This is a genomic window from Leucobacter sp. USCH14, assembly GCF_037619215.1.
Lineage (GTDB): Bacteria > Actinomycetota > Actinomycetes > Actinomycetales > Microbacteriaceae > Leucobacter.
This window is the reverse complement of record NZ_JAQPZP010000005.1, coordinates 1-56129: the sequence shown is the minus strand read 5'-3', so window position 1 is coordinate 56129 and position 56129 is coordinate 1. Positions and strand designations below refer to the sequence as shown.

Genomic DNA, 56129 nt, shown 5'->3' with positions numbered 1-56129 from the left:
TCGGGCCCGATCACCCTGACCAGGTTGCTGCCCTCCAGCCCGAGCGGCGAATTGTTGAACTGGAGCGTGATCTCGTCGAGCGACTCGACGGCGGCGCCGTCGACCGGGTCGGCGCTCACGAGCTGGTCGTGCGCCGACGCCGCTGTCGCGACGACCGGGAGGCCGACGACGGCGACCACGGCGCCCGCCGCGAGCAGCGCGAGTCGGCGAAGTGCGGTCACGCCGCGGCCTTCCGCGAACGCGAGAGCGCGACGGCCCCGAGCAGCACACCGCCTGCAGCGATCACGAGTGCCGCGACGCTCAGGCCGAGTGTCACGCCGTTCGTGGAGGCGGCGTCGTTCGCACCCGCACCGGCGTCATCCGCCGCCTCGGCGTGGTCCGCGCCATGGCCGCCCCCTGCCGAGTGGTGGTCGTCGGCCGGGGGTGCATCGTTCACCCAGAGCACCGGGGCGGGGTCGAGCGTGTCGTCCTCCTCCAACTGCTCGGGCGTTGCAGCCCACTCGACGACGGTGCCGTCGCTGTAGGTCTGCGTGACCGGAATCGGGATGCTTCCCGTATCCGCGACGGGGCCCACCGAGAGTGTGAACATCTGCACCTGTCCGGGCGCGATGCCGCCGTCCTCCGCCGTGTACACGACCTCGGTCGGGGCGTCGCTGACCGTGTTGCCCAGCACATCGACGGGTTCGGGCAGAGTCTCCTCCGTGACCTCGGCGGTCCAACCGGTGACCGGCTGGTAGGAGACATGGGTGAACGGCGTGTCCTTCGGCAGATGGAACTCGAGCTTCGTGGTGCTCGCAGTGTCCGATTCGGTCGGAGCGCGGAAGGTGAGGTACGACCAACCACCGGCATCGGCCTGTTCCGGCGTGACGGTGACGTGCGCTGATGCGGCGAGCGGCGCTCCGATCGCGAAAACTGCACCGGCGCCGACACCGATGGCAAGGCGCGTGAACTTCTGAGTACGTGTGTTCAACATGGGATGTTCTCCGTATGACTGTGTGCGAGCGGCTCTGCGCCGTTCGCGATGAGTGAGGAAGGGATCAGGCCGCTTGCGGCGGTCCCCTCCGTCGCATGTCACTCAGAGTCGTGAGACGAGGCGCACCCGAGCGCCAGGCGGCGAGGGGCGTGCGAGGAACCCTGTCGACCGACGGCGCCCACCGGAGCAGTTCGGCGACGCGGCGCAGTCTTCCGAGGCCGAGGATCGCGATGAGTGCGCGCTCCCCGGCGCCGATCGCGAGCACCGTGACGACAGCTGCGCACGCGTGCGCGATCCACATCGCCCCGTCGGCATGGTCGCCGTGCGGGAGTACGCTCGATCCCTCGGCAGCGAGCCGCTGCGCAAGGGATCCGGCGTCGTGCAGGTGCGCCGCTGCCCCGAACGTGAACGAGCCACCGCCGAGTCCGATGACGAGGAGGCCGTGGAATGCGAACTGGCTCGCCGCGACGGCGAGCGCGAGGCGACTCCACGAGAACGACCGGCCGGCGAGCGCGACGCACACCGGCACGGCGAAGACGAGCGCGAGCAGCACGCCGAGCACCGGCACCGAGCCGCCATCGGCGACTGCGTGGGAGAAGATCGCCGCGAACGAAGCCACTGCCGCGACGACGAGCCCGCGGCTCGTCCGTTCGGCTCGCGATGACGTCACGCTCCGATCCTACCGCGGCGTCATCGCAGAGGAGGGACGAGGCGCGCGCTCACTGCGCGGCGTCGTTCATGGGCCCAGAGCGCGATGCGCAAGTCGGTGACACCGTGCAGCGTCATCGGATCGCGCCCCGAGAGCTCGCGGATCCGTCTGAGCCGGTGGCGCACGGTGTTGACGTGCACGAAGAGGGCGTCGGCTGTTCGCTGCACGTGCTGGTCTGCGGCGACGTAGGCGCGCAGCGTCTCCAGCAGCTCGCTTCGAGAGGAGCCTTCTGCGTCGATGATCGGGGCGAGCAGACGCTCGACGAAGCGCTTCGGCACGTCGGCGGGCAGCTGCTCGAGGAGTGCCTCGAACGACACCAGATCACGAGGCCCCGCGACTCCTCCTCGGCTCCTCGCGAGTGTGAACGCCGACCATGCCTCGGAGATGGCCGAGCGCAACTGCGATGAGCTCACGGTCGAGCTGTATCCGCACACGAGTCCGAGACTCTGCGTCTCCTCCAGCGACATCGGTGCAGTGATCATCGTGACCGAGCGCGATGTCGCCCCGACCACTGCGTCGGGCCAGCGCTTCGTGACGGCGTCAGCGCTTCCATCCGGCCACGCCGAGACCTGCAGAGGCCCCGCGCCGATACCGCGGGCCTCGAGCTCCGGAGAGAGCGCACCAGCATGAGCAAGACCCTGTTCAACGAAGTCGATGAGCTGCCCGACGCGCAAGCGCTGTTCCGCTGCAGCGCGCTCGACCTGCACTCGTGCGATCTCGACGATGCTTGCGAACTGTTCAGCGAACTCCTCGCTCGGCCCCGAAGCCGCTCCGCCCCTCGCGACAGCGCCTCGGCCCCCGACCGAGCGCTTCGGAACGCCGAACGAACTCGAGACCTGTGCCCGCAGCTGTTCCTCCGTCGCTCCTGAACGCGCGCGCTGCAGCAGCTCGCCGAGCAGCGAGGTCTCCATTCGCCTGGCTTCGGTCTCCGCCTCGCTGCGCCGGCGCAGAATGGCGTCATTCACCGCGAGAAAGGGTGTGCCGTGCGGAATCACGAGGAGCGGCAGACCGTGCACTCGACACGCATCGACGAGATCCGTCGGCGGATCGAGATGCACCTCCCCCAGCCCGATACCAGCGCACGCCGCTCCGGACTCCACGAGCGCCTCGACGAACGTCTTAGAAGCGCGGGGGCCGATGAGTGCGCTGCCGAGTGTGCACACGAATTCGCGCGGCCTGAGATGCGGACGCGGATCGATTTGCTCTGTCGCGTGGGCCCAAGCGACAGGAGCGCTCACATCTCCCTCGGTCATCACGATCGGGACGAGACCCAGAGTCGCATCCGCAAGCAGCTCACCGATGGTCACTCGAGGCCCGACGCCGAGCGCGACTCCGTCGTTCACCATCTCAGCATTGTAGCTTTCTCCAATAGTTCGCGCGACGAAGTGGAGTTTGCTCCCGAAAATCGCCCCGACCATTGGAGAAGCGTCAATACTGGGAGCAATCCACCCGTTGGCCGAAGGAGTCCACGTTGACCACCCCATCTTCGCAGCCGGAACGCACGGCCCACACCTTGAAACGCGAGTTCAGCTTCGGCGCAGCATTCGCCTTCGCATTCGCCTTCATCTCGCCGATCGTCGCTCTCTACGGCATCTTCGGCCTCGCGATCAGCACTGCAGGGCCCTCGTTCTGGTGGGGATTCCTCATCGTCTTCGCCGGCCAGTTCTTCGTCGCCCTGGTCTTCGCCATGCTCGTATCGCGATGGCCGCTCGAGGGCTCGATCTACCAATGGTCGAACCGCATGCTCGGCGCGGGGTTCGGCTGGTTCGCCGGTTGGTTCTACATCTGGACACTGACCATCGCCATGGCGACGGTCGCGCTCGGCGCCGCCGGGTTCATCGCCAACATCATCGGCCTGCACGGCGCGAGTGGTCCGCAAATCGCCCTGATCGCTTTCGTCGTCCTCGTGCTCGGAACGCTCATCAACCTCGCCGGGCGAGGGGTGCTGAAAGTCTTCATGATGGCGAGTATCGTCGCCGAGATCGTGGGCTCGATCGGGCTCGGCGTCTGGCTGCTCATCGCGCATCGCGAGCACGACTTCTCGGTCCTGTTCGATGGGGGCCGCAGTGTAGGTGCGGAAGACGGCTTCTTCTCACTCGGAGGACCGTTCCTGCTCGCGGTCGTGTTCATCGGATTCTCCTTCGTCGGGTTCGAGAGCGCCGGATCGATCGCCGAGGAGGTGCACGAGCCGCGGAGGAATCTTCCCAAAGCAGTGCTGTTCTCACTCGCCTTCATCGCGTTCGTGGTAATGTTCTCGAGCCTCGCGGTGATCCTCGCAACCCCGGAGAATGCGGCCGAACTCCCCGAATACGATTCCGACCCGGTCTACGCCGTCCTCACGGCGCAACTCGGTTCGGCGATCGCCCTTCCCCTGCAGGCTCTGTTCGCAATCGGTTTCATCGCGAGCTTCCTCGCGCTGCAGACCTCGGCATCGCGACTCATCTGGGCGAAGGCCCGCGATCGTGCTCTTCCGTTCGCCGCTTCGCTATCGCGTCTCAGCCGGAAGCAGCGACAACCGGTCGGCCCGATCCTCATCACGACCGTCATCGGAACCGCGCTCTTCCTCCTCAGCAATGTCGCGGAGAACCTCTACACGCTCATGGTCAACTACACTTCAGGCGGCTTCTACCTGAGCTTCCTCTTCCCGGTCGCCGCCTTCGCCGCGACCGTGCTGCGGCGGCGCTGGAAGGCCGGCTCGTTCTCGATCGGTGCATGGACCCCGATCGTCGCCATCATCGCGCTCGGCTGGGTGACGTTCGAGCTCGTCAACATCGCATGGCCCCGCGCGCTCAACGGCAACGCATGGCTCGACTGGTCCGTCGTCGTCGGCACCGTCGCGCTGACGGTGATCGGAAGCCTCGTATACGCTCGGGTGCGGCGACGCATCGAGACGGTGCCGACAGCGATCATCGACCTCGACGCCGCAGCGGGGGTCGCAACGACCAGCGGTCGAGGGCAGCGCTGATGCGGGCCGTCATCGTCACGGGTTCCGCGGGCGGCATGGGGCGCGCGATCGTCGGCAGACTGCAGCGCCGCGGCCTGCGCGTCGCAGGATTCGATCGCACGGCATCGCCAGAGGCCGACCATTCGGAGATCATCGACCTCACCGATCCCGCGGGCACGGCTGCCGCGGTATCGCGTGCCAGTGCCGCTCTCGGCCCCATCGACGGCTTTGTAAGCGCGGCCGGGCACTATGTCAGCACTCCGTTCACCGATGTCACCGACGCGGATGCCGCCCTCATGCTCGACGTGCATTTGGGCGCGTTCTTCCGTGTCTCACAGGCCCTCCTCCCCGGAATGATGGAGCGCAAGACCGGGTCCATCGTCGCGGTCGCAAGCGAACTCGCGGTGGGCGGCGGCGAGCGCGACAGCCACTACGCAGCCGCGAAAGGGGCGGTGCTGGGTGCGGTCCGAAGTCTCGCCGCCGAAGTGGCGCCCGCCGGCATCCGAGTGAACGGCGTCGCGCCGGGACCGACGGACACTCCGATGCTGCCCGCGGATTCCCCTTGGAGAGAACCGAACTACCTTCGCGACTTGCCCACTCGAGCACTGGCTTCCCCCGACGACGTCGCACGATGCGTGGAGTTCCTCATCTGCTCGGGCGCATTCACCACCGGGGAAACCCTGCACCCGAACTCAGGAGCCGTGATCTGATGTCGCACCACCATACTTCCCCCGGCGATCGGCGAATCGCGCTCGTCACCGGTGCTGCGGGCGGCCTGGGAACGGCGCAGGTCGAAGCGCTCTCCGACGCCGGTATGCAGGTGGTAGCCCACGCACGCATGCCGAGCGAACGACTCGACGCGCTCACCCGGCGCGCCGGAGCGATTCCCGCTGTGCGCGACCTCTCCGATCCCGAAGCGGCGCGGTCGCTCGTGCAGGACGCCGTTCGCACCGCGGGTCGTCTCGACGTGCTGGTCGCCAATCACGCGACGATGTCGATGTCGGCATTGGCCGACGCGGACCCCGGCGAATGGTGGCGGGTGGTGCGCACCAATCTGCTCGGCACGTTCGCATTGACGCAGGAGGCCGTCCGCGCCATGCGAGCGCACGGCGATGGAGGCCGGATCATCATCATCTCGAGCGAATGGGGCGTCATCGGATGGCCGAACGCCTCCGCCTACGCCGCGTCGAAGGCCGGACTCATCAGTCTGGTGAAATGCCTCGGACGAGAGCTGGCACCCGAGGGGATCCTCGTGAACGCGATTGCGCCGGGGGTCATCGACACCCCGCAGCTGCAGGTCGACGCCGACGACGCCGGCGTCGACCTGCAGGAGATGCACGAGCGCTATGCCGACGGAATCCCCCTCGGCCGCGTAGGTCGAGCAACCGAGATAGCGGAAGCAGTGCAGTTCCTCGCCGACCCCGCACTCGCCGCAATGGCGGGTCAGACCCTGCAGATCAACGGCGGCTCGACCCGCGGCCGAGTGTAAACCGACCACCCGAATCCGAGGAGACCCCGTGAACGACCTCCCCATCATCCCCCCGACCGACGGACAGGTCTCGCCGCGCTACGCCGGCCTGACCACGTTCGCGCGGCTTCCCCGCCGCGAGGATGCCGCCCAGCACGATCTCGCCATCGTGGGCGTGCCGTTCGACTCGGGAGTCACCTTCCGCCCCGGGGCCCGGTTCGGTCCCGGGGCGATTCGCGAGGCCTCGCGATTGCTGCGCCCCTACAACCCTGCTCTCGATGCCGCGCCCTTCGCCGCCGGTCAGGTGGTCGATGCGGGCGACATCGACTGCAATCCCTTCGACATCGGCGCGGCGCTCGACCAGATCGAGGCCGGCATCTCCGACCTGGTGCAGGGCGGCAAACCGGTCATGATCCTCGGCGGAGACCACACGATCGCGCTCGCATCGCTGCGTGCACTGCACCGGGAGCACGGGCCGCTCGCGCTGGTGCACTTCGATGCGCATCTCGACACGTGGGGCCCGTACTTCGACACCCCGGTCACGCACGGCACACCGTTCCGAGTCGCGATCGAAGAGGGGCTCCTGCTCAAGTCGCACTCGGCCCACGTGGGCATTCGGGGTTCGCTGTACAGCGCCGACGACCTGCGGGACGATGAGGAACTCGGCTTCACGATCGTGCATGCGCGCGAGTTCCACACCACTCCGTTCCTCGACATCCTCGAGAGGATTCGCATGCGGGTCGGCGACGCCCCGCTCTTTATCTCGATCGACATCGACGTGCTCGATCCCGCCCACGCGCCCGGCACCGGAACGCCCGAGGCCGGTGGACTCACCAGTCGCGAGCTCCTCGAGCTCGTCCGCGGCCTGGCGGGGAGCCGGCTCGTGGGCGCGGACGTCGTGGAGGTCGCTCCCGCCTACGATCACGCGAGCATCACGGCGGTCGCCGCGGCGCACTGCGCGTACGATCTCGTGACCATCATGGCGCAGCAACTGCGAGGCGGGCGAGCGGGATGATCGAGGAAGCACGCGCGTGCACGTTCGCAGACTGGCCTGAGTCCGCGAACTGCGCAGCCGCCTTCACCTTCGATGTCGACGGGGAGTCGGCGGCGCTCGCCGCAGACCCGAACGCGGCGCGAAGCCTCAGCATCATGACGCATCAGTCTTATGGTCCCACCGTCGGCGTGCGACGGCTGCTCGACGTCCTGGAACGCACTCGAACACGCAGCACCTTCTTCATCCCGGGCTACACGGCCGACCTGCACCCGAGCGTCGTGCGCGATATCGCGGCGGCGGGGCACGAAGTCGCGCATCACGGATATCACCACGTGCGACCGACCGGCTTGTCGAATGCGGAACAGGCCGAACAGCTCGACCGAGGCATCGATGCGCTCGAGCGACTCACCGGCGAGCGCCCGCAAGGGTATCGAGCGCCGATGTGGGATCTCTCCTGGGAGATGCCGACGCTCCTCGCCGAACGGGGGTTCGCCTATGACTCGAGCCTCATGGACGACGACAGCCCGTACGTGCTCGCCACCGATAGCGTGCCGATCGTGGAGATTCCGATCCACTGGGCGCTCGACGATTGGGAGCAGTACTGCTTCCTTCCCGGCGTCAGCGAACTCGGTCCAATCCAGACGCCGGCGCACGCGATCGAGCTGTGGAGCGCGGAGCTCGAAGGCGTGCGTCGCTTCGGAGGATGCTGGGTGCTGACGAATCATCCCTTTCTGAGCGGAAGACCCGGCCGCGCGGCGTCACTGGAGCGCTTCATCACCACCGCACACGAGATGCCCGACGTATGGGTCGCCTCTCTCGGCGAGATCGCCGGTCTTGCGCGGAGCGCTCACCTCGCAGCCCGACGACCGATCAGCATTGTTCCCGACGACCAAACAGCCTCAGCCTCTGTTCGCCCGCCGCGCTTCGGCTGAGCGCTGCTCCTCCGCGACTCGGGCGGCGTGCTCCGTGCGCAGCCGCGTGTGCTCGGGCTTCCTGCGCAGCACCGCGTATCCGATGCCCACGACGACGAACCACACCGGGGTGGCGATGAGGCCGGCACGGGTCTCGGGATCCTGCGTGAAGGCCCAGAGCAGGAAGACGAAGAAGGCCATGACGACATACGGCATCGACGTGCCCAGCGGCATCTTGAAGGCGCTCGCCGCGTGATCCTGCGGTCGACGGCGGCGATACACGAGGTAGCTGATGAGGATCATCGTCCACACGAACATGAAGCACAGCGATGAGATGGTCGTGACGATCGAGAACCCCGCCGACTTGTCGAGTCCGGTGAGCAGGAGCACGAGCGAGCTGAGCAGCAGGACCCCCGTCAGGAACAGTGCGTTCCGCGGCACCCGCGAGCGCGTCAGCCTCGCGAAGAGGCGAGGAGCGTCTCCGCTGGTCGCGAGCGTGTACACCATGCGCGATGTCGAATAGATGCCGGAGTTCGCGGACGAGGCCGCAGACGTGAGCACCACGAGGTTCACGAGGTGCGCCGCCGCCCCGATGCCGGCCAGGGAGAACAGCATGACGAACGGCGACTCGTCTTTGCTGAACGCGACCCAGGGCACGACGGAGATGAGCACGACCAGAGAGCCGACGTAGAAGAGGAGGATGCGGATCGGAATCGCTTTGACCGCGCGCGGCAGGTTCCGCTCCGGGTCGCGCGTCTCGGCCGCCGCCGTTCCGACGAGTTCGACGCCGACGAAGGCGAAGACCGCGATCTGGAACCCCATGATGAACCCCATGAAACCACCGCCGAAGAAGCCGCCTCCGACGGTGAACAGGTTCATCAGCGATGCGGTTCCCGTGATCTCCTCGCCGGTGCGCGTATCGGTGTACTCATGGGTGAAGCCCGTCGCGATGAGCACGACACCCGCGATGATGAGCGCCACGATCGCGACGATCTTGATCATGGCGAACCAGAACTCGGTCTCCCCGAAGCCGCGCACCGAGGGCAGATTGAGCAGCATCAGCAGCACGATGACGGCAACGGCCGGGATCCAGGTCGGCAGCACCGGCAACCAATAGGTCACGTACACCGAGGAGATCACGATCACGTCGGCGACACCCGTCACGACCCAGCAAAACCAGTAGGTCCAGCCGAGGAAGAACGCTGCGCCGGGCCCGAGGATGTCGCCCGCGAAGTCGGCGAAGTTGCGGTAGTGGGTGCGGCTCAGCAAGAGCTCGCCCATCGCCCGCATCACGAAGTAGAGCATGAAGCCGATGATCATGTAGACGAGCACGACCGACGGACCGGCGACTGAGATCGTCTTGCCCGAGCCCATGAAGAGCCCGGTGCCGATCGCACCGCCGATCGCGATGAGCTGGATGTGGCGATTGCTGAGGGCCCGTTCGAGTCCGTTCTCGCGAGGAGCCTGCAGGTGGGAGTTCGACATGTACCGGTGCGTTCCTTTCGTCTACCGCATCATTACGGTATCTGGTTGGCACACCCCCCGCTCCACGGTACCGCGTACCGGGCGTTCATGCGGCCGAGCGCGAACGCGCCACGCCGAAGCGAGATCGCACCGCAGCACGTCTCAGTGCCGGCGCGATACGAGTTCCCAGTGCATGATGCGAACGCGAACGTGGAGCCGCGGGGAATTGAACCCCGGTCCACTTCGACGATTCCGTGCCTTCTACGAGCGTAGTTCGTGAAAACGTTCTGCTCGGCCCCGCACTTTGCCACGAACACCTAGTGCGACAGGCCCAGTCTCAGAAGAAGTCCCGATACGCCCTGAGACGCGACGTATCAGCAAGCTCCCTTAATGACGCCAGAAGCGGGGCGGAAGCCCACCCGCTCTGACGGACTCGGTCTCGTGCTTAGGCAGCGAGAGCGAAGTCGGTGCGCTTAGCGTTGGCACCTATGGTTTGCGAAGGGCGTTAACGAGATAACTCCGCGTCCTCGGCCCGCTTCTCACAGTCTCAAAATCGACGTGTCGAAACCGATCGGCCCCGTATGTGCACCGAGTATCGGTGCGGTCGGAGCGTTCGCATCATGCACTGTGGAATTTTCAGTCCGGTGCGATGACCGGTACCACCGGCGCATCGCCGGAACGACCATTCTATCAGGAACGGGAGTGCAGAGCGAATGTTCGTCAGGCGCCGTGTTCCTCCTGCAGTGCACGCGGGTCGATCCCGAGGCTCCAGGCTGCGATGTCGGAGACGAAGTGCCGCAATGCGGGGTGCTCGAACGGCGCGGCATTGTTGGCATAGACGCCGATGGCGTCGACGGCCATGTAGATGCGCGTGCTCGCGCCCACGGGGTCTGCGGTGTCGAACGCACCGCTCGCGATTCCGGCTTCGATGAGTGCGACCATGCGCACCCGATCGAGCGCTTCCTGCTCGTCGATCGCGACCGCGAGGTTCGGGATGGCCCGCGCGAGATGCCTGGCGTTGAGCCAGAGCCGGCAGAGCTCCACGGCCTCCGGGCTCTCGGCGCGCCGCACGAAGCCCGACATCTGCACGAGCGGCTCATCCTCGTCACCGAACAGCCAGTCCCGCTCCGCCGTCACCGCGAGCACGAAGGCCTCGATGACGAGCGTCTCCACCGCTGAGAAGTAGTGACTGATGAGGCCCGGTCGTACGCCCAGCGGGTCGGCGACCGCGCGCAATGTCACGCCCTCGAGCCCGTCGCGCAGAGCGATAGCCGCAGCTTCGGCGACGATCTCGGCCCTGCGCTGCTCCGCGGGCTTGCGCACCCGCGAAGACGACGTGGGCGCCGTCACGCGCGTCACTCCCCCATGCGGTTGCGCTGGCGCATGGCGCGCTCGGCTTCGCGCTTATCCTGCTGCTCGCGCAGCGTCTGCCGCTTGTCGTATTCGCGCTTGCCCCGTGCGAGCGCGATCTCGACTTTGGCGCGGCCGTCGAGGAAGTACATCTTCAAGGGCACGATCGTCATGCCGCCCTCGCGCGTCTTCTGCCAGAGCTTGTCGATCTCCTGCCGATGCAGCAGCAGCTTGCGCTTCCGTCGCGGAGCGTGGTTCGTCCACGATCCGTTGAGGTACTCGGGTATGTACGCGGCGTCGAGCCATGCTTCGCCGTTCTCGATGAACACGTAGCCGTCCACGAGTGAGGCGCGCCCCATGCGCAGCGATTTCACCTCGCTGCCCGTGAGCACCATACCGGCCTCGTACGTATCGAGGACCTGATATTCGTGCCGAGCCTTCTTGTTCGAGGCGATCAGCTTCTCGCCGGTCTCCTTGGGCATGGCACATCCTCTCTCTCGCGCGGCCGGACCTCCCAGCATAGCGCGCTGCGCCCCCCGCGCCACGCGAGCGATCCGCGTTCTGCAAGCCCCCGCGCGGCTACGGCGGCTTGCTGAACGCAGATCACTGCACGGAGCTCCGCTCCGCGCCGGGCCGCCCCCGGAGCGGAACCCCGTCCGGCGCGGACCTCCGGCCCGCCCGGATGCAGTGACCTAGACCCGCAGGTAGCGGGTGATCGCGATCTTCGCCGCGATCGCCGACAGCACCACGCCGACGAGCACGAGGATCGGCGGCACCACGAGCGACTGCTCGACCGTGATGTAGCTGGTGAAGGGCACCTCCCTCGCCAAGAACCCCTGGACGAAGAACTTGACGATGGCCACCGACGCCGCACTCGCGAGCACGGCGCCGACGAGGGCCGCGATGATGCCCTCCAATATGAAGGGCGTCTGGATGAAGCGGTTCGAGGCTCCGACGAGACGCATGATGCCGATCTCCCGTCGCCGCGAGTAGGCCGACAGGCGGATGGTGGTGGAGATCAGCAGCATTGCGGCGATGAGCATCAGCCCGGCGATGGCGATGGCGGTGTAGCTCGCGACTCCCAGGAAGAGGAAGATGCGGTCGAGCAGGCTGCGCTGATCGGAGACGCTCTGCACGCCGGGGATGCCGGCGAAGGTCTCCTGGATGATGTCCGAGCGCGAGGGATCCTTCAACTTGATCCAGAACGTCTGGTTCAGCTGCTCGGGCCTCGTGATCTCGACGATCGGGTTGCCCTCGAACTGCTTCGTGAACTCCTCGTACGCCTGCTCGTGGTCGACGAAGAACGAGTCCTCGATGTACGGCGCGAGCGTGTCGGAGTCGAGCGCCGCCTGCACCGCCGCGATCTCCTCCTCCCCCGCGTCCGTTCCCGAGCATGTCGCGCTCTGGTCGTAATCGGTGCAGAGATACACCGCGACCTGCGCGCGATCGAACCAGAACGTCTTCATCTGCTGGATCTGCAGCTGCATCAGAATCGCGGCGCCCACGAAGGTGAGCGACACGAAGGTGACGAGCACTACCGAGATGACCACGGAGAGGTTGCGGCGAAAGCCGCTCCAGACCTCGCCGAGTACCAGTCCCACCCTCATCGCACGGGCCCCACATCCGTCTGGTCGTCGTCTTTTCGCTTGAGTCCGAGATGCTCGGCGAGGCTTCCCGTCTCCGCCATCTGCACGGGATCGAGCGGCCTCGCCGGCTCGAGGAAGCTGGGGATGCTGCGGCCGCGCGGCCCATCGGCGTGCACCGTCTCGTCGATGTCCTCGTCCTCCTCGTCCTCCTCGCCGAACGGGTGCGGCTCCTCGAAGACCGATGCCTCCTTCGGCCGTTCGGCATCCGGGGTTTCGACGATGCGAGGCTCCTCGGTTTCGGGCTCGGGGGCTGCCGCCGCGACGACTTCCGCCGCAGCCTCGACGAGCGCAGGATCGCGATCGGCCGCATCCTGAACCGCCGTCGACCGCGCCGGGTCGTCGAGCACCTCGGGCGCGAGCGCCGCGCGCACGACCGCCTCGGAGGTGCGCAGCACCTGCACGCTCGCATCGGAGAGGTCCGCGATCGGGATCGAGGCGGTCTCTCCGTAGCCTCCGCCGACTTCGTCGCGCACGACGACGCCCTGGGAGAGTTCGACGACGCGCTGCTGCATGATGTCGACGAACGTGGCCTCGTGGGTGGCCATCACGACCGTCGTGCCCGCCGCGTTGATCGCGCGCAGGAGCTGCATGATGCCGAGACTCGTCGCGGGGTCGAGGTTGCCGGTCGGCTCGTCCGCCATCAGGATCGCCGGCTTGTTGACGATGGCGCGCGCGATCGCGACGCGCTGCTGCTCACCACCGGAGAGCTCGTGCGGGAAGCGCTTCGCCTTATTGGCGAGGCCGACCATTTCGAGCGTGTCGGGCACGGCCTCCTGGATGAAGCCGCGCGACTTGCCGATGACCTGCAGCGTGAAGGCGACGTTGTCGTACACGGTCTTGTTCGTCAGCAGACGGAAATCCTGGAAGACCGTGCCGAGATTCCGGCGGAAGTACGGGACCTTGCGCGAAGAGATCTTGCTGAGGTCCTGCCCCAGCACGTGGATCTTCCCGGCACTGGGCTGATCCTCGCGAAGGATCAACCGCAAGCAGCTGGATTTTCCAGAACCGGACGCACCCACGATGAAGACGAACTCGCCTCGGTCGACCCTGAGGTCGATACCGTCGAGCGCGGGTTTCGCGGTGCCCCGGTATTTCTTGGTGACGTTCTCGAAGAGGATCATGACGAGAAGACTGTACGCCCTGCCGACCGGGGCGTTGCTGAGGCGCGCTGGATCCGGACTGCTTCCGGTGAACTCCCAGTCGAGCGCTCAGTCGTTCTTCGCCAGCGAGCGCCACCGGATCCCGGCGGCGATGAACCCGTCCAAGTCGCCGTTGAAGACCGCCTCCGGCTGCGAGGACTCGTGGCCGGTGCGGAGATCCTTCACGAGCTGCTGACCGTACAGGAAGTAGGAGCGAATCTGATCGCCCCAGCTCGCGGTGACGCTGCCGGCGAGCTCCTTCTTCTTCGCGGCCTCCTGCTCGCGCTGCAGCAGCAGCAGGCGTGTCTGGAGCACGCGCATGGCCGCGGCCCGGTTCTGGATCTGAGACTTCTCGTTCTGCATCGACACGACGATGCCCGAGGGGATGTGGGTGATGCGCACCGCCGAGTCGGTCGTGTTCACGGACTGACCGCCGGGCCCCGAGGAGCGGTAGACGTCGACGCGGATATCGGTCTCGGGCACCTCCACCTCGGTCGCCTCCTCGAGCAGCGGGATGACCTCGACGCCGGCGAAACTGGTCTGGCGCTTGTCGGCCGAGCCGAACGGGCTGATGCGGGCGAGGCGATGAGTGCCGGCCTCGACCGAGATGGTGCCGAAGGCGTACGGCGCGTCGATCTCGAACGTCGCCGACTTGATGCCTGCACCCTCGGCGTACGAGGTGTCGAGCACCTTCGTCGGGTAGTCATGCTGCTCGGCCCAGCGCAGGTACATGCGCATCAGCATCTCGGCGAAGTCCGTGGCGTCGTCTCCGCCCGCACCCGAGCGGATGGTGACGACGGCCGCACGCTCGTCGTACTCCCCCGAGAGCATCGTCTGCACCTCGAGATCCTGGATGACCTTCTCGAGCGCGGTCAGCTCGGCTGCGGCTTCCTCCGCCGATTCGGCGTCATCGGCCTCCTCCGCGAGCTCGATGAGCACCTCGAGATCGTCGAGGCGCTGCTCGACGCTGCGGACGCGCTTCACCCGGGCCTGTCGATGCGACAGGCCGCTCGTCACCTTCTGCGCGGCGGCGGGATCGTCCCACAGGTCGGGGGCTGCGGCCTGCTCCTCGAGCTCGGCGATCTCCCGATCGAGCTTGGGCAGATCCAGCACCGCGGCGATGTCGGCGTACGTCGAGCGGAGTTCGCGGATGCGTGCGGAGAAGTCGAGGTCGAGCATGGTGCTCAAGCTTACTCGCCGGATCGCGTTCACCGTTGCTCACGAGCCCTCGCGGCCCGTATCCGCCGATCGTCCGAAGGCGTCCGTGCGTCAGATCACGGCGCCGGTGAGTACCGGCGCGGCCGTGCCTCCCGCGCCGACGGTCGTACTGCGCCATGCCTGGTCCAGGCGTCGCACGGCCTCTGCGAGCGTCGCCTCGGGAGCCGAGAACGGCAAGCGCACGTACCGCTCGAATGTTCCGGGGCTGCCGAAACGGGGGCCCGGCGGCAGATGCAGGTCGAGCTCCGCCGCTGCCCGACTCAGCCGGGAGCTCACGCGCTCGCCGATGTCGACCCAGATGCAGACGCCGCCGACGGCACTCGACGGCCGCCATTCGGGAAGGCGCTCGGCGAGGCCGGCGACGAGCACTCGATGGCGAGCCGTCAGCTGCTGGGCGCGCTCGGCGAGGATGTCGTCGTACTGATTCAGCGCGTGCAGCGCGAGCACCTGCTCCCAGGTGCCCGTGCCGAGATCGCCGATGCGTCGGGCGGCCTCCAGCCGGCCGATGAGTTCGGGGGCGGCGCGAATCCATCCCACCCGCAGACCGCCCCACACCGTCTTCCCCAGGGATCCGACGGTGAGGATCGCATCCTGGTGATGCCGCTGCTCGGCATGCGCCGCGAACGGTGTGATCCGAGCCGATTCCCCCAGCGAGAGCTCCGCGGTCGTCTCGTCCGCGATCACGTAGGCACCCGCTCCCGCCAGCGCGGTGATCAGACTCGACTTCAGCCCGTCGGGCATCCGCAGACCGGTCGGATTGTGATGATCCGGAATCAGGTACGCGAGTTTGGGGGTCGTGCGCTCCGCGATCTCCAGCAGGCCCGAGGCGTCGTAGCCGCCGTCCTCCTGGGCACTGCCGGCACCCGCCGCACTCCCCGCGCTCACCGGGAGCTCGGCCACCAGCGCGCCCGTGGAGGCGAGCGCCTCTCGCGCGTGCGGGTAGCTGGGCGACTCGATCAGACTGCGGTCGCCGCGCCGGAGCAGAGTACGGGCGATCAGGAAGATCGCGTGCTGCGCCCCGAGCGTCACCATGATCTGCTCGGGACTCGTGGGGAGCCCGCGGGCCGAGTAGCGCTCGGCGATCGCTGCGCGCAGCTCGGGGAGCCCGAGCGTGTCGTAGCCGATGAGCTTGAACGCGCCGGCGTGCTCAGCGGCCGCCCGAGCGTTGAGCGCGGCGAGCCCGCTCCACGGCTCCGGGCACGCGCTCGACAGGTCGATGCCGCTGATCGCACCCGACCAGAGACCCTCGCGCGTCGACCCGGAACCCCGTACGACGGTGCCCGAGCCGCGACGGGAGTGCACCACTCCCGACTCGCGCAGCCGCTGATACGCGGCGGCCACCGTCGTTCGACTGACGCCCAGGGTCTCCGAGAGGGGGCGTTCGGCCGGCAACGACATGCCGGGAACGATCCGTCCGTCGCGCACGAGCAGTGACACGCTCTCCGCGAGTTCGCGGTAGCCGTGACCCGCTCCGCGCCAGCGCCCGAGCAGGTCGGCTAGGCGGCGCGCACTCAGGCGCTGAGCAGTCCTCATCTCCGGCATGCGGCCACCGTATGCGAAGTGGCCTCTTGAGTACAAGGCCAATCCGGGGTGGACTGATGCCGTGACTCGACGCCTCGCCCGCCTCATTCCCGGCCTGCTGCTCTACGGCATCGCCGACGCCTTCATGATCGAGGCCGCCCTCGGAGTGGATCCCTGGACGGTCTTCGCCCAGGGGCTCTCCCACCAGACCGGGCTCGGCATCGGCATCCTCACCAACCTCATCGGGGTGCTCGTGCTGCTGCTCTGGTGGCCGCTTCGCCAGAAGCCGGGCGTCGGAACACTGCTCAACATTCTTCTCGTCGGCCCGGGCATCGAGCTGGGCCTGTGGGTGCTGCCGACCCCTGACTCGGTGTGGTTGCGGATCGCCTTCTTCGCGGTCGGCCTGCTCCTGCTCGCCGTCGCGAGCGGCATCTACATCGGCGCGAATCTCGGGCCCGGCCCGCGGGACGGGCTGATGACGGGCATCCACCTGCGATTCGGCACGCCGATCTGGGTCGGCCGCACCTCCGTCGAGGCGACCGTGCTGCTGATCGGCTGGTGGCTCGGCGGCGACGTCGGCGTCGGGACCGTGGTCTTCGCCGTGCTGATCGGCCCCCTCTGCTCGATCACGCTGCCGCTATTCGCCGGCCGCGCGATCCGGCCCGATGGAGCGGGCGCTCGAACGACGAAGCCCGCCGCGCCGGCCGAGGAGCATCCGCTCCGGACCTGACGCGACGGGCTGTCGCCGCTGAAGCCTCAGTCGGCGGAGACCTTGTTGAACCCGGTGACGGGCTGGCTCTCGTCGAACGACGCCACCTTCTTCCGGAATCCCCGGGTGATCACGAGCAGATACAGGAAGCCCAGTCCGCTCCAGATCAGGCCGCCGAGCAGCGCATGGCCATCCAGATTCACCCAGAGCAATCCGGTGAGCAGTGTTCCGAGCACCGGCATGACGATGTAATTGAAGATGTCCTTCGGCGTGCGCCTCCGCCCCTTGCGGATGGCGAACCACGCGATCACCGACAGGTTCACGAAGGTGAACGCGATCAGCGCGCCGTAGTTGATGTACGCGGCGATCATCTCGAGCGTGAAGGCGATCGCGAGCAGGGAGATCGCACCCGTGAGCACGATGTTGAAGGTCGGCGTATGCGTGCGGGGATTCACGTACCCGAAGGTCTTCTGGGGCAGCACGTTGTTGCGGCCCATCACCAGCAGCATGCGCGACACCGAGGCATGCGACGCGAGCCCCGAGGCGAGGCTCGCCGCGAAGCCCGCAGCGGTGAGCACCGCCGAGAGCACCGTTCCGCCGACGAGATCGCCGATGATCGGCAGCGTGCTGTCCTCGACGTACTGCATGTCGCCACCCGGAGCGAACTCGTTCCAGTCGGGGAACCGCTGCTGCGTGAAGTAGCTCGCGACGAGGAAGATCGCGCCGCCGATCACGACGGTGAGCAGAATCGCCTTCGGCATGATCTTCGGCGTCTTGGCCTCCTCGGCGTACATGGTGACCGCGTCGAAGCCGATGAAGGAGAAGCAGACGATGGTCGCGCCGGCGAGCACCGCGCCGAACTCGACACCGCTGTGGAAGAAGGGCTTCATCGTCACGACGCCGTTCTCGCCGGCGCCGCCCGAGAGCTGCAGAACGACCATGAAGACGAAGATCGCCATCACGACGATCGAGAAGACGAGCAGCAGCATGTTGACGTTCGAGGTGCCGCGCATCGTGATGTAGATGACGGTCGTGACGAACAGCACGTAGACGACGACCCAGACGACGCCCGGGATCCCCGGGAAGAACGCCTCGAGGTAGCTGCGCACGATGAGGCAGTTCACCATCGGGAGCAGCATGTAGTCGATCAGCGCCGTCCACCCGACCAGGAACCCGACGTTCGGGTGCATCGACTCGCGCGCGTAGGTGTACGCGGAACCGGCGCTGGGAATCGCTCCCGCGATCTTGCCGTAGCTGATCGCGGTGAAGATCATGACGACGAGCGCCACCGCGTACGCGAGCGGCACGACGTTGTTCGTATCGCGCGCGACCAGACCGAACGTGTCGAAGACGACGGTCGGGGTCATGTAGCCGAGGCCGAGGCCGACGATGGCCCACAGCCCGAGGCTGCGCTTGAGACGAGCACCGTTCGACGAGGCCGGTGCAGACAGAGCGGACATGTTCTCTCCTTCAAGAACGCAGCTGCGTCGCACGATCTGAATCCGCTCGGCAGCCCTGTTGCGGCGACGAGGAATTCGCCAAGCACACATCTTGCACCCGCGCGGCGCCCGGGCGCAAGCCGAGCGCGCGAATCGCGCGCTCGGCTCGCGATCAGGCCCGGGCGAGCCGCTTCCGCTTGGAGATGTTCACCATCTGCACGACGATCACGAGCAGCAGTGCCGCGACGAACACGATCGATGCGAGCACGTTCGCCTGCGCCGGGACGCCCTTGAGCGCCGACACGTAGATGAACTTCGGGAACGTCGTCGCTGTACCCGAATTGAAGTTCGTGATGATGAAGTCGTCGAAGGAGAGGGCGAAGCTCAGCAGCGCCGCACCGAGGATGCCGGGAGCCAGCATCGGCAGTGTGACGCGCCAGAACACCTGCATCGGGGAGGCGTACAGATCGCGCCCCGCCTCCTCGATCGCCGGGTCGAGGCTCGCGACGCGGGCTTTCACCGCGACGACGACGTACGAGATGCAGAACATCGTGTGCGCCAGGATGATCGTTCCGATGCCCTTCTCCACGCCGGCGAGCAGGAACTGCGCCGCGAGGCCGGCGCCCAGCACCACTTCGGGCGTCGCCATCGGGGTGAAGAGCAGCAGGCTGACGGTCGACCTCGCTCTGAACCGGTACCGCACGAGCGCGATGGCGATGAGCGTGCCGAGCGTCGTGGCGATCACCGTGGCGACCACGCCGACGAGGATGCTGTTGCCGAACGCGGTGCACACCTGCGGGGCGCCGCACGGGTTCTCCCAGTTCCGCAGCGTGAACCCTCGCCACAGGATGTTGTTGCGGCCCGATTCGTTGAAGGAGAACACGATGACGTGCAGAATCGGCAGCAGCAGATAGATGAGCACGATCGCGCTCACCACTGGCACGAACGCCTTACCGAGGCTGAACTGTTTCACAGCAGATCCTCCACACCGCTCTTGCGCACGTATGTGGCGACGAACACGAGAATGACGATCATCAGCATGATGGAGAGCGAAGCGGCCATCGGATAGTTCTGCGTCTGGAGGAAGTTCGACTCGATCACGTTGCCGATCATGGTCGTCGACGTTCCGCCCAGGAACTCGCGCGAGGCGTTCACGTAGTCGCCCGACATCGGGATGAAGCTGAGCAGCGTGCCCGACACGATTCCCGGCATGGAGAGCGGCAGCGTGATCCTCCGGAAGGTCGTGAGCGGCGAGGCGTACAGGTCGGCACCCGCCTCGAGCAGCCTGAGATCCAGCGCCTGCAACGATGCGAACATCGGCAGCACCATGAACGGGATGAAGTTGTAGACGAGCCCGAAGATCACGGAGAAGTGCGTGCCCACGAGCTCGCTCGGAAGGATCGCCTTCCACGCGAGCGTGCGGAGCAGGAAGCTGATGAAGAAGGGCGCGACGACGAGGATCAGCAGAATGCCCTGCAGCATCGGCCGCGAGCGCACCTTGACGCCGATCAGGTATGCAAGCGGATAGCTGATCAGCAGCCCGATGATCGTCGCGGTGATCGCGTACACGAACGAGCGCACGAGATGCGGCCAGTACTCCTGCAGCGCTGCCCAGTAGTTCGAGAACTGAGCGGCGGCCACGTACTGACCGATGCCTCCCGTGTCGGCGGGAGCCTGCAGCGAGGTGAGCGCGAGCTGGATGAACGGAGCGACGAAGAACAGCAGCATGTACGCGATACCCGGCGCGAGCAGCACCAGCGCCACCCACCCTCGCTTCTTCGGCGCCTGCTCCACCTGCTTCGCACCCGCGGAGAATGCGGTGAAAGCCACGATCGATTCCCCCTACTCCGCGAGCGCGGCCTGGGACGCGATCGCTCGCGTCGACAGTTCGGAGTCGCGTCTGCCGCTGTCGAGCGGATCGTCCGCGAGGCCGAAGGTGTGGTCGACGCGCCAGCTCAGCCAGACCTCATCACCGAGCGCAGCGGTGGGCCCCGCCTGAACGTTCTGGGCGAACACCTGCACGTCGCCCGCCCCGGGCACGGCGACGGTGTACTGAGTACTCACGCCGATGAAGGACACGTCCGTCACGCGACCCGGGCCGAGAGCGTTGATCTGCGCCTCCGGAGACGGCTCCGAATGGGTGAGTGTGAGCTTCTCGGGCCGCACGCCGAGCGTGATCCGACCGCTGTCGCGCTCACTGCGGGTGCGGAGCACCGAGAGCCGCGCACCGAGGAAGTCCGCGTGCAGCACCTGATCCGTCGAACCGACCACGTCGACGGAGAACAGATTCGACTGCCCGAGGAAGTTCGCGACGAAGACGGTGCGCGGCAGCTCGTACAGGTCCTCGGGCGCACCCATCTGCTCGATCCTCCCCCGATTCATGACCGCGACCGTGTCGGCCATCGTCATGGCCTCCTCCTGGTCGTGGGTGACGTGGAGGAACGTCAAGCCGACCTCCTGCTGAATCTGCTTGAGCTCCTGCTGCATCTGACGTCGCAGCTTCAGATCCAGCGCTCCGAGCGGCTCGTCGAGCAGGAGCAGCGCCGGTCGGTTCACCACCGCCCGCGCCAGCGCCACGCGCTGCTGCTGACCGCCCGAGAGCTGCGCCGGCTTCCGGTCTGCGACGTGATCGAGCTCGACCAGCCGCAGCGCCTCGTGCGCTTTCCCGTTGGCATCGGAGATGCGCCGACGTCGGAGGCCGAACGCCACGTTCTCGAGCACCGACATGTGCGGAAACAGCGCGTAGGACTGGAAGACCGTGTTCACGGGGCGACGATGCGGCGTCAGCGAGGTCACGTCCTCGCCGCCGATGAGAATGCGCCCGGACGTGGCATCCTCGAGACCCGCGACGAGACGCAGCGTCGTCGTCTTGCCGCAGCCCGATGGCCCGAGCAGCGCGAAGAAGGAGCCCGCCGGGATCGTCAGGTCGAGGTGCTCGATCGCGGTGAATCCGGGAAAGCGCTTCTGGATCCCCTCGAGCCGGAGATCCGCCCCCGCCTCGGCGAACGTACTCTGCCCGCCCACGCTCAGAGCCCCAGCACGTTCTGGAACTGGGTCGAGTACTTCTTGTCCTCTTCAGCGGTCAGGGTGCGGAACGGGCGGAGGTGCTCCCAATCCTGCTCGGTCGGGAAGATGAGCGGGTTGTCGGCGTTGTCGGGGTTCACCTGCCGCATCGCCTCCTGCGTCCCCTTCACCGGAGGCACATAGGTGACGTAATCGGCGACCTGGGCCATGATCTCCGGGTCGTAGTAGAAGTTGATGAGCTCCTCGACGCGGGCCTTCGCCTCGGGCGTCGTGCCGTTCGGCACGGTGAACGAGTCGGCTGCGATCATGCCGCCCGATTCCGGAATCTCGAGGGTCCACTGGTTGTCGTTCTCGGCGTTCAGCATGATGACGTCGCCCGACCACGCCATCGCCGCCAGCGCGTCGCCCGTGATCAGATCCTGCGTATAGCTGTTGCCCTTCACGTTGCCGATCTGCCCGCTCTGCAGCGCATCGTCGAGCCACGCCATCGCGGCGTCGAACTCGGTATCGCCCCACTCGCCACCGGGATCGTGCCCCAGCCCGGCGAGGATCAGACCGGCGGTGTCGCGCATCTCGCTGAGCACCACCACTTTGCCCTTGAGCTTCGGATCGAGGAAGTCGTCGAGGGTCTTGATGCCGTTCGGCACCGCCTCCGTGTTCCACACCCACGCGGTCGCGGGGAGCTGCCACGGGATCGAGAACTTGCGACCCGGATCGACATCGAGTGCGTCCCACTGCGCGTCGACGAGGTTCGCCGTCACGTTCGGCAGGTTGTCGTAATCGAACTCCTGCACCTGATTGGCGGTGATGAGGCGCCCATTCATCCAGTCCGTCATCGTGATCGTGTCGTAACCGGTGTGGTCGCCGAGCTGCAGCTGATCCTTGATCTTGCCGTAGAACGTGTTGTTGTCATCGATGTCCTCGACGTACTGGACCTCGTATCCGGCTTGCTCCCGGAAGGTCTCGAGCGACGGATACGTGCCGCTCGCGTCGTCGTAGTCGAGGTAGTAGGTCCAGTTGCCCCAGATCACTCCGTCACCGCCACCACCACCTCCGCCGCCCGAGCACGCGCTCAGACCGAGCGCGCCGAGACCGGCGGCACCGGCCGCGGCACCGCGCAGGAACTGACGACGGTCGAGCTGCTTGCCTCTGATCATCCTGACGATGTCGCGGACGATCGGATCTTCTGGCTGGCAAAACACCATGAGATATCTCCTTTGATTCTCATTACGACGGCACCGCCGTTCCAGCGGCAGTGCCAGGGGTGCCTCGAATATGGCACAGACCTCCACGCCCTGCCAAGAGATGCGCCGGAGCGAACCGGTTTCGTCATCGAACGGTTACCGTTCGGTGACCTCGCCGCTCGACGCGCGTGCTCAGCGGCCGGCGCCGGCATCGTCGCGGCTCTCCGGAAATGCGTGAGAACGTGGAAATACGCTGAATCACGATCCGTCTTCTTCGGATTCCTTTGCGTTTTCGGGATTCGACTGCAAGAATCAGAAGCGTGAGCAGCAAACGCAATGCGCCAGCGCTCGATCCCACGTCGAAAGCGATCATCGAGCAGCTTCAGCGCGATGGACGTCGATCGTACGCGGAGATCGGAAAAGCGGTGGGCCTCAGCGAGGCCGCCGTGCGCCAGCGCGTGCAGAAGCTCACGGATGCCGGCGTCATGCAGATCGTTGCCGTGACCGACCCGATGCGCCTGGGCTTCACCCGCCAGGCCATGCTCGGCATCCGCGTTTCCGGCGACACCAGGGTCGTCGCCGATCGCCTCGCTGAGATGTCGGAGATCAGTTACGTTGTGCTCAGCGCGGGCTCCTACGACATCCTCGCCGAGGTCGTCTGCGAGGACGACGACGGGTTGATCGAGTTGCTCAACGAACAGATCCGCAAGATCGAAGGCGTTGCATCGACCGAATCCTTCGTCTACCTCCAACTCACCAAACAGAAATACGACTGGGGAACACGATAACCATGTCTTACGATCCCACTGCAGCGGTAGACACTGCCGCGCTCCAGGCCTCGGCCAAGAAGCACATGTGGCCGCACTTCACCAACCGCAAGGTGCTCAACGACGGCATTCCCGTCATCACACGCGCCGAGGGCCACCACATCTACGACTCCAACGGCAAGCAGTACATCGACGGCCTCGCGGGTCTCTTCGTGGTCAACGCCGGCCACGGTCGCGAGCGCATCGTGCAGGCCGCCGCCAAGCAGATGCAGCAGCTCGACTTCATGCCGATCTGGTCGTACGGCCACCCGGCGGCGATCGAGCTCTCCGAGCGTCTCGCGAGCTACGCGCCCGGCGAGATGAACAAGGTCTTCTTCACCACCGGCGGTGGCGAGGCTGTGGAGTCGGCGTTCAAGCTGGCGAAGCACTTCTGGAAGATCAAGGGCCAGCCGATGAAGCACAAGGTCATCTCGCGCTCGGTCGCCTACCACGGCACCCCGCAGGGCGCGCTGGCCATCACCGGCATCCCCGACATGAAGAAGTTCTACGAGCCGCTGACCCCGGGCGGTCACCGCGTGCCGAACACGAACTTCTACCGCGCCGACGAGATGGGCGCCCCCTCCGACGACCTCGAGGCCTTCGGCCAGTGGGCCGCGAACCGCATCGAAGAGGCGATCCTCTTCGAGGGCCCCGACACCGTTGCAGCCGTGTTCCTCGAGCCGGTGCAGAACTCGGGCGGCTGCTTCCCCCCGCCCCCCGGCTACTTCAAGCGCGTACGCGAGATCTGCGATCAGTACGACGTGCTGCTCGTCTCCGACGAGGTCATCTGCGCGTACGGCCGCATCGGCGACTTCTTCGCGTCGAAGGCGCTCGGCTACGAGCCCGACATCATCACCTCGGCGAAGGGCATCACCTCCGGCTACGTGCCGCTGGGCGCCATGATCGTCTCGGACAAGGTGTCGGAGCCGTTCAACTCGACCGATAACACCTTCTACCACGGCTTCACCTTTGCCGGTCACCCGGCGGCGGCAGCCGCGGCCCTCGAGAACTTCAACATCTTCGAGGAAGAGGATCTCAACGGCCGCGTCCGCGAGAACAGCCCGCTGTTCCGCGCCGAGCTCGAGAAGCTGCTCGACATCGACATCGTCGGCGACGTGCGCGGCGAGGGCTACTTCTTCGGCATCGAGCTGGTGAAGGACAAGGCCACCAAGGAGACCTTCAACGAGGAGGAGTCGGATCGCCTGCTCCGCGACTACCTCTCCCCCGCACTGTGGGAGGCCGGCCTCTACTGCCGCGCCGACGACCGTGGGGACCCCGTCATCCAGCTCGCTCCGCCGCTGACCATCGGCCCGTCGGAGTTCGCCGAGATCGGCGGCATCCTCCGCAGCGTGCTCAAGGATGCGTCCTCGAAGATCTGAGGCGCGTTCCTGCAACGGGTGTGGCCCTCTCGCCTCGGCGAGGGGGCCACACCCGTTTCTGCACACCTCTCGGGGTCGGCGGATCCGGCCCGACGAGGATATGCTTCGAGCTATGAGCAGCTCCGAGCCCCAGCAGCCGATGCAATCACCGCAATCGCAGCAGCAGCCGCAGTACGCGCAGCCGCAGTATCCGCAGCAGCAGTATTCGCAGCCGCAATACGCTCAGCCGGGCGCGTACCACCAACCGCAGGTCGTGGAGCAGCCGACGCGCGGCGCGAGCGGGAGCCTCAACGTTCCGGGCATCCTCGCCCTCGCCGTTCTGCTCCTCACCACGTTCATTCCGCTGTTGACACCCGTGCTGTATCGGGCAGTATCGACCACGGGCTCCTTCTCCGCGCTGTCCGCGGTGATCGCAGGAGCGAACCTCCTGCTGCTGCTCGTCGCGGGCGCACTCGCGGTCGTGGGGCTCGTCGTACGTCGGTTCACCCGTTGGCGCTGGGCCGCGATCGGCGCAGCCGTGGCGGTGGCGATCGGACTCGTCTCGCACCTGTTCTCCTGGATCGGCGGGTTGCTCCTCAGCACGGGAATCTACTGACGGCACCCGCCGGCGCCCACCCCGCCCTGCAGCCCCGCCCCGCCCAGGAGCCCGCCGCGGCACAACGCAGAAGCGCCCGCCACCGTGAGGTGACGGGCGCTTCGCAGATGGTGCTTCCGGCGATCGCCGGAGGACCCGAGACTTAGCGGCGGAGACCGATGCGCTCGATGAGCGAACGGTAGCGCTCGATGTCGACGTTCTGGAGGTACCCCAGGAGACGACGGCGCTGGCCGACGAGCAGCAGGAGGCCACGACGCGAGTGGTGGTCGTGCTTGTGCTCCTTGAGGTGCTCGGTCAGGTCCTTAATACGACGGCTGAGCATGGCGACCTGAACCTCAGGGGAACCGGTGTCACCGGGCTTCGTCGCGTACTCTTCGATGATCGCCTTCTTGACATCTGCTTCAAGTGCCATAGGGATCCCCTTCCTCTTGCTGCGCGGCGCCGTCAGCGGGATGCTGGGGCTCTCTTTATCCGCGGCCGTTCGAACGGCAACCTGCATAGCTTAGCACCGATCCGGCTCGCGCACACCGCGAGCGCCGGCGACGAGCGTCATCGGAACGAAACACACCCGGTATGACATCGAAACGGCGGCGAGACGGTCGCGAAACAGCGGCGGCGCACACTGGTCCCACTGTGGCGGACATGGCCCGCTCGAGAGAAAGGCACCAGCATGGAACTCACTCCTTCAGATGTGTGGACGCTGACGAGCGCGGCACTCGTTCTGATCATGACCCCCGGGCTCGCCCTCTTCTACGGCGGGCTCGTTCGGGTGCGCTCGGTCGTGAACATGATGCTCTTCAGCGTCAGCGCGATGGGCGTCGTCGGCGTACTGTGGATCCTCTTCGGCTACAGCATGAACTACTTCGCCGAAGGGGAGGGCGGCTTCGCCGGCAGCCCGTTCAAGGACTTCGGCCTCATCAACACGGATCCGGCGAGCTTCATCAGCGTCGGCTTCGGCGCCGTCTTCGCGATGATCACGACGGCGCTGATCTCCGGCGCCATCGCCGACCGCGTCGGCTTGGGCTCGTGGGTGCTGTTCTCGGGGGTGTGGGCCACACTCGTGTACTTCCCGGTGGCCGCGTGGGTGTGGGGCGGCGGCTGGATCCAGAATCTCGGCAGCACGCTCGGTCTGCCCGATGTCATCGACCTCGCCGGCGGCACGGTGATCCACATCAATGCGGGCGCCGCAGCTCTGGCGCTCGCGCTGGTGGCGGGCAAGCGCATCGGGTTCGGCAAGGGCTCCCACCAGCCCCACAGCATCCCGCTCGTCACGATCGGCGCCGCTCTGCTCTGGTTCGGATGGATCGGCTTCAACGGAGGGCTGGCGACCGAGACCGGTGAGGCCGGCCTGATCCTGGTCAACACGCTGGCGGCACCCGCGGCCGGTATCATCGGCTGGATCCTGGTCGATGTGATGCGCGGCAAGAAGCCCGGTGTGATCGGCGCGGCCTCGGGCGCCGTCGGCGGCCTCGTCGCCATCACTCCGGCCGCCGCGAGCCTCTCCCCCGTATGGGCACTGCTGCTCGGCGTCATCGCCGGCATGGCCTGCGCCCTCGCGATCGAGTGGAAGTACCGTCTCGGGTACGACGACTCGCTCGACGTGGTGGGCCTGCACCTGGTCGCCGGCGTGATCGGCTCGCTCTACCTCGGCTTCTTCGCCTTCGACGACGGCCTCTTCACCGGGGGCGACGCCGGGCTGCTGCTCGTGCAGGCGATCTCGGTGGTCGCGGTGATGGTGTACTCCTTCGTGGTCTCCCTGGTCATCGCGCTCGGCGTGAAGCTCGTCACCGGGCTGCGCGTGCCGCAGCAGGTCGAGGAGGCCGGCATCGACTTCGCCGCGCACGGCGAAGAGGCGTACGCGTACGCCTCCCCCGAGGTGGTGACGGCGCCGACGCGCTGATCCATCTCCTCAGAACGCGGGGCCCGGTCGATGACGCTCGGGCCCCGTTCTGCTGCCCGGGGGCCAGTCGTGCGCCCGCCCCTCGGCTAGGCTCGACGCCATGACCGATTCCTCCGCAGCCGCTGCCGCCCCCTCCCCCGTCCACGACGCGAAGGGGCTCGCCGAGATCGCGGCGCGGATCGCCGAGCGGGCCGCAGCGCGCATCCTCGAGTTGCGCGCGCAGGGGGTCTCCGTGGCGGCGAGCAAGTCGAGCGCGACGGATGTGGTGACCGCGGCCGATCAGGAGTCGGAGCGCCTCATCGTCTCCGAGATTCAAGAGGTGCGGCCCGACGACGGCATCCTCGGCGAGGAGGGCACCGGTATCGCGGGGTCGAGCGGCATCACCTGGGTCATCGATCCGATCGACGGCACCGTCAACTATCTCTACGACCTTCCCGCTTATGCGGTGAGCATCGCGGCGACCGTCGCCGACGCGACGGTGTACGGCGACGGCCGACGCGCGATCGCCGGTGCGGTGTGCAACCCGCGCACCGATGAGCTCTTCGTCGCCTGGCAGGGCGGCGGCGCATACCGCAACGGCGAGCCGATCCGCATCACCGGGCAGGAGGACCTCTCGGTATCTCTCGTGGCCACCGGATTCGGGTATACCGCCGAGCGCCGCACCAGGCAGGCCGAGATGGTGGCGCGCGTGATCCCCCGGGCACGGGACATCCGTCGCAACGGGTCCGCCGCATACGATCTCTGCATGCTCGCCGCCGGCCGGCTCGATGCGTACTACGAGGAGGGCCTGCAGCCCTGGGACTACGCCGCCGGCGTGCTCATCGCGAGCGAGGCGGGAGCGACCCTCATCGGGCGGGACGCGGCGACGCCCCCGGGCGAATCGTTCATGGTGGTCGGAGCCCCCGGTCTCGTCGAGGAGCTGCGCTCGCTCGCACTCGGGCGGTAGACGGAGCGCCGCGCCGTCGCGTCATTCCGACTCGGCGCGAGCGGCCTTCCACGCGGCGGCACGGGCGGTGAGCTGCTCGGCGAGCGCCTGCAATCGTGCAGGATCAGCAGCCCCCTCCCGACCGAAGGCCACGCCGAGCAGGAACGTCGAGAGGGGCGCCGCCGGCCGCGCGACGTCATGCGCGACGTCGCGCGCCACATCGAGCACGGTGCCGATGTGCACGGCGTCCGCCGCGACGTCGAGCTCCGCTGCGGCGGCGGCGAGCCAGGCGTCGAGCGCTTCCGGCGGGAGATGGTTCGATTGCGACATGCGTCCTCCACGAGTTCGGGCGGCGGGTGGGATGGTGCTCGGGATCTCGGACGTCTCGGCGAGGCGCGCCCGGGCGAGGTCCTCCGGCGTGTCGATGTCGGCCACCGTCTCCGCGTCGGCGTCGAGCCATCGCAGCCGGAGCGCGCCCATGACGCGGCGCAGCGGCTGATCGGCAACCGCCCCCTCGAGGCCCGCAAGGGCGCTGCGCAGAGCCGACACCCGGTAGCGCCCGGCGAGCCACTGCGCGCGCCCGTCGGGGTCGCGCAGCAGCACGCCGTCCTCCGCAGCAGCGAGCGGGCTCGCGCACAGGCGCGCGACGAGTTCATGCGGCCGAACGAGGTCGCAGGCGAGCACCAGTACCTCGTCGACCTCGTGGTTCGGCACGGCGAGGCCCGCCGCGAGCGCGGCCAGAGGGCCGGAGTACGGCGGCTGCTCGCGCACCGCAACGCACCCGTCGGGCGCTCCGCGAGTGGGGCCGACCACCACGGGGTGCGCGGCACCGGCGCGCTGCACTGCGGCGACCACGCGCTCGACGAGCGGCACCCCCGCGAGTCGGAGCGCGGCCTTATCGACGCCGCCGAGCCGCGAGCCGCGACCTCCCGCGACGATGATGGCCCCGAGGCGGGCCGATCCGCTCACCATGCGACGACGACGGTCTCGACCGTCTCCCCCGCGGCGACGTCGCCGCGGCCCGGCTCGACGATCGCGTACCCGTCCGCAGCGCCGTGCCCGCCGACGGCGTGCGAGTAGCCGCGCGCGTCCACTGCTGGCGCGCATCGGAGCCCGTCGGAGGTGGTGCGCACCCGAACGGGAAGGACCTGCGTGCGGTCGGCACGGCCGCGCCACCCCGAGTCGGCGGTAGCCGGCGTGCTCGGCCGATGCAGGCGCGAGGCGCCCTGCATGCGCAGGAGCGCGGGTCGCACGAAGAGCTCGTAGCTGACGGCGGCGCTGACGGGGTTGCCCGGGAGCGCGAAGATCAGCGCGCCTCCACGCAGCCGGCCGAAGCACTGCGGCTGCCCGGGCTTCACGGCGACTCGCACGGCCCGCACTCCCGGCTCGGCGGCGAGCGCGATCCTCACGACGTCGTGCACGCCGGGCCCGACCCCTCCGGTGGTGATCACCGCGTCGACCCGGCCGCCCAGCCGAGCCAGTCGCTCCGCGAATGCGGCGGCGTCGTCATCGCACACCTCGACGGTCACGGGCTCGATCCCGTCCTCAGCGAGGAGCGCGGCGATGAGCACCGAGTTCGATTCGGGGATCCGGCCCCGTTCCAGTGCGGCATCGCCCGGGCCTTCGATGCTGCGCAGCTCCGCGCCGGTGGCGATCACCGCGACGCGCGGGCGCGGTCGCACGAGCACCGCGGAGACTCCCGCGGCCGCGATCGCTGCGGCGCGTCGAGCCCCCAGACGATCGCCGGACTGCGCGACGATACCCCCTACCAAGACGTCCTCGCCGCGCCGGCGCACGTGCGCGCCCGGCTCGGCCGCCCGCTCCACGAGCACGTGGTGCTCGGCCCAGACAGCCCCGGAGACATCGGCGGAGGTGTGCTCGACGGGGACCACGGCGTCGGCGGAGCTCGGAAGGGGAGCGCCGGTCATGATGCGCACTGCGGCGCCCGGCGGCAGTTCGGGATCCTCCCCGTCACCCGCCGCGACCTCGCCGACGATACGGAGTCGCACGGGGGACGTCGCGGACGCCGCCGCGGTATCGGCCGCCCTCACCGCGTACCCGTCCATGGCCGAGTTGTCCCAGAGGGGGAGGTCGACCGCGGAGGCGACGTCGGCGGCCAGCACCAGGCCGGTCGCGTCCCGGAGCGGGGCCGGCACGGCGGGCAGGAGTGTTACGGAGTCGAGCACCGCCTGCAGGTGCTCGTCGACCGGGAGGAGCTCACTGCTCGAGCCGTCATCCGGGCCCTGCGCGCGCGGGCCGCCCCGGCTTCCCGTGCCCATGCCACCACGCTCCCGAATTCGGTGTGCGCCGGTTCGGCGCCTTGCTCCCGATCACCTTCGATGATATCCAAGAGGGGTGTCACGTATCGCAGCGCGTCGAAGAGTGACCCGCCTCACCGTCGGCGGATCCCGCGTTCGACGAGCCGATTTCCTCGCGGTCGAGGAGCCGCTCGAGATCCGAGTCGGCGGCGCGTCGCTCGCCGTGACCATGCGCACGCCCGGGCACGATGTCGAGCTGGCGGCCGGCTTCCTCGTCTCCGAGGGAGTCGTCCACCGGCAGCAGGATTTCTCGGCCGCAATCCACTGCGCGAGCGACGGAGAGCCGAACACCTACAACGTGCTCGACGTCGCTCTCGGCCCCGGCGTCGCGCCTCCCGACCCGAGCCTGCAGCGGAACTTCACCACGACCAGCTCGTGCGGGCTCTGCGGCAAAGCCACCATCGACGCGGTGCACACGCGCTCCCGATTCGCGGTGGCCGATGACCCGCTCGTCATCGATGCCTCGACGCTCGTCGACTTCCCCGAGCAGCTGCGCGAGCAGCAGGCCGTGTTCAAGCGAACCGGCGGGCTGCACGCGGCCGCGCTCTTCGACGGCCGCACCGGCGAGATGCTGGTGCTCAGAGAAGACGTGGGGCGTCACAACGCCGTCGACAAGGTGATCGGGTGGGCGCTGCTGCAGGGGCTGCTGCCCCTGCGATCCTCCGTGCTGATGGTGTCGGCCCGCGCCAGCTTCGAGCTCACGCAGAAGGCGCTGATGGCCGGCATCCCGTTGCTCGCGGCGGTCTCCGCCCCGTCGTCACTTGCGGTCGAGCTCGCCGAATCCTCCGGACTCACCCTCGTCGGCTTTCTGCGCGGCGAGTCGATGGTCATCTACAGCCGTGACGACCGCGTCTCCGATGCAGCGGACGAAGCCTCCGACCCTCCCGCCGGCATCGCCGCCGGCCCCCTCGAGAAAGCAGTGCACCCATGAGCCCGAAGGCCCCCCGCGAAGACTTCTCCGACGCCGACATCGAGGTCACGGAGCCGAAGGACTACGCCGCCGGCATGGGGGGCGTCTTCCACTCGATGGAGCCCGCCGTGAAGACGCTGGGCCTCGCCCGCACGGCGAAGCTCATGACGAAGATCAACCACAAGGACGGCTTCGACTGCATGAGCTGCGCGTGGCCCGACCCGGAGCACCGCAAGATCGCCGAGTTCTGCGAGAACGGCGGCAAGGCGGTGACGTGGGAGGCGACCCCGGTCACCGTTTCGCGCGCATTCTGGAAGGAGCACTCGCTCACCTCGCTCGAGGACAAGACCGAGTACTGGCTGGGCATGCAGGGCCGGATCACCGAGCCGGTCTACAAGCCCGCCGGTTCCGATCACTACGAGCCGGTCAGTTGGGATCGCGCATTCGACATCGCCGCCGGGCATCTGAACGCGCTCGATCACCCCGACGAGGCCTCCTTCTACACGAGCGGACGCGCCTCCAACGAGGCGGCGTTCATCTACCAGCTCTTCGCGCGCGTGCTCGGCACGAACAACCTGCCCGACTGCTCGAACATGTGCCACGAGTCGACGGGCACCGCGATGACGTACACCGTGGGCATCGGCAAGTCGACCATCGCGTACAACGACTTCCTCGAGTCCGACCTCATCGTCATCATGGGCCAGAATCCGGGCACCAACCACCCGCGCATGCTGACCGCGCTCGAGGAGGCGAAGCAGAACGGCGCGAGCGTCGTCGCGGTGAACCCGCTGCCCGAGGCCGGGCTGCTCGGATACAAGGACCCGCAGAAGGTGCGCGGCTACGTCGGCAAGCCCATCCAGATCGCCGACCAGTTCCTGCAGATCCGCTCGGGGGGCGACGCGGCCCTGCTCCAGGCCGTCTCCAAGCGGGTCATGGAGGCCGAGCGCCGGGCACCGGGCACCGTGCTCGATCACGACTTCATCGCCGAGCACTGCGACGGCTTCGAGGCGTTCGCCGAGCACATCGCGCAGGTCGACGACGCCGCCGTCGAACGCGCGACGGGGCTGTCGGCCGCGGAGATCGACGAGTTCGCGGAGCGCTATCTGCGCGCCGACCGGGTGATCATCGCGTGGGCGATGGGCATCACGCAGCATCGCCGCAGCGTCGACACGATCAAGGAGATCATCAACCTGCTGCTGCTGCGCGGCAACATCGGGCGCCCCGGCGCCGGCGCCTCCCCGATTCGCGGGCACTCGAACGTGCAGGGCGACCGCACCATGGGTGTGTGGGAGCAGATGCCCGACTCCTTCCTCGACGCGCTCGGCGCGGAGTTCAAGTTCGAGCCGCCGCGCGAGCACGGGGTGGACGCCGTGCAGGGGATCCGCGCGCTCGACGAGGGCCGGATCAAGGTGTGGTTCGGCCTCGGCGGCAACCTGCTCGGGGCGATCTCGGACACGAATCTCGCCGAGTCCGCGATGCGCAAGACGCGCCTCAGCGTGCAGCTCTCGACGAAGCTCAACCGGTCGCACGTGATCACGGGTGAGGAGGCGCTGATTCTGCCGGTGCTCGGTCGCACCGAGGTCGACGTGCAGCTCAGCGGCCCCCAGTACGTCACGGTTGAGGACACGGTCTGCGCCGTCCACGCATCGCACGGGCAGGTGCCTCCCATATCGGATGGGGTGCGCTCGGAGATCGCGATCATCGCGGGGATCGCCCACGCCACGCTGGGCTCCCGCCACGGCATCGACTGGCTCGCGATGATCGACGATTACGACGTGATTCGAGACCACATCTCCCGAGTCGTGCCGGGCTGCGAGGACTACAACGCCAAGACGCGGCGGAAGGACGGGTTCCTGCTGCCGAACGGGCCCCGCGACGAACGCCGCTTCGACACCGCGACCGGCAGGGCGCGGATCACGGTGAACGAGCTGGAGCATGTGGAATGCCCGCCGGGCCGGCTGATCCTGCAGACCGTTCGCTCGCACGACCAGTTCAACACGACGATCTACAGCCTCAACGACCGGTATCGGGGCATCAAGAAGGGGCGCTCGGTGGTCTTCGTGCACCCCGACGACCTCGCCGAGCTCGGCCTCTCCGACGGGCAGACGGTCGACATCTTCAGCGAGTGGAAGGATCAGCCCGACCGCGTGCTGCGCGGGTTCCGCACCGTGGCGTACCCGACGGCGCGGGGGTGCGCAGCCGCGTACTTCCCGGAGGCGAACGTTCTGGTTCCGCTCGACAGCACCGCCCTCGAGAGCGGCACCCCGGTGTCGAAGGCCGTCGTCGTGCGTCTGGAGGCCTCGAGCACGCCCGTGGGCGTCGGGCGACCGGTCACCGTGTGAGGTCGGGTGCCGTAACGCGCGTCGGCGTCGCTGCCGTCGGCGCTGCGCTCCTCGCGCTGGCGGGGTGCAGCGCCGCGCCGCCGACCGAAGACTCCGTCGCGGAGGACAGGGCCGGATCGCAGCTCTCCGGCACCCTCACGATCGCCGCGGCAGCCTCGCTGCAGGAGGTCATGACCGAGGTCGCGGATGATTTCGCGACGGAGCACCCCGGCGTCACCATCAGTGCGCTCAGCTTCGACGGTTCGTCGGTGCTCGCGACGCAGATCATCGGCGGGGCTCCCGTCGACGTGTTCGCCTCCGCGGATGCGGCCAACATGGCGCGCGTCGCCGACGCCGGTCTGCTCGCCGCCGATCCTCAGCGCTTCGCGACGAGCAGCCTCCAGATCGCCGTGGCCCCGGGAAATCCGCTCGGCATCGAGTCGCTCGCCGATCTCGACCGCGACGGCCCGAACGGGAAGCGCCCGACGACGGTGGTCTGCGCAGCGGAAGTGCCCTGCGGCGCGGCCGCCCGCCAGCTGCTCGACCGCGACGGCGTCGAATTGCACCCCGCGAGCGAGGAGCAGAACGTTACGGCCGTGCTCACGAAAGTCGCCTCCGGCGAGGCGGACGCCGGGCTGATCTACCGATCCGACGTTCTGCGCGCGAACGGCGACGTCGCAGGCATCGAGATTCCCGGGGCGGATGAGGCCGCGGGCGACTACGAGATCGCACCGATCGCAGGCTCCGACTCGGAGACCGCAGCTCGAGCATTCGCCGACTTCCTCCTGGCGGACTCCGCCCAAGCGCGTCTCGCCAACCTCGGATTCGGGCCGGTGCACGCGCCGTGAATCGGGGCAGGATCGCTCGCCGCGCACCCCAGCGCGCGACGAGCCGGCGGACTCATGAGATTCCATCGCTGGTGGTCGCGCCCGCGCTGCTCGGCGGCGCGCTGCTCGTGCTGCCGCTGATCGCGCTGCTCGCCCGGTTGAACTGGGCCGCCCTGCCCGCGACGCTCTCGTCACCCGAGACCGGCAGCGCCCTGATGCTCTCCCTCGTCACCGCGGTGTCGGCCACGGTCTGCTGCGCAGTGCTCGGCGTGCCCCTCGCCATCGTGCTCTCCCGGGCGAACGGCTGGTGGTCGGTACTCCTGCGCGGCATCGTCACGCTCCCGCTCGTGCTCCCGCCCCTCGTCGGCGGATTGGCGCTGCTCTCGCTGCTCGGGCGCGGCGGCGTGATCGGCGATCTCCTCGCCGACGCCGGGATACAGATCCCGTTCACCACCGTCGCAGTCGTGATCGCGCAGACCTTCGTGTCGCTCCCCTTCCTCGTCATCTCGGTGGAGAGCTCGCTGCGCAGTCTCACTCCCGCGTTCGGAGACGCCGCCGCGACGCTCGGCGCGGCTCCCGCCTCCGTGCTCTTCCGAGTGACGCTGCCGCTGATCCGGCCGGGACTCACGGCGGGCGTCATTCTGTGCTTCACCCGAGCGCTCGGCGAGTTCGGTGCGACGGCGCTCTTCGCGGGCAACGCCGGGGGCACGACCCGTACGGTTCCGCTCGCGATCTACACCGCATTCAACGGGGCCGGCGTGACGCAGGACACCGCGTTGACGCTGTCGCTGATCCTCATCGCCATCGCCATCGCGTCCCTCGCCCTCGTTCAGGGTCGCGCCGGCTCGCGCGCGATGTGACGCCTCACCGCGGGCGTCGGAGAGCAGCTGCTAGTGTGGCGCGCAGGAGGTGCCGCGATGCTGAAGGTCATGCCCGTTTCGCGCCCCTCGGGCCGCGCCCGGCAGCTTCCCTCCACGCGCTCCTCCGGTCTCTCGGACGCCCGTGGGCGAGCGCTGCGCGACCTGCGCATCTCGATCACCGACCGCTGCAACTTCCGCTGCGTGTACTGCATGCCGAAGGAGCTCTTCGGCAGCGACTACCAGTTCATGGAACGCGACGAACTGCTCAGCTTCGACGAGATCGTGCGCGTCGCTGAAACGGCTGTCGCGCTGGGCGTCGACAAGCTCCGCCTCACCGGCGGCGAGCCCCTGCTGCGTCGAGGCGTCGAGGAGCTGATCTCCCGACTCGCCGCCCTGCGAACCTCTGACGGACGCAAGCCCGACCTCGCCCTCACGACCAACGGATCGGCGCTGCGCGTCAAAGCCGCGGCGCTGCGCGAGGCGGGGCTCGACCGCGTCACCGTCTCCGTCGATTCCCTCGACGAGACCCGATTCCAGGCGATCAACGACGTGCGCTTCCCGCTCGCTCGAGTCTTCGACGGCATCGAGGCCGCCAGCGCCGCAGGGCTCGGACCGGTGAAGGTGAACGCCGTCATCAAGCGCGGTGTGAACGACGATGAGATCGTGCCCCTCGCCGAGCACTTTCGGGAGCGCGGCCACGTGCTCCGCTTCATCGAGTACATGGACGTCGGCGCGAGCAACGGCTGGGTGCTCGACGACGTCGTGCCGTCGGCGGAGATCGTCGCACGCATCGATGCGGTGCACACGCTCGTGCCCGTCGCCGAGACCCGCGAGGGCGAGACGGCGAAGCGCTGGCGGTATTTCGACGGCTCCGGCGAGATCGGCGTGATCTCGAGCGTGACCGGAGCCTTCTGCGGCTCCTGCACGCGGGCGCGAGTGTCGGCGGACGGAAAGCTCTACACCTGCTTGTTCGCGTCGCGCGGCTTCGACCTGCGCGAACTGCTGCGCTCCGGGGCAAGCGACGAGCAGGTGCGGAACGCGCTCGCCGGCGTGTGGGCGGCGCGCGACGATCGCTACTCGGAGTTGCGCGCGCAGCTCGGAGATGCGGCTCCGGATCGCGAACGCATCGAGATGTCCTACATCGGCGGCTGACCGGGCTACAGTCCCACCCACTCGCTGACGCCATCGGCGAAGTGCTGGCGCTTCCAGATCGGCACCTCGTGCTTGATGCGCTCGACCAGGCGCTCGACGGCGGCGAAGGCCTCAGCGCGGTGCGGCGCCGAGGCGGCCGCGACGAGCGCCGCGTCGCCGATGCGCAGCGCTCCGACACGGTGCACGGCGGCGAGTCTGACTCCCGGCGTCTCCTGCTCCGACATCTTCTGCTCCGATGCGACGCACTCCGCGATGAAGCGCTCCGCCTCGGGATGCGCCCGGTAGTCGAGCGCCGCGACCCCGCGGCCCCCATCGTGGTCGCGGACGATTCCGTGGAACATCACGAGCGCCCCGCACTCCGGCGCATCGACCGCTGCGCGCACCGCCGCCTCGTCGATCGGCTCGTCCGTGATGCCGGCTCCCGCGTCGTTCATGCGTCTCCCTCCGGGTCGCCCGCGCTCGACGGGCCGTCTGCTGCTGCTCTGACGATCAGATCGGGCGCGACTCTCGCGAGCTGCGCGATGCCCCCGCGCACGAAGCGCACATCGGCGAACCCCTGCGACGCCAGCGCCTCGGCGGCGCGAATCGACCGCGGATCGCGTTCGCAGTACACCCGGATCGGGGCGTCGACGCCGCCCGCGTGGAGACCTCCCGCGCCGTCGCCGCTCGACCCGTCGCCGACTCTTCCGGCGAGGTCGCCCGCTTCGATGCGGTCCACGGCGATTCGGGTCGCCGAACCGACGCGTCGCTCCGCGAACTCCTCCGCAGTGCGCACGTCGATGACTCGGATCGCCGCTCCCGCGCGCAGCTCCTCGGCGAAGTCCGCGGCGTCGGCGCCGAGCGCGTGCGCCGTCGGCGCGGACTGAGCGGTGCCGCAGAACAGCTCGTAGTCGATCAGTTCGGCGATCGGGGTCGCCGCTGGGTCGCGCCGCACGTGGAGTTCTCGGGTGCGCGCCGCGAGCGCGTCGTAGAGCAGCACCCTCCCGATCAGGGGATCGCCGAGGCCGGTGATCAGCTTGAGCGCCTCGGTGGCCATCAGCGCTCCCACGGTGCCGCAGAGCCCGGGGAGGACGCCGCCGTCGGCGCAGTTGAGCACGCTCTCCGGCGGTGGCGGAGCCGGAAAGAGATCCCGATATCCGGGGCCGTGCGCGTGCCATGCGACGCTCACCTGGCCGGAGTACTGGAGAATCGCACCCCATACGAGAGGCGTGCCGGTGAGTTCGGCGGCATCGTTCGTCAGATAGCGGGTCGGAAAGTTGTCGCTCCCGTCGAGCACCAGGTCGTACTCGGCGAACAGGTCGAGCGCGTTCTCCGCGCTGAGCCGCACACGGTGGCGATCGACCGTGATCGACGGGTCGAGGGCGAGCACGGTCTCCGCAAGCGCATCGACTTTCGGCCGGCCCACATCCGCCGCCCGGTGGGTGACCTGCCGGTGCAGGTTCGACAGCTCGACGAGGTCCTCGTCGAGCAGGCCGATGCGGCCGATGCCCGCCCCCGCGAGGTAGGGCGCGCTCGCGCACCCCAGCCCGCCGGCGCCGACGACGAGCACGCTCGCGCCGGCGAGTCGCCGCTGCGCTTCGCCGCCGAACCCCGGCAGCGCGATCTGCCGCTGCGCGCGCGCCGTCGCGGCGGCCGTCAGCGACGTGACGGGCGCGACGAGCGGGCCAGGCCGGGCGCTCGCGCGCTCCGGCGGCGTCGACCGAGTACCACCCACCGCAGGCATGCCCCCAGTCTACGAGCCGCTCCGACAGGGGTTCGCTACCATGGCCGTATGGCTCGCATCACCGTCAGATACTTCGCGGCCGCTGCCGATGCCGCCGGCCGGGAGGAGGAGGCGTGGGAGCTCGGAGCGCCGCCGACGCTCGAGGCGCTCCGCACCGAACTGGTCGAGCAGTACGGCAAGGCCATGCACCGGGTGATCCGCTCCGGGTCGTTCCTCGTCGACGGCGCCGTGCGCTGCGACGACGGCGCGATCACGGGCAACGTCGTGGATGTACTGCCGGCCTTCGCGGGCGGGTGAATATGCGCACGCACATCGAGCACGCGGCGATCGTCGCCGAACTCCTCGCGCCGATCCTGGAGGCGTCGAGGCATCGCGAGCCCGAGTGGGTTCCCATCGACGACAGCGGGGTCTCCGGCCGAGTCGTCACCCGAGACATCCCTGCTGCGATTCCGCTGCCCCCGTTCGACAACTCTCAGATGGACGGGTACGCGGTGCGCACTGCGGACTTCGCGAGCGCGGCTCCGTTCGCGTTCTCCGTCGGCCCCGCCGCGGCGGCGGGAGACGCCCCGTTCGCCTGCGCACCCGGAACCGCCTGCCCGGTCATGACGGGGGCGGCGATGCCGATCGGAGCGGACGCGGTGATTCCGATCGAGCAGGCGAATCCGCCGAGCTTCGGGCGGCTGCGCCGCCCGCACGATCCTGCTCCCCTCGATTCGGCTGCAACGGAGACCGTATCCTTCGCGCAGGCCCCGAGCACCGGCGCCTTCGTGCGCGAGCAGGGGTCCGATCACCCGCTCGGCGCGCCGCTGGTGCTCGCCGGATCGCGACTGCGCCCCTCGATGATCGGTCTCCTCGCGAGTGCGGGGGTTGCCCTCGTGCCGGTGCGCCGGCGAATCCGCATCCTGCTCGTCTCGACCGGTGACGAGGTCACTCCTCCCGGCGAGCACCTTCCCCCCGGGCGCATCTACGACGCGAACGCTCCGCTGCTCGCGGCCGCGATGCGCGATGCCGGCGCCGAGGTGACGACGCGGCGAGTCCCGGACCGCCCCGAGGCGCTGCGCGCCTGCGTCGAGACCGCGGGCGACCACGACCTGCTCGTCACATCGGGCGGCATCAGCGCCGGGGCCTTCGAGGTGGTGCGCGAGGCATTCGGCGGCGATGAGACGCACGCCGACTCGAGCGATGGAATCCACTTCACCGGAATCGCCATGCAGCCGGGAGGCCCGCAGGGCTCGGGCTTCGTCGAGGTCGACGGCCGTCGACTCGCAACGCTGTGCTTTCCGGGAAACCCCGTGAGCTCCGCACTCTCCGCGGAGCTCTTCCTGCTACCACTGCTCCGCGATCACGCCGGCCTGCCCCGAGGCGCAGAATGCAGCACCGCACGGCTCGCCCACGACGCCGATTCCCCCGAGCACAAGCATCAGGTGCGACGCGGGCGGTTGCTCGAGGATGGAATCGTGGAGCTCTCACCCCCGAGCTCGCACCTGCTCGCAGACCTTGCGAACGCAGAGCTGCTCGCTCACATCCCCATCGGAGTCGCTCGCCTCGCCGCCGGCTCCCCGATCGAGATACAGAGGTTCGATGTCTGACACCAGCTCCCGAACGGACACCCCGGAGTCGGGTGATCTCACGCACCTGCGCGCCGATGGGAGCGCGCACATGGTCGACGTCAGCGACAAGGCGGTGACGAAGCGCACCGCGACCGCCGAAGCCTTTCTCGAGACCCGCCCCGACGTGGTCGACCGACTCGCGACGGGCGACCTCCCGAAGGGCGAGGCGCTCGGCACCGCGCGGCTCGCCGGCATCATGGCCGCCAAGCGCACTCCCGATCTCATTCCCCTCTGCCACCCGCTCCCGCTCTCGAAGGTCGCGATCGACTTCGAGAGCCAGACCGACCGGGTGCGCATCACTGCGACCGTGTCGACCCGCGGGGTGACCGGCGTGGAGATGGAGGCCCTGACCGCGGTGAGCGTCGCCGCGCTGACGCTCTACGACATGATCAAGGCGGTCGATCATCACGCCGGCATCACCGGCACGCGCGTGCTGGCGAAGGCCGGCGGCAAGAGCGGCGACTGGGCCGTCTCGTGAGCGACGCGCCCCGGCGCACCGCGCGCGTGATCGTCGCGTCGACGAGCGCGGCCGCCGGGTCGGCTCCCGACACCACCGGTCCGCTGATCGCGGGCTGGTTGCGCGAGCGCGGCTTCACCTCGGAGGATCCCGTGGTCGTGGCCGACGGCGAGGAGGTGGAGCGGGCCGTGCAGTCAGCGCTCGACGAGGCCCCCGCGGTGCTCGTGACAACCGGTGGAACCGGCGTCTCCCCCAGTGATCGTACTCCCGAAGCCGTCGCTCCGCTCCTCGAACTGCAGCTGCCCGGAATCATCGAGGAGCTCCGCCGCCGAGGCGCCGAGCACCTGCCTGCCGCGCTGCTCACGCGGGGGGTCGCCGGGTTCGCCGGTTCCACGTTCGTCATCACGCTCCCCGGGTCGACGGGAGGCGTGCGCGACGGACTCGCGGTGCTGGAGCCGATCCTGGATCACATCCTCGCGCAGCGCAGTGGAGCGGAGCGCTCGCGGGAGGGCCACGCCCCGCGCGGCTGATCCTCGCCCGCCCGCGGCCGCCCCGCCCGCGGCCGCGCCTCCCGACGCTCGGCGCCCAGCGCCCGGCGCCCGAGCGAACTCAGACGCCCAGGGCCGCCTCGATGGGTCCGCGCGCGAAGAACAGCACGAAGCCGGCGGCGACGACCCAGAGCAGCCAGTGCACCTGCTTCGCCCGCCCCGAGCAGGCGTGCACCAGCACCCAGGCGACGAATCCGGCGCCGATGCCGTTCGCGATGGAGTACGTCATCGGCATGACCGCGACGGTGAGGAACACCGGCAGCAGCACGCGGAAATCGGTGAGGTCGATGTACTTGATCTGCGCCATCATGAGCGCCCCCACGATCACCAGCGCTGCCGCCGCGACCTCCGTCGGCACGATCTGCGTGAGCGGCGTGAAGAACATGGCGAACAGGAACATGAGCCCGGTGACGATGTTCGCGAAGCCGGTGCGCGCTCCCTCGCCGATGCCGGCACCCGACTCGATGAAGACGGTGTTCGAGGACGACGAGGTCAGGCCGCCCGCGATCGCGCCCACGCCCTCGACGACGAGCGCCGACTTCAGGCGCGGGAAGTTGCCGCGCTCATCGGCGAGCCCCGCCTCGCGGGAGAGGCCGGTCATCGTGCCCATGGCATCGAAGAAGTTCGTGAAGAGCAGCGTGAAGACGAGCATCACGATCGTGACGACGCCCACACGCCCCAGATCGAAGCTGACCGCTCCCACCAGACCGAGGTCGGGAACTCCGAACGGCGCCCCGTCGAGGGCCGGTACGGTGAGGCCCCAGCCGCCCGCATTCTCGGTCGCCGCGCCGAGGTGCCAGATCGCCTCCACGATGACGGAGATCACGGTGCCGGCGATGAGCCCGATGAGCAGGCCGCCCTTCACCTTCGCGGCGACCAGCACGCCGGTGAGGATGAGCGTGAGCACGAAGATCAGGGTCGGGACGGTGACGACGGATCCACCGATGCCGAGCCCCACCGGCGGTGAGGCGCTTCCCGTCGCAGTGACGAACCCGGAGTTGACGAACCCGATGAACGCGATGAAGAGCCCGATGCCCACGGTGATGGCGAGCTTGAGCTCCACGGGCACCGCGTCGAAGATCATGCGGCGCAGTCCCGTGGCCGCGAGCAGCACGATGAGCACGCCGTTGATGACGACGAGGGCCATCGCCTCCGGCCACGTGACCTGACCGACGACGGAGAACGCGAGGAAGGCGTTGATGCCGAGGCCGGCGGCGAACCCGAACGGCAGTCGGGACACGACGCCGAACAGAATCGTCATGACGCCCGCGGTGAGCGCGGTGACCGCACTGACCGCGGGGAACGACAGCGTGTTGCCCTCAACATCCACGCCGCTGGTGAGGATGATCGGGTTCAGGATGACGATGTACGCCATCGTGACGAACGTCACGAGCCCGCCGCGAATCTCGGTTCCGAAGGAGGATCCGCGCTCGGTGATCTTGAAGTAGCGGTCGACACCTCCCCACGCTCCGGTGGGTTTCCGCTCGCTCGTCACCTGCTGCGCCTCCGTCACGGGCAGCTCCTCTCCGTCACACTGGGTGTTCGCTGAACACAGAAACGGTACCACCGGTGCGAGTCGCAGGCATGCCGAGACGGCGACGGCCGAGGGGCGCCCGCGTGAGCGAGCGGCCCTCGGCCGAGGAGATGCGTCGGGTCGGCTCTGCAGCCGACCCGCGACTCATGGGATCAGCTGACGCCGAGCAGATCGATGACGAAGATGAGCGTCTTGCCCGACAGCGGGTGCCCGCCCGACGTGCCGTACGCCTGCGCCGCGGGAACGATGAGCTTGCGGCGGCCGCCGACCTTCATGCCGGGGATGCCGACCTGCCACCCCTGGATGAGTGCGCGCAGCGGGAAGTTGATGGACTCACCGCGGCCCCACGAGGAATCGAACTCCTCCCCCGTGTCGTACTCGACGCCGAGGTAGTGCACGTCGACCGTAGAGCTCGCGAAGGCCTCCTCGCCCGAGCCCTCCACGATGTCGACGATCTGCAGTTCGGTCGGGGCGGGGCCCTCGGGGAACTCGATCTCGGGCTTCGTCTGCGGTGTTTCACTCATACGTTCATTCTCGCCGAGAACTCGTCATGATCGCCTCCGAGTTCGCCCACAGGGGAACTCCTCTGCACCCCGGCCATGCACGAGGGGAACAACGCTCCCCCGCTTCCGGTAACCTGTGACTGTGAGATTCGCACACTTGATCCCTGCTCCGGCCGCTGACCCAGAGCTCGTCGTCATCGACGACGGCCGCTACATCTCGCTCCGCGCTCTCGGCCGGCCGTTCGACACGCTGCAGCAGCTGATCGAGGCAGGCGATGACTCCCTCGCGAGTGTTCGCGAAGCCGTGGCAGGCGCCGACGACGACTCGTGGTCGCCCATCGGCGAGGCCGCCTACGCACCCGCGGTGATCGGCGCGCCGATCGTGCTGGCGGTCGGTCTGAACTACGACGAGCACGCGAGCGAACTCAGCCTCGATAACGACTCGGGCCCCGTGCTCTTCTCGCTCTTCCCGAACTCGCTCGGCGCGCACCAGGGCGAGGTGCCCCTCTCGAGCGAGGTCAGCACCGAGGTCGACTACGAGGGCGAGCTCGGTGTGATCATCGGGAAGCCGGCGAAGAACGTCACGGCAGACGAAGCGCTGGACTACGTGTTCGGCTACACCGTCATCAACGACGTGACGGCGCGCGACATCCAGTTCCAGGAGCCTCAGTGGTCGCGCTGCAAGTCGTTCGACGGTTTCACACCGATCGGCCCCGTAGTGGTGACCGCCGACCAGATTCCCGACCCGCAGGCGCTGCGCCTCACCACCGACGTCGACGGACTGCGCGTGCAGGATTCGACGACCGGCTTCATGATCCGCACCGTTGCGCAGCTCATCGCGTCGATCTCGCAGGAGGCGACCCTGCTGCCGGGCACCGTTATCTCGACGGGCTCCCCGGGCGGCGCAGGGCGCTCGCGCAAGCCGCCGCTGTACCTCCGGCCCGGCACCGAGGTGACCGTCACGATCGAGGGCATCGGCGCGCTCACCTCGCACTGCGTGGCGGCTTAGCACTCGCGCGGCGCGAGCCGCGAACGCGAAACGGCCGGTGGGATCCAGGATCCCACCGGCCGTTTCGTCTGCCCGCCTACTTCGCCGGCTTCTTCTCGACCTGCGTGCCCTCGCCGTCTTCAACCTTCTCGGGCGCGGGAAGCGCCGCGTCGCTGATCACGTCGATGACGTCGGTCTCGGGGGCGAGACCCGCGAGCTTCGACGGCTGGAGAATGTCATCGAGCTGCGACTGATCGAGCAGACCGCGCGAGGTGACGAGCTCGGACACCTTCTCGTTCGTCGCGAGCGCCTCCTTGGCGAGCTTCGCGGCTTCGGCGTAGCCGATCACCGGCGCGAGCGCCGTGATGACGGTCACCGAGCGCGAGACCATGTCTTCGAGGCGAGCCTCGTTCGCGGTGATGCCGTCGACGCAGTTGACGCGCAGCGTTTGGCAGGCGCGTTCGAGCCAGGTGATGGACTGGAAGAGCGAGTGCGCGATGACGGGCTCGAAGGCGTTCAGCTGCAGCTGACCGGCTTCGACCGCCATCGACACGGTCACGTCGGCGCCCGCGACCGAGTAGGCCACCTGCGTGACGGCCTCCGGGATCACGGGGTTCACCTTGCCCGGCATGATCGACGACCCGGCCTGGCGGGCCGGAAGGTTGATCTCGCCGAGGCCGGCCTGCGGGCCGGAGGACAGCAGGCGGAGGTCGTTCGAGATCTTCGACAGCTTCAGCGCGCTGCGCTTGAGCGCGCCCGAGAAAGTAACGAAGACGCCGGTGTCGCTGGTCGACTCGACGAGATCACCGGCGGTCTCGAGCTCGAGCTGCGTGATCTCGCGGAGGTGCTTGATCACGGCCTCCTTGTACCCCTTCGGCGCGTTGATGCCCGTGCCGATCGCGGTGGCGCCCATGTTGACCTCGCGCAGCAGCGAGACGGCCTCGCGCAGTCGCTCGATGTCTTCGCGAAGCGTTACGGCGAATGCGTTGAACTCCTGGCCCAGCGTCATGGGCACCGCGTCCTGCATCTGCGTGCGGCCGACCTTGATGATGTGCGAGAACTCGCGGCCCTTCGCGGCGAACGATTCCGCGAGCAGCGCGAGTTCGTCGAGCAGGCTTCCGAGGGAGAAGGCGAGGGCGATCTTGATGGCCGTCGGGTACGTGTCGTTCGTCGACTGGCTGTGGTTCGTGTGGTCGTTCGGGTTGATGAACCCGTAATCGCCCTTGGCGTGCCCGGCGAGCTCGAGCGCACGGTTCGTGATCACCTCGTTGGCGTTCATGTTGGTCGAGGTGCCCGCGCCGCCCTGGATGACGCCGACGACGAACTGGTCGTGCAGCATGCCCGTCTTGATCTCTTCGCAAGCGCGGTCGATGAGGGTGGCGCGCTGCTCGTCGAGTGCGCCGATCTCGAGGTTCGCTCGTGCCGCGGCCTGCTTCACGCAGGCGAAGGCTCGAATGAAATCGGGGTAGACCGAGACCGGGCGCCGCGCGATCGGGAAGTTCTCGTGGGCTCGTGCCGTGTGCACCCCCCAGTAGGCGGACGAGGGAATCTCTACGCTTCCGAGAGAATCCGTCTCAGTGCGTGTCTGTGCTGACAAGAAGTCGCTCACCGGGAATCATGGCTCCGTACTCGTGGAAAGGCGGGCCTGCCGCCAGGACGGTCTCAGCCTACCGCTCAAACGTGCACGGCGAGGCAGGATCGCGCGGCCGCCGAACAATCCTCGATCGCCGCGCGTTCTCCTGCGCGCGGCCGCGAACCGGTAGCGTGAAGACATGCGAATCGTCGTGGCTCCGGACAAGTTCAAGGATGCTCTCGATGCCCGGGATGTCGGTGACGCGATCGCCGACGGAATTCGCACTGTGGAGGCCGACGCGGACCTCAGTGTGGTGCCGATGGCGGACGGCGGCGAGGGCACTCTGGAAGCCGCCATCGCTGCGGGGTTCTCGGCCGTACCGGTAACGGTGACAGGGCCCCTCGGAGCACCGGTGGAGGCCGCCTTCGCACGTCAGGGCTCGACGGCCGTCATCGAGCTCGCGCGCGCCTCGGGCCTCGCGCTCGTACCCCGCGCGCACCGCGACGCACTCGCCGCGACTTCGCGCGGTACCGGTGAGCTGGTTGCCGCGGCCCTGAATGACGGCGCGACCTCTATCATTCTCGCCGTCGGCGGCAGCGCGTCGAGCGACGGCGGTGCCGGCATGCTCGCCGCGCTCGGAGCCCGCTTGCTCGACGCCCAGGGCGACCCGCTGCCCGACGGGGGCGGCGCGCTGCGTCTGCTCGAGCGCATCGAGCTCGATCGCCTCGATCCTCGCCTCGAGAGGGTGCGTTTCACGCTCGCGTGCGACGTCGACCACGTGCTGCTCGGACCTCGGGGGGCGGCGAGCGTCTTCGCGCCGCAGAAGGGGGCGAGCGTCGCCGATGTCGCCCACCTCGAACTCGGCCTGACGCGATTCGCACGCCTGCTGGAGTCCGCGCTCGCGCGCCGCGTTGGTCACGACGAGGTGCAGCGCTTCGCCGAGCGTCCCGGTGCTGGTGCGGCCGGCGGCGTGGGCTTCGCTGCGCTCTCCGTGCTGGGGGCGCTGCAGCGGCCCGGCGTCGATGTGGTGTGCGAGTTGACCCGACTGCGCGCCCATCTCGCGGGGGCCGACCTCGTCATCACGGGAGAGGGCTCGTTCGACTCGCAGAGTCTGGGCGGCAAGACACCGATGGGAGTGCGTCGCGCCGCGGCGACACTGGGCATCCCGACGGTCGCGGTGTGCGGCCGATCTACGCTCACCGAAGCCGAGTGGCGGGCAGCAGGATTCAGCGCGTGCTACGCGACGATGGAACGAGCGCCCGATCGTGCGGCGAGCATGCGCGACGCACGTGCCTACCTCATCGAGATCGGCGCGGAGATCGCACGTCGGTCACCGGTCGCGGGGTCCGGGGGTTCCGCTATCGGGAGTGTCGGGGGCGTCGTCGATCGGGATGGCGCCCGTCGCTGACGTGCTCGACCCCTCCTGAGGCGCCGATTCCCCGGCTCCGATGACGGGCGCGGGCCTGCGTCGGAGCACGGAGATCGGCGCGGTGAGCGTCTCGAGCTGCGCTCCCGGATCGTCGTCGAGGCCGGGCCGCCCGCGATGCGTCACTCTGAGGTGCATGCCCTCGCGGTGGAATCGGAGACGGCGTTCGGAGAACAGCCAGATTATCCCGACCGCGAAGGCGATGAGGCCTGCACCCGCGCTGATCAGCAGGGTGGACCGCGGCCCGAGCACGTCGGCGGCGGCGCCCACGAGCGGCGCCCCGATCGGCGTGCCGCCCATCAGAATAGCCATGTACAGCGCGAGGACGCGCCCCCTCACAGCGGGCTCCGCGGTCGTCTGCACGAAGCCGTTCGTGGTCGTCAGCATCGTCGAGATCGCGAATCCGAAGAAGACGAGGGTCACCGCGAAGCTCCAGAAGGTCGGCATGAGCGCCGCCACCAGACTCATGATTCCGATCCCGCCGACGGCGAGGATCACGATCCGCATCCGTGCCGATGGACGCCGGGCCGAGAGCAGCGCCCCCGCCAGCGAGCCGATCGCGAGCACCGATGAGAGCAGGCCGTAGTCGCTCGCGCCCCGCCCGAACTCGAGCGACATCGTCGACGAGATCACCGGAAAGTTCATGCTGAAGGCTCCGACGAGGAACACCATCACGAAGATGACCAGCAGGTCATGGCGGCCCCGCACATACCGGAAGCCCGCCGAGAGCTGACGCCACTGCGACTCTCTCGCCGCCTCCGGTGGCGCCGTACGACGAGTGCGGATCATCAGCAGGGCCCCGAGCACGGCGAGGAACGACACGGCGTTGATGATGAAGACCCAGCCGGAGCCGATCGCCGCGATGAGGAGGCCAGCCACGGCCGGGCCGATGAGTCGCGCCGAGTTGAAGGATGCCGAGTTGAGCGCCACCGCGTTCGACGTCTGCCCGAGACCGACGAGGTCGGAGACGAACGCCTGCCGCGCGGTCGTATCGAAGGCGTTCACCACGCCGAGCGCCAGGGCGAAGCCGTAGAGGTGCCACAGTTCCGCCTGACCCGTGATGAGCAGCACGCCGAGGCCGGCGGCGAGCAGCATCAGCAGCGACTGCGTGACGAGCAGTACCTGCCTCCGGTCGAAGCGATCCGCCACCGCTCCACTGAACGGCACCAGCAGCAGTTGCGGGCCGAACTGCAGCGCCATGGTCGTTCCCACAGCGGCGGCATTCGTCGCGGTGAGCTCCGTGAGCACGACCCAGCTCTGCGTCGTCGCCTGCATCCACGCGCCGATGTTCGAGACCAGCGCCCCGAAGAACCAGATGCGGTAGTCGCGGACGGAGAGCGAGCGGAACATGGTGGACACGGTGGGGACGACCTCCTCGGCTATCCCCTTACCCTACGCCCCGCCCCGGACACCCGCGCCCGCCGACCGCGGAACCCAGCGTCGCTCGGCTAGAACTTGCCGCCCATGTCGAGGAGGCGGCGGATGCGCTCGGGAATCGGCGGGTGGGTCGCGAACAGACGCTGCACCACGCCGGGCTTCAGCGGATCCGCGATCCAGAGATGCGCCATGCTCGACTGCTGCCGCTGCAGGGGCTGCCCGTACGTGGAGAGCTTGTGCAGCGCGCTCGCGAGCGCCTCGGGGTGACGCGTCGTCAGGGCGCCCGTTGCGTCGGCGAGGTACTCCCGCTGCCGCGAGACCGCGAGCTGCACGACGCTCGCAACAAGCGGGGCGACGAGCATCGCGACGAGCCCGAAGACGAGCACGACCGGGTTGCCGTTGTTGTTGTTCCGACCGAAGAAGGCCATGCGCACGAGCACATCGGCGATCATGCCCACCGCCACGACGAGTCCGTAGACGATCATGGAGACGCGGATGTCGTAATTGCGCACGTGGCCGAGCTCGTGCGCCATCACTCCCTCGAGTTCGGGATCGGTCATCAGCTCGAGCAGGCCCGTCGTCGCTGCGACCTTCGCGTGCTGCGGATCCCGCCCGGTGGCGAAGGCGTTCGGCGCCGGATCGTCGACGATGTAGACCTCGGGCATCGGCGTGCCCGTGGTGATCGCGAGGTTCTCGACGATCCGGTACAGGCGGGGATTGTCGGCCTGCGTGATCTGGCGAGCACCGCTCGTGGAGATCGCCTGCTTGCCCGCCATGAAGTACTGGATCAGCGCGTAGACGCCGGCGACGACCACGACCGTGATCACGATTCCCGGCGAGCGGTAGATGTAGGCGGCCAGATATCCGAGCCCCCCGACGATGCCGAGGAACAGCAGGATGATGAGGAAGCTGTTGACCTTATTGCGGCGGATTGCGCGGTACACGGCCCTCCCCTGCTAGAACTGGATGCGCGGCGGCTCCGAGATCGAAGCGACATCCTCGACCTCGAAGAAGTCGCGCTCCGTGAAGCCCATGGCGCGAGCGAAGAGCGTGTTCGGGAAGACCTGGATCTTGGTGTTGTACTCCCGCACCCCGCCGTTGTAGAAGCGGCGCGACGCCTGGATCTTGTTCTCGGTGTCGACGAGCTCGCTCTGCAGCTGCAGGAAGTTCTGGCTCGCCTGGAGCTGCGGGTACGCCTCTGCCACCGCGAAGATGCTCTTCAGGGCCTGCTGCATGTGGTTCTCGGCTGCGGACGCCTGCGCGGGCCCCTCCGCCGAGATGGTCTCGGCGCGCGCTCGGGTGACGTCTTCGAACACGCCCTTCTCATGCGCGGCATACCCCTTCACCGTGTCGACGATGGTCGGGATGAGGTCGGCTCGTCGCTTGAGCTGCACCGTGATGTCGCTCCAGGCCTCGTCGACCCGCACGCGGAGCGTGACGAGGGAGTTGTACGTGACCCACACGTATCCGATCAGCAGGACGAGCACACCGGCAGCGACGAGCGCAGCAATCAATCCACCAGACATGCTCTGCATCCTAGCGCCGGCGGCACGAAATCAGCTGGGATCGCGCGGTGTTCCTGCCGCGTCAGGGTTCGCCGATGGCGCGTTCGGCCGAAGCGCGCGGGCCGCAGCGATTCGACGGGCGGAGCGGGCGCGCTCGCGCCGCAGCCTCACAGCACGGACGCGCATGAGGATCGCCAGCACGATCACGACGAGGATCGTCATCACGAGTACGAATTTGGCGAAGACCACGGCACCACCATAGCGGCTCCGCTTCTGGAGGAATCGGAGCCGAACGTCGGCTCCGGCGCTACGCTGGCTCCCATGACGTCCGCCGAACGACACCGCTCGCGGGTGAGCTGGGTGGTTCGGAAGGCGCTGAGCCTGTTCGCCGCGCCCCGGCTCGACATCCGGGAGGACTACGAGCGGGTGCGGCGCATGCAGCGGCAGCTCGCCGTCCTGCCGCATGCCCGGTACCGCGCGCTCGACGTGGAGATCATGTCGGACGACGGCGAGCACCCGATTCCGGTTCGCGTGTTCCACCCGCGCGAGCGCCGCCGCGACGAGGTGCTGCTCTTCTTCCACGGCGGCGGGTGGGTGACCGGGGACATCGAGAGCTACACGCCGGCCTGCGCCACCATGGCGGACCTCACGGGCTGCATCGTCGCGTCGGTCGACTACCGCCTCGCTCCCGAGCACCCGTTCCCGGCGGGCCTCGACGACTGCCTGCGCGTCGCCGAGCTGCTGCTCAGCGATCCGGCGCGCCTCGGGGCAGACCCGGCATCCGAAGTCGTGCTCATCGGCGACTCCGCCGGCGGCAACCTCACGGCCGCCGTCTCGCTGGAGTTGCGCGATCGTGGAGCGCGCGGAGCGAAGCGGCAGATTCTGCTGTACCCGGTGACGCATTGGGATCACGATCCGGCCACTTCCGAGTTCGCGTCCGTGCGCCGGCACGGAGGCGACTACCGGCTCACCAACACCGAGGTGCAGGACTACTTCGAGCTGTACGTTCCCGACGCCGCTGCGCGCGCCCAGCCCCTCGTCGCGCCGCTCATCGCCGACGATCTCTCCCGGCAGCCCGAGACCCTCATCATCACGGCCGAGCTCGACCTTCTCTGCGATGAGGGCGAAGCGTACGGCGACGCGCTCGAGCGCGCCGGCAACCGCGTGCGCGTGCATCGTGTGGACGGTGCGCTGCACGGCTTCATCACCCTGCCGCGCTTCTCCCGGTCGCTGCGCGAGGCCTACGACGTGATCGACGCCTTCCTCGACGGCGACGCTCCCCCGAGCCCGGCGGAGGCCTCCGGCTGATGCCCGACTCCTGGGTGAGGCTCGACAACGCCTCGAACATCTTCCTCGCGGCGCGCAGCGACGCGGATCCGAAGGTGTTCCGCATCAGCGCCGAGGTCGACCACAACGTCGAGCCGCGCATCCTGCAGGAGGCGCTCGACGCCACCTACGAGCGCTACCGCCTCTACCACGCCGTGCTGCGGGGAGGCATGTTCTGGTACTACCTGCAGACGAGCGACCTGCACCCGACGGTCGCCCCGGAGCACCTGCCCACGTGCGCCCCCATCTACCGCGAGGATCGCAGGAACCTGCTCTTCCGCGTCGTCTACCGGCGCAGACGGGTCATTCTCGAGATCTTCCACGCGCTCTCCGACGGTACGGGAGCACTGTGGTTCCTCACGGACCTGCTGAACGCGTATCTGCAGGCGCAGAGCGGAACGGGCAGGACAGCCCGGGAAGGCGGAGATGAACCGGAGTCTGCGGCTGATCCTGCACCGTCATCCTTGGACGCCGAACCGCACCCGGCGCACGAGCTGATCGCCGACAGCTTCTCGCACTACTTCCATCGCGGGCGCGAGCCGCTGGCGCCGTCTGGTGACACCGAGCCCGCGTCGGCTTCCATTCCCCTTGGCGCCCGCGTCTCCGCACGCGTACGAGCCAGAAACCTGCGCGGCGGCGCTCGGCCGCGCGTGCACCGCGTGCGCGGCACGCGCACGCCAGACAACCGCACGCGCGTGGTCGAACTCACCATGCCGACGCAGGCGGTACTCGCCCTGGCCCGGGCCGAAGGGGCGTCTCTGACGATCTATCTCACGGCGCTCTTCTTCAGGGCGCTGCGCGAAACGATCGGCCCGCTCGGCCGCGCCAGCACCCTGGCAGCCTCGATCCCCATCAACCTCAGGCAGTTCTTCCCGTCGACCTCCGCGCGCAACTTCTTCGCCACCGTGCGCGTGGAGCACACCTTCGCACGCGACGGCGTCGGCGACGACCTCGGGTCGATCTGCCGAGAACTCGAGGCGCAATTCCGGCCCAAGGCATCACCGCAGGCGCTCGAACGGAAGCTGCGACGGCTCATCAGGTTCGAGCGGTCGCCGCTCCTGCGCATCCTGCCTCGCGTGCTCAAAGACGCGATCCTCCGGCTCATCAACTGGGGCAACAACCGAGGGCTCAGCGTCGCCGTCTCCAACCTGGGGCGCGTCGTGCTCCCCGAGCCGGCGGGATCGCGAGTGGGCCGCATGCTGTTCCACGTCTCCGCGGTGCGGCCCCAGTTCTGCGCGATGTCGCACGGCGGGCAGCTGACGATCTGCTTCACCTCGCCCTTCATCGAGACCGACCATGTACGCGCCTTCGTGCGCATGCTGACCGCCAGCCGTGTCGATGTGACGGTGGCGGCGGCGAGGGTCACCGATGCCGAACTCGCTGCCGGCTCCGACCCGCGGCAGGAGCCGAGCCCATGAGGAGCTGCGAGGCGTGCACCGTATCGGTCGAGGGCACGTGGACGACCTGCCCGCTCTGCGCTACTCCCCTCACCGGCGCCCCCTCCCCAGACCCGCTGCCGAGCGTTCCGCTCAGCTTCTCGAAACGGCGCGTACTGCAGACGCTCTTCTTCGCATCACTCGCGGTGATCCTCGCCTCGTTCCTCGTGCAGCTCTTCTTCTCGCGCGACCTCGACGGCATCGGCGTGTGGCGATCCGTGTGGCTCGGCGTCACCGCCATGTGGCTCGTCGTGACCATGGCGGTGCGCAAACGCCGCAACGTCGCCAAAGGCACCGTCTATCTTGTGTCGCTCATCGGGCTCGTCTGCGTGTACTGGGACTACCTCGGCGGCTGGCAGCGCTGGTCGCTGACGTACGCGGTGCCGATCGTCTGCGCCTCGGCGATCATCGCGCTGCTGATCACGGTGCAGCTGCTGCGCATCGACGTCACCGAGCACCTCGTCTACAGCGGGCTCACCGTGCTGCTCGGGCTCGTGCCCTTCGTGTTCCTGATGTTCGGATGGGTGAACAACCCATGGGCGTCGTGGGCGTGCGTGCTCGTGAGCCTGCTCGTGCTCGCCGACGTGCAGGTGCTGCGGGGGCGCGAGATGCGGCTCGAGCTCGCGAAGCGGTTTCACCTGTAGAGGTGGGGCGTCTTTCGCACGAGTGAGCTTGCGACTCTGGCGTGGTGGCATCCGTCGTAGGTAGAGTGCTGGCAATATCCCCGTCGAAAGGAACTGCGCGATGACTGATTACGCGAACGCCTGGGACTTGCTCGCCAGCGCAATCGGTGCAGCGAAGAACGAATCGGCGGGGTCCATTGCAGACGTCTCACATCTCACGGTCGACCAGAGGATCGAGGTCGCGAAGGTCGCCGCGCTGCTCTCGATCTCTCAAGAATTGAGCGGCCTCCGTCAGGGTGAGGGCGCGGGGCCGGAAAGAATTGAGGCCCATCTGAGCCGAATCGCGATGCATGTGAACGGGGACAAGCCACCCGTGGAGTTTCGGAGTTTCGATCTCTAACCCCGGGTCCCGTGATGTGATAGTCCCCCCACAGGGATTCGAACCCTGACTGTACCGATCCACCGGTATTAGAAAACGGCGGAATCTAGACAAATCGGCATAAGTCGGGATTGAATGGCCCGACTGGGTAGGAATACGTCTCTGATCTGCGGAACCTCCGTGTCATTCTCCGGTCCGAATCGGGGTAGGTCGGCATAGGCCGTAGTGCCATGCTGTCCGCGTGCTGTCCGCGTATTACCTCAACGGAGGCGATACAAGACCGTCGAGCCTCACAGCACGACATCGATTGCCGAAATCAATGCCCTCAGCCAAACAAGATCAGTTGCGATCGCGGCTGCATCGGTTGGCTCTCGTCTTATTCTCTGCGGCCTGGACTGGCGCTGGAGATCGCCCTCATGAACGACCTGGTTGCGATGGTGGACGATTCGGTTCAAGCGATCCCTAATGTCGGTCGCCGACTGCGACGGCACGATCTCGTGAGCGATTTTATTGAATGCCTTTCTCACGCCCAGCATGAGCATCGCATCCTCGACGCCACGGCTGCTTTGGAAGGTGAGTTTCAGAATTACCCGCTCAAGAACTCCTCGAGCTCGCACCTTGGGTCTGATTCTGTCCCGATTTTGCACCATCGCCTCGCTCAGCTCGACGAGGTCTCCAAAGGGCACATCAAGCCCTTCAAGTGCGGAAGGCATCTGTTCAAGGGGAGCGTCGGCCAAAGCCCAATGAAGATATGTGTCGAGCGCTGCGACGCCAAGCGCAATCGCCGAGCGACGAATATCATCGGCAATGAGGGGATCGGAAACGGCACCTGCATGTGCCAGGAGAGCATCAGCTCGATCCATAACATCGGTCGCAGCCTGCATGGGTGAAATCGACATAAAGAGATTCTAGGATGCCACCTCGTAGCAACCGACAAGGATAATGAATCTTCTCGTCCGCTACGCGACCGGCTTGAGCGAGGAACGACGCGCAAGATCGAGCGCCGCATCCCGATGCCGCGTCACCGCGTCGATCACCTCGTCCAGACGGTCCGGCCACAGGTGTGCGTACGTGCGCATCGTCTCCTTCGCCGTCTTGTGCCCGAGCATCGTCTGCACCACGAGCGGATCGGCGCCGGCCGCGATCGCAGCAGACGCGGCCGTGTGCCGGAGCTTATGCGGTGTTAGCCCGCGCCCGTCGAGGCCTGACTTCGCGAGAGCCGGCACCCATACGCGGCCGCGCCAGTTCCTCTGGTCCACGGCACCGCCTCCGCGCTGCACGCGGAACAGCCACGCGTCGGGCTCCTGGCCCTCCATGAGTGGTGCGAGTTCGTCGAGCACGTAGTCGTGCAACGGGATCGCGCGCGACTCCCACGTCTTCGGCGGTCCGACTGCGCGCGCGCCCTTGGTGGTGGTCGTCCAGGTGCGCCGAATGTCTGCGCGTCGCGCGTCGACTCGAATATCGGCTACGCGCAGCGCCGTCGCCTCACCGATGCGCGGTCCCGCGGAGGCGAGCAGGTAAATCAGTGCGCGGTCGCGGTGCTCGCCGGAGACTTCCATGCAGGCCTGCGCGAGTCGCTCGACCTCGGCGTACGAAAGCAAGGCAAGGTCGTGCGAGCGTTCGATGCGGGGAAGCTCGACGCGCAGCATCGGATCGCGTGCGATCCATCCCTCATCGCGCGCGTACCCGAGAACGCTGCCGAAGGTGCGCGCGACGACGTCGTTGAGCCGGGAGTGCGAGAGAGCTGTCACCGCCCGCCCCTCAGAGCGGCCCGTGTAGGTGCGCGGCGCCGTTCCGTCCAGCAGGGCCTCGACCCACTCCTCGATCGCCTGTCGTGTGACCTGCGAGATCGGCGTGGATGCCCAGCGCGGGAGTATGTGCACATCGAGGTCCGTGCGGTATGCGGCGAGGGACACCTCCTTCGGGCGCTTCTTCGACGCGATCCACGTCTCAGCGAGCTGTCGGAACGACTGCTCGGTCAATTCGGGTGGAGCGTAGCGGTCCGCGCGCAGGTTGTCCTCGAGCTCGGCCTCGTACGCTTCGGCGTCACCCTTCGTCGAGCTCAAGCGGCTGATCTCGATGATGCAGGGCATCCACCAGGGCGCGCTGCAGAACCATCAGCTCTCCCCGGATGGGTGGGCGTCGGTGAAGGCGGCCGAGTCCGCGATCGCCGCGCTCCCCCTCGAGGTGTTCGACCGGGCCGGCGCCCGCTGGGAAGACATCATCGGGTTCGCGAACGCCCTGCACCGCAAGGGCGATCTCGGCCTGATCGTGATCGACTACCTCGGCCTCGTGAAGAGCCCGGCGGAGTCGAAGTCACGGCAGCAAGACCTCGAGGACTGGGCGAATGCTGCGAAACAGCTCGCGAAGCAGCTCGGCTGCTCGGTGCTGATCCTCGAACAGCTCAACCGCAACATGACGAACCGCCCGAACCC

At 68.1% G+C, this 56129-nt stretch carries 57 protein-coding genes and 1 other RNA gene (1 of these 58 running past the window's edge); 27 read left to right on the top strand and 31 right to left on the bottom strand.

Annotated elements, in window-relative coordinates; genetic code table 11:
- From PQI23_RS06890 to PQI23_RS06875, 4 genes are all read right to left on the bottom strand, one after another.
- Nucleotides 1–221 carry the beginning of a copper resistance CopC family protein gene (locus PQI23_RS06890; protein WP_339972872.1) on the bottom strand. 427 nt of this gene lie to the left of the window's left edge, so 221 of the gene's 648 nt are visible here — the first part of the coding sequence; the start codon lies at nt 219–221; its stop codon lies beyond the left edge, outside the window.
- Nucleotides 218–973, bottom strand: a complete 756-nt coding sequence (locus tag PQI23_RS06885; RefSeq protein ID WP_339972870.1) for a YcnI family copper-binding membrane protein — start codon at nt 971–973, stop codon at nt 218–220. Before PQI23_RS06885 ends, PQI23_RS06890 begins: the two co-directional genes overlap by 4 nt.
- Before the next feature lie 64 nt (nt 974–1037).
- Nucleotides 1038–1643, bottom strand: coding sequence for a hypothetical protein (locus PQI23_RS06880; protein ID WP_339972868.1), 606 nt, complete (start codon nt 1641–1643; stop codon nt 1038–1040).
- A 20-nt stretch (nt 1644–1663) separates the two neighbouring features.
- Nucleotides 1664–3028 carry a PucR family transcriptional regulator gene (locus PQI23_RS06875; RefSeq protein WP_339972866.1) on the bottom strand — a complete coding sequence of 455 codons (1365 nt, stop codon included), beginning with the start codon at nt 3026–3028 and terminating at the stop codon, nt 1664–1666.
- A 125-nt stretch (nt 3029–3153) separates the two neighbouring features.
- On the opposite strand from PQI23_RS06875, the gene PQI23_RS06870 reads away from it, so the two are divergent.
- The 5 genes from PQI23_RS06870 to PQI23_RS06850 are packed head-to-tail and all read left to right on the top strand — an operon-like array spanning nt 3154 to nt 8020.
- On the top strand, nt 3154–4647 hold the full coding sequence (locus PQI23_RS06870) for an APC family permease (RefSeq protein WP_339972865.1): 1494 nt from the start codon (nt 3154–3156) through the stop codon (nt 4645–4647).
- Complete coding sequence (locus PQI23_RS06865) at nt 4647–5336, top strand: SDR family NAD(P)-dependent oxidoreductase (protein WP_339972863.1); 690 nt, start codon at nt 4647–4649, stop codon at nt 5334–5336. The genes PQI23_RS06870 and PQI23_RS06865 overlap by 1 nt, the downstream gene beginning before the upstream one ends.
- A complete protein-coding gene (locus PQI23_RS06860) occupies nt 5336–6115 on the top strand; it encodes an SDR family NAD(P)-dependent oxidoreductase (protein ID WP_339972861.1) in 780 nt (259 codons plus the stop codon). The genes PQI23_RS06865 and PQI23_RS06860 overlap by 1 nt, the downstream gene beginning before the upstream one ends.
- A 28-nt stretch (nt 6116–6143) precedes the next feature.
- Nucleotides 6144–7109 carry an agmatinase gene (gene speB, locus PQI23_RS06855; protein ID WP_339972859.1) on the top strand — a complete coding sequence of 322 codons (966 nt, stop codon included), beginning with the start codon at nt 6144–6146 and terminating at the stop codon, nt 7107–7109.
- A complete protein-coding gene (locus PQI23_RS06850) occupies nt 7106–8020 on the top strand; it encodes a polysaccharide deacetylase family protein (RefSeq protein ID WP_339972857.1) in 915 nt (304 codons plus the stop codon). Before speB ends, PQI23_RS06850 begins: the two co-directional genes overlap by 4 nt.
- On the opposite strand, the gene PQI23_RS06845 is transcribed toward PQI23_RS06850, so the two are convergent.
- From PQI23_RS06845 to yczR, 8 genes are all read right to left on the bottom strand, one after another.
- On the bottom strand, nt 7988–9484 hold the full coding sequence (locus PQI23_RS06845; protein ID WP_339972855.1) for an amino acid permease: 1497 nt from the start codon (nt 9482–9484) through the stop codon (nt 7988–7990). The genes PQI23_RS06850 and PQI23_RS06845 overlap by 33 nt on opposite strands.
- A gap of 187 nt (nt 9485–9671) precedes the next feature.
- Nucleotides 9672–10042, bottom strand: a transfer-messenger RNA (tmRNA) gene (gene ssrA / locus PQI23_RS06840).
- Between the two features lie 141 nt (nt 10043–10183).
- Nucleotides 10184–10813 (bottom strand): TetR family transcriptional regulator, encoded by a 630-nt coding sequence (locus PQI23_RS06835; protein WP_339972852.1) that lies wholly within the window; start codon nt 10811–10813, stop codon nt 10184–10186.
- 5 nt (nt 10814–10818) lie between these two features.
- A complete protein-coding gene (smpB, locus tag PQI23_RS06830; RefSeq protein WP_339972850.1) occupies nt 10819–11295 on the bottom strand; it encodes an SsrA-binding protein SmpB in 477 nt (158 codons plus the stop codon).
- Between the two features lie 210 nt (nt 11296–11505).
- Nucleotides 11506–12420, bottom strand: a complete 915-nt coding sequence (gene ftsX / locus PQI23_RS06825) for a permease-like cell division protein FtsX (protein WP_339972848.1) — start codon at nt 12418–12420, stop codon at nt 11506–11508.
- Complete coding sequence (ftsE, locus tag PQI23_RS06820; protein ID WP_339972846.1) at nt 12417–13580, bottom strand: cell division ATP-binding protein FtsE; 1164 nt, start codon at nt 13578–13580, stop codon at nt 12417–12419. The genes ftsX and ftsE overlap by 4 nt, the downstream gene beginning before the upstream one ends.
- 87 nt (nt 13581–13667) lie before the next feature.
- Nucleotides 13668–14777 carry a peptide chain release factor 2 gene (prfB, locus tag PQI23_RS06815; protein WP_339972844.1) on the bottom strand — a complete coding sequence of 370 codons (1110 nt, stop codon included), beginning with the start codon at nt 14775–14777 and terminating at the stop codon, nt 13668–13670.
- Nucleotides 14778–14867: 90 nt separating this feature from the next.
- On the bottom strand, nt 14868–16358 hold the full coding sequence (yczR, locus tag PQI23_RS06810) for a MocR-like transcription factor YczR (RefSeq protein WP_339972843.1): 1491 nt from the start codon (nt 16356–16358) through the stop codon (nt 14868–14870).
- A 61-nt stretch (nt 16359–16419) separates the two neighbouring features.
- On the opposite strand from yczR, the gene yczE reads away from it, so the two are divergent.
- On the top strand, nt 16420–17067 hold the full coding sequence (yczE, locus tag PQI23_RS06805; protein ID WP_339972841.1) for a membrane protein YczE: 648 nt from the start codon (nt 16420–16422) through the stop codon (nt 17065–17067).
- Nucleotides 17068–17093: 26 nt separating this feature from the next.
- Here the strand turns inward: yczE and PQI23_RS06800 are convergent, their stop codons facing one another.
- From PQI23_RS06800 to PQI23_RS06780, 5 genes are all read right to left on the bottom strand, one after another.
- Entirely contained in the window at nt 17094–18506 is a 1413-nt protein-coding gene (locus PQI23_RS06800) for an APC family permease (protein ID WP_339972839.1), read from the bottom strand.
- Between the two features lie 151 nt (nt 18507–18657).
- On the bottom strand, nt 18658–19458 hold the full coding sequence (locus PQI23_RS06795; RefSeq protein ID WP_339972838.1) for an ABC transporter permease: 801 nt from the start codon (nt 19456–19458) through the stop codon (nt 18658–18660).
- Nucleotides 19455–20315: an ABC transporter permease gene (locus PQI23_RS06790; protein ID WP_339972836.1), complete on the bottom strand. Its 861-nt coding sequence runs from the start codon at nt 20313–20315 to the stop codon at nt 19455–19457. The genes PQI23_RS06795 and PQI23_RS06790 overlap by 4 nt, the downstream gene beginning before the upstream one ends.
- Before the next feature lie 12 nt (nt 20316–20327).
- Complete coding sequence (locus PQI23_RS06785; RefSeq protein WP_445238413.1) at nt 20328–21515, bottom strand: ABC transporter ATP-binding protein; 1188 nt, start codon at nt 21513–21515, stop codon at nt 20328–20330.
- Nucleotides 21512–22714, bottom strand: a complete 1203-nt coding sequence (locus PQI23_RS06780) for an ABC transporter substrate-binding protein (protein WP_339972832.1) — start codon at nt 22712–22714, stop codon at nt 21512–21514. The genes PQI23_RS06785 and PQI23_RS06780 overlap by 4 nt, the downstream gene beginning before the upstream one ends.
- Nucleotides 22715–23013: 299 nt before the next feature.
- Here PQI23_RS06780 and PQI23_RS06775 point away from each other — a divergent pair, with 299 nt between their 5' ends.
- The 3 genes from PQI23_RS06775 (at nt 23014) to PQI23_RS06765 (ending at nt 25473) form a co-directional block, all read left to right on the top strand.
- Complete coding sequence (locus PQI23_RS06775; protein ID WP_010156571.1) at nt 23014–23481, top strand: Lrp/AsnC family transcriptional regulator; 468 nt, start codon at nt 23014–23016, stop codon at nt 23479–23481.
- Nucleotides 23482–23483: 2 nt separating this feature from the next.
- A complete protein-coding gene (locus PQI23_RS06770; protein WP_339972829.1) occupies nt 23484–24878 on the top strand; it encodes an aspartate aminotransferase family protein in 1395 nt (464 codons plus the stop codon).
- Between the two features lie 112 nt (nt 24879–24990).
- Entirely contained in the window at nt 24991–25473 is a 483-nt protein-coding gene (locus PQI23_RS06765) for a hypothetical protein (RefSeq protein ID WP_339972827.1), read from the top strand.
- A gap of 142 nt (nt 25474–25615) precedes the next feature.
- Here the strand turns inward: PQI23_RS06765 and rpsO are convergent, their stop codons facing one another.
- Entirely contained in the window at nt 25616–25885 is a 270-nt protein-coding gene (gene rpsO / locus PQI23_RS06760) for a 30S ribosomal protein S15 (RefSeq protein ID WP_010156567.1), read from the bottom strand.
- A 258-nt stretch (nt 25886–26143) separates the two neighbouring features.
- Here rpsO and PQI23_RS06755 point away from each other — a divergent pair, with 258 nt between their 5' ends.
- Both PQI23_RS06755 and PQI23_RS06750 read left to right on the top strand, forming a co-directional pair.
- Entirely contained in the window at nt 26144–27373 is a 1230-nt protein-coding gene (locus PQI23_RS06755; RefSeq protein WP_339972824.1) for an ammonium transporter, read from the top strand.
- Between the two features lie 100 nt (nt 27374–27473).
- Complete coding sequence (locus tag PQI23_RS06750) at nt 27474–28319, top strand: inositol monophosphatase family protein (protein ID WP_339972822.1); 846 nt, start codon at nt 27474–27476, stop codon at nt 28317–28319.
- Between the two features lie 21 nt (nt 28320–28340).
- On the opposite strand, the gene PQI23_RS06745 is transcribed toward PQI23_RS06750, so the two are convergent.
- Nucleotides 28341–29270, bottom strand: coding sequence for an NTP transferase domain-containing protein (locus PQI23_RS06745; protein ID WP_339972820.1), 930 nt, complete (start codon nt 29268–29270; stop codon nt 28341–28343).
- On the bottom strand, nt 29264–30577 hold the full coding sequence (locus tag PQI23_RS06740; RefSeq protein WP_339972818.1) for a molybdopterin molybdotransferase MoeA: 1314 nt from the start codon (nt 30575–30577) through the stop codon (nt 29264–29266). The genes PQI23_RS06745 and PQI23_RS06740 overlap by 7 nt, the downstream gene beginning before the upstream one ends.
- A gap of 76 nt (nt 30578–30653) precedes the next feature.
- Here PQI23_RS06740 and fdhD point away from each other — a divergent pair, with 76 nt between their 5' ends.
- From fdhD to moaA, 5 genes are all read left to right on the top strand, one after another.
- On the top strand, nt 30654–31547 hold the full coding sequence (gene fdhD, locus PQI23_RS06735; RefSeq protein WP_339972816.1) for a formate dehydrogenase accessory sulfurtransferase FdhD: 894 nt from the start codon (nt 30654–30656) through the stop codon (nt 31545–31547).
- Nucleotides 31544–33868, top strand: coding sequence for an FdhF/YdeP family oxidoreductase (locus PQI23_RS06730; protein WP_339972814.1), 2325 nt, complete (start codon nt 31544–31546; stop codon nt 33866–33868). The genes fdhD and PQI23_RS06730 overlap by 4 nt, the downstream gene beginning before the upstream one ends.
- Nucleotides 33865–34695, top strand: a complete 831-nt coding sequence (modA, locus tag PQI23_RS06725) for a molybdate ABC transporter substrate-binding protein (protein ID WP_339972812.1) — start codon at nt 33865–33867, stop codon at nt 34693–34695. The genes PQI23_RS06730 and modA overlap by 4 nt, the downstream gene beginning before the upstream one ends.
- 71 nt (nt 34696–34766) lie before the next feature.
- On the top strand, nt 34767–35534 hold the full coding sequence (locus PQI23_RS06720; protein ID WP_339972810.1) for an ABC transporter permease: 768 nt from the start codon (nt 34767–34769) through the stop codon (nt 35532–35534).
- Between the two features lie 57 nt (nt 35535–35591).
- Nucleotides 35592–36686, top strand: coding sequence for a GTP 3',8-cyclase MoaA (moaA, locus tag PQI23_RS06715; RefSeq protein ID WP_339972808.1), 1095 nt, complete (start codon nt 35592–35594; stop codon nt 36684–36686).
- A gap of 5 nt (nt 36687–36691) precedes the next feature.
- Here the strand turns inward: moaA and PQI23_RS06710 are convergent, their stop codons facing one another.
- Both PQI23_RS06710 and PQI23_RS06705 read right to left on the bottom strand, forming a co-directional pair.
- Nucleotides 36692–37120: a molybdenum cofactor biosynthesis protein MoaE gene (locus PQI23_RS06710; protein WP_339972806.1), complete on the bottom strand. Its 429-nt coding sequence runs from the start codon at nt 37118–37120 to the stop codon at nt 36692–36694.
- On the bottom strand, nt 37117–38409 hold the full coding sequence (locus PQI23_RS06705; RefSeq protein WP_339972804.1) for a ThiF family adenylyltransferase: 1293 nt from the start codon (nt 38407–38409) through the stop codon (nt 37117–37119). Before PQI23_RS06705 ends, PQI23_RS06710 begins: the two co-directional genes overlap by 4 nt.
- A gap of 48 nt (nt 38410–38457) precedes the next feature.
- On the opposite strand from PQI23_RS06705, the gene PQI23_RS06700 reads away from it, so the two are divergent.
- Genes PQI23_RS06700 through PQI23_RS06685 form a run of 4 tightly spaced genes read left to right on the top strand, consistent with a single transcriptional unit; the run spans nt 38458 to nt 41006 of the window.
- Complete coding sequence (locus PQI23_RS06700) at nt 38458–38706, top strand: MoaD/ThiS family protein (protein ID WP_339972802.1); 249 nt, start codon at nt 38458–38460, stop codon at nt 38704–38706.
- Between the two features lie 2 nt (nt 38707–38708).
- Nucleotides 38709–39998 (top strand): molybdopterin molybdotransferase MoeA, encoded by a 1290-nt coding sequence (locus PQI23_RS06695; protein WP_339972800.1) that lies wholly within the window; start codon nt 38709–38711, stop codon nt 39996–39998.
- Nucleotides 39991–40497, top strand: a complete 507-nt coding sequence (moaC, locus tag PQI23_RS06690; RefSeq protein ID WP_339972798.1) for a cyclic pyranopterin monophosphate synthase MoaC — start codon at nt 39991–39993, stop codon at nt 40495–40497. Before PQI23_RS06695 ends, moaC begins: the two co-directional genes overlap by 8 nt.
- Nucleotides 40494–41006 (top strand): molybdopterin-binding protein, encoded by a 513-nt coding sequence (locus tag PQI23_RS06685; RefSeq protein ID WP_339972796.1) that lies wholly within the window; start codon nt 40494–40496, stop codon nt 41004–41006. The genes moaC and PQI23_RS06685 overlap by 4 nt, the downstream gene beginning before the upstream one ends.
- Before the next feature lie 79 nt (nt 41007–41085).
- On the opposite strand, the gene PQI23_RS06680 is transcribed toward PQI23_RS06685, so the two are convergent.
- Nucleotides 41086–42537 (bottom strand): NCS2 family permease, encoded by a 1452-nt coding sequence (locus tag PQI23_RS06680; RefSeq protein WP_339972794.1) that lies wholly within the window; start codon nt 42535–42537, stop codon nt 41086–41088.
- A 173-nt stretch (nt 42538–42710) separates the two neighbouring features.
- Nucleotides 42711–43082: an FKBP-type peptidyl-prolyl cis-trans isomerase gene (locus PQI23_RS06675; protein ID WP_339972792.1), complete on the bottom strand. Its 372-nt coding sequence runs from the start codon at nt 43080–43082 to the stop codon at nt 42711–42713.
- A gap of 121 nt (nt 43083–43203) precedes the next feature.
- On the opposite strand from PQI23_RS06675, the gene PQI23_RS06670 reads away from it, so the two are divergent.
- The gene (locus PQI23_RS06670; RefSeq protein ID WP_339972790.1) at nt 43204–44070 is read left to right on the top strand and encodes a fumarylacetoacetate hydrolase family protein; all 867 of its coding nucleotides are present in this window, start codon (nt 43204–43206) and stop codon (nt 44068–44070) included.
- A 76-nt stretch (nt 44071–44146) separates the two neighbouring features.
- Here the strand turns inward: PQI23_RS06670 and PQI23_RS06665 are convergent, their stop codons facing one another.
- A complete protein-coding gene (locus tag PQI23_RS06665; RefSeq protein WP_339972788.1) occupies nt 44147–45658 on the bottom strand; it encodes an aspartate ammonia-lyase in 1512 nt (503 codons plus the stop codon).
- Nucleotides 45659–45821: 163 nt separating this feature from the next.
- On the opposite strand from PQI23_RS06665, the gene PQI23_RS06660 reads away from it, so the two are divergent.
- Nucleotides 45822–47030, top strand: coding sequence for a glycerate kinase (locus PQI23_RS06660; RefSeq protein ID WP_339972786.1), 1209 nt, complete (start codon nt 45822–45824; stop codon nt 47028–47030).
- Here the strand turns inward: PQI23_RS06660 and PQI23_RS06655 are convergent.
- The 4 genes from PQI23_RS06655 to PQI23_RS06640 form a co-directional block, all read right to left on the bottom strand.
- Nucleotides 46953–48398: an MFS transporter gene (locus PQI23_RS06655; RefSeq protein WP_339973134.1), complete on the bottom strand. Its 1446-nt coding sequence runs from the start codon at nt 48396–48398 to the stop codon at nt 46953–46955. The two genes, PQI23_RS06660 and PQI23_RS06655, sit on opposite strands and share 78 nt — an antisense overlap.
- A 98-nt stretch (nt 48399–48496) precedes the next feature.
- A complete protein-coding gene (locus tag PQI23_RS06650; protein ID WP_339972784.1) occupies nt 48497–49369 on the bottom strand; it encodes a M48 family metalloprotease in 873 nt (290 codons plus the stop codon).
- Between the two features lie 12 nt (nt 49370–49381).
- Nucleotides 49382–49951: a LemA family protein gene (locus PQI23_RS06645; protein ID WP_339972782.1), complete on the bottom strand. Its 570-nt coding sequence runs from the start codon at nt 49949–49951 to the stop codon at nt 49382–49384.
- A 30-nt stretch (nt 49952–49981) separates the two neighbouring features.
- Entirely contained in the window at nt 49982–50179 is a 198-nt protein-coding gene (locus PQI23_RS06640; RefSeq protein WP_339972780.1) for a hypothetical protein, read from the bottom strand.
- A 72-nt stretch (nt 50180–50251) separates the two neighbouring features.
- Between PQI23_RS06640 and PQI23_RS06635 the strand changes: the two genes are divergently transcribed.
- From PQI23_RS06635 to PQI23_RS06620, 4 genes are all read left to right on the top strand, one after another.
- The gene (locus PQI23_RS06635; protein WP_339972778.1) at nt 50252–51238 is read left to right on the top strand and encodes an alpha/beta hydrolase; all 987 of its coding nucleotides are present in this window, start codon (nt 50252–50254) and stop codon (nt 51236–51238) included.
- Nucleotides 51238–52674 carry an alcohol acetyltransferase gene (locus PQI23_RS06630; protein ID WP_339972776.1) on the top strand — a complete coding sequence of 479 codons (1437 nt, stop codon included), beginning with the start codon at nt 51238–51240 and terminating at the stop codon, nt 52672–52674. The genes PQI23_RS06635 and PQI23_RS06630 overlap by 1 nt, the downstream gene beginning before the upstream one ends.
- Nucleotides 52671–53336, top strand: a complete 666-nt coding sequence (locus PQI23_RS06625; RefSeq protein WP_339972774.1) for a DUF6320 domain-containing protein — start codon at nt 52671–52673, stop codon at nt 53334–53336. The genes PQI23_RS06630 and PQI23_RS06625 overlap by 4 nt, the downstream gene beginning before the upstream one ends.
- 100 nt (nt 53337–53436) lie before the next feature.
- A complete protein-coding gene (locus PQI23_RS06620) occupies nt 53437–53715 on the top strand; it encodes a hypothetical protein (protein WP_339972772.1) in 279 nt (92 codons plus the stop codon).
- Nucleotides 53716–53984: 269 nt separating this feature from the next.
- On the opposite strand, the gene PQI23_RS06615 is transcribed toward PQI23_RS06620, so the two are convergent.
- Both PQI23_RS06615 and PQI23_RS06610 read right to left on the bottom strand, forming a co-directional pair.
- Nucleotides 53985–54593, bottom strand: coding sequence for a hypothetical protein (locus PQI23_RS06615; RefSeq protein WP_339972770.1), 609 nt, complete (start codon nt 54591–54593; stop codon nt 53985–53987).
- 60 nt (nt 54594–54653) lie between these two features.
- Nucleotides 54654–55760: a tyrosine-type recombinase/integrase gene (locus PQI23_RS06610; RefSeq protein WP_339972768.1), complete on the bottom strand. Its 1107-nt coding sequence runs from the start codon at nt 55758–55760 to the stop codon at nt 54654–54656.
- A 13-nt stretch (nt 55761–55773) separates the two neighbouring features.
- Between PQI23_RS06610 and PQI23_RS06605 the strand changes: the two genes are divergently transcribed.
- A partial coding sequence (locus tag PQI23_RS06605; RefSeq protein WP_339972767.1) for a DnaB-like helicase C-terminal domain-containing protein occupies nt 55774–56129 on the top strand: 356 nt, incomplete at its 3' end.

Bases quoted from the DNA above. Each gene is read 5' to 3' on its own strand.
- PQI23_RS06635 (WP_339972778.1), top strand. From the start codon at position 50,252: ATGACGTCCGCCGAACGACACCGCTCGCGGGTGAGCTGGGTGGTTCGG.
- PQI23_RS06755 (WP_339972824.1), top strand. From the start codon at position 26,144: ATGGAACTCACTCCTTCAGATGTGTGGACGCTGACGAGCGCGGCACTC.
- PQI23_RS06730 (WP_339972814.1), top strand. From the start codon at position 31,544: ATGAGCCCGAAGGCCCCCCGCGAAGACTTCTCCGACGCCGACATCGAG.
- PQI23_RS06695 (WP_339972800.1), top strand. From the start codon at position 38,709: ATGCGCACGCACATCGAGCACGCGGCGATCGTCGCCGAACTCCTCGCG.
- PQI23_RS06770 (WP_339972829.1), top strand. From the start codon at position 23,484: ATGTCTTACGATCCCACTGCAGCGGTAGACACTGCCGCGCTCCAGGCC.
- PQI23_RS06745 (WP_339972820.1), bottom strand. From the start codon at position 29,270: ATGGTGAGCGGATCGGCCCGCCTCGGGGCCATCATCGTCGCGGGAGGT.
- PQI23_RS06780 (WP_339972832.1), bottom strand. From the start codon at position 22,714: ATGGTGTTTTGCCAGCCAGAAGATCCGATCGTCCGCGACATCGTCAGG.
- PQI23_RS06765 (WP_339972827.1), top strand. From the start codon at position 24,991: ATGAGCAGCTCCGAGCCCCAGCAGCCGATGCAATCACCGCAATCGCAG.
- PQI23_RS06800 (WP_339972839.1), bottom strand. From the start codon at position 18,506: ATGTCCGCTCTGTCTGCACCGGCCTCGTCGAACGGTGCTCGTCTCAAG.
- PQI23_RS06705 (WP_339972804.1), bottom strand. From the start codon at position 38,409: ATGCCTGCGGTGGGTGGTACTCGGTCGACGCCGCCGGAGCGCGCGAGC.
- PQI23_RS06700 (WP_339972802.1), top strand. From the start codon at position 38,458: ATGGCTCGCATCACCGTCAGATACTTCGCGGCCGCTGCCGATGCCGCC.
- PQI23_RS06710 (WP_339972806.1), bottom strand. From the start codon at position 37,120: ATGAACGACGCGGGAGCCGGCATCACGGACGAGCCGATCGACGAGGCG.
- PQI23_RS06845 (WP_339972855.1), bottom strand. From the start codon at position 9,484: ATGTCGAACTCCCACCTGCAGGCTCCTCGCGAGAACGGACTCGAACGG.
- PQI23_RS06625 (WP_339972774.1), top strand. From the start codon at position 52,671: ATGAGGAGCTGCGAGGCGTGCACCGTATCGGTCGAGGGCACGTGGACG.
- PQI23_RS06875 (WP_339972866.1), bottom strand. From the start codon at position 3,028: ATGGTGAACGACGGAGTCGCGCTCGGCGTCGGGCCTCGAGTGACCATC.
- PQI23_RS06630 (WP_339972776.1), top strand. From the start codon at position 51,238: ATGCCCGACTCCTGGGTGAGGCTCGACAACGCCTCGAACATCTTCCTC.
- rpsO (WP_010156567.1), bottom strand. From the start codon at position 25,885: ATGGCACTTGAAGCAGATGTCAAGAAGGCGATCATCGAAGAGTACGCG.
- moaC (WP_339972798.1), top strand. From the start codon at position 39,991: ATGTCTGACACCAGCTCCCGAACGGACACCCCGGAGTCGGGTGATCTC.
- PQI23_RS06850 (WP_339972857.1), top strand. From the start codon at position 7,106: ATGATCGAGGAAGCACGCGCGTGCACGTTCGCAGACTGGCCTGAGTCC.
- PQI23_RS06865 (WP_339972863.1), top strand. From the start codon at position 4,647: ATGCGGGCCGTCATCGTCACGGGTTCCGCGGGCGGCATGGGGCGCGCG.
- PQI23_RS06740 (WP_339972818.1), bottom strand. From the start codon at position 30,577: ATGGGCACGGGAAGCCGGGGCGGCCCGCGCGCGCAGGGCCCGGATGAC.
- moaA (WP_339972808.1), top strand. From the start codon at position 35,592: ATGCTGAAGGTCATGCCCGTTTCGCGCCCCTCGGGCCGCGCCCGGCAG.
- prfB (WP_339972844.1), bottom strand. From the start codon at position 14,777: ATGCTCGACCTCGACTTCTCCGCACGCATCCGCGAACTCCGCTCGACG.
- PQI23_RS06860 (WP_339972861.1), top strand. From the start codon at position 5,336: ATGTCGCACCACCATACTTCCCCCGGCGATCGGCGAATCGCGCTCGTC.
- PQI23_RS06675 (WP_339972792.1), bottom strand. From the start codon at position 43,082: ATGAGTGAAACACCGCAGACGAAGCCCGAGATCGAGTTCCCCGAGGGC.
- PQI23_RS06615 (WP_339972770.1), bottom strand. From the start codon at position 54,593: ATGTCGATTTCACCCATGCAGGCTGCGACCGATGTTATGGATCGAGCT.
- PQI23_RS06885 (WP_339972870.1), bottom strand. From the start codon at position 973: ATGTTGAACACACGTACTCAGAAGTTCACGCGCCTTGCCATCGGTGTC.
- yczR (WP_339972843.1), bottom strand. From the start codon at position 16,358: ATGCCGGAGATGAGGACTGCTCAGCGCCTGAGTGCGCGCCGCCTAGCC.
- PQI23_RS06750 (WP_339972822.1), top strand. From the start codon at position 27,474: ATGACCGATTCCTCCGCAGCCGCTGCCGCCCCCTCCCCCGTCCACGAC.
- PQI23_RS06645 (WP_339972782.1), bottom strand. From the start codon at position 49,951: ATGTCTGGTGGATTGATTGCTGCGCTCGTCGCTGCCGGTGTGCTCGTC.
- PQI23_RS06660 (WP_339972786.1), top strand. From the start codon at position 45,822: ATGCGAATCGTCGTGGCTCCGGACAAGTTCAAGGATGCTCTCGATGCC.
- ftsX (WP_339972848.1), bottom strand. From the start codon at position 12,420: ATGAGGGTGGGACTGGTACTCGGCGAGGTCTGGAGCGGCTTTCGCCGC.
- smpB (WP_339972850.1), bottom strand. From the start codon at position 11,295: ATGCCCAAGGAGACCGGCGAGAAGCTGATCGCCTCGAACAAGAAGGCT.
- PQI23_RS06620 (WP_339972772.1), top strand. From the start codon at position 53,437: ATGACTGATTACGCGAACGCCTGGGACTTGCTCGCCAGCGCAATCGGT.
- PQI23_RS06655 (WP_339973134.1), bottom strand. From the start codon at position 48,398: ATGTTCCGCTCGCTCTCCGTCCGCGACTACCGCATCTGGTTCTTCGGG.
- ftsE (WP_339972846.1), bottom strand. From the start codon at position 13,580: ATGATCCTCTTCGAGAACGTCACCAAGAAATACCGGGGCACCGCGAAA.